Raw genomic sequence first — 57,671 nt, 5'->3', positions numbered from 1 at the left:
TATTTTTCAAATTTCTTTTTTTTGATGATTTTTATTTTCAATATCAGTTTCTGGCATTCCGTACAATCCATTCATGGCTTGTTCTTCTGGTTTAAGTTTAGAGTTAATTGTATTCGTTGTGGAATTTTTAGAATAGCTAGTCTTTTCTTCTTTAGAATTCGGAAACGTCATTTATATAACCTCCAAAGATATAAAATTTCAAAAAGTAAAAAAGAATGAATGGAGTTTGGCAGATAAAAACATATATTATCTGCCAATTGAATGAACAATAAATTGAGCTACTTATTTCATAGCACATACGTAGTATGTCATTTATTCTAGAAAATATGTGAGAGGATAGAGTAAATATAATAATTAGATTTGATTTTATTGAGTTTCTACAATATACAAAATTTCTTCAAAACTTCTGTATTATTTAAAGTTGTAAGTATGTCATTATATATTAATAAGATTGCATAAACAAAAAAAATAACTAACTAGTTAGTTATTTTTTTGTTTTTCATACGTGTAACCCTTAAATAATGCGTTTATTGTTATTCTTTTGCATCAAAGCCCTCAACTTTGTACAAAGATTAACATAAAGGGGATATTTATATGAACAATCAAATTTTAAATTGTTTTAAAACAATTAGTAAAAGGAAAAAAGGATTAAGTGTTGCTATACTAGCTACTGGCATTCTAAGCACAACGTTAATTCCTCAAAATGCATATACACATGGGTTTGTTGAAAAACCTGGAAGTCGAGCAGCTTTATGTAGCCCAGACTATAGTGCACTTAATGTAAACTGTGGAGATATTATGTATGAACCACAAAGCCTAGAAACACCAAAAGGATTTCCTCAAGGTGGCCCTATAGATGGGAAAATTGCTTCTGCTGGTGGTAAGTTTGGCGGGCTCTCAAGATCAAAACATATACAAGGAGCAAAATAAAAGAAGTGAAGATTTGGATCACTACTGGTTTGTGGAAGAGGTATATCGAATTTTAGGTGGGGGGTACAAAATTATTAGTTAAAATGAGCTCACAACAAAATCATTAGATATATGGCATACGCAATGTAATTCAAGTTTTCGTATGAAAAATATCAAGTCACGTACTAAAAAATCTATCTATGTAATGAGCATGGAAGATTTGAAAAATAAATAGTCACACCTTTTTCATATAGAAGTGTGACTAAAAAAATCATAATTGTTTATTTATGTTGTACAAACTTTACCATTAAATTAGCAATTGTATGTTGTTCCTGCTCGTTAGCAACTTTCCAAAGCTCAGCTAATAGTTTTTCTTGATCATTTCGCGCCTCTACTTCATTTGCTAAATAATCACCTACACGGAATGCCATATCTGAAACTGCCTCACCAGCAATTCCTTTTCCTTGGGCTTGTTCTAAGCGCTCTCCTAAAAAGCTTTTCCATTGATCAAAATTGTCTATTACTGACATAATTAATCACCTCACTATTAAGTAATAGAATCATACTTAATTTGTGCAATTTCTTATTTTCTATGTAAAAATTTTTATTTTAACAATGTCAACCACCATCACTCTCAATTAATTTGGTTCTGTTGTAGCAAATTCAAACTATTTGAAAATGTTCTTTCACACTTGGCCATATTGGTACTGATACTTTAAAAAGGTGTGTGCTCAGGCTCAGTATGGAAAAAGAAAATTAAGATTTTACCATTACTTTAAGAGTATTTTAGTCCTAATGAATGAAAGTTTATTTTGTTTATATTATTAAGTCGATGAGCATTTGATGTTACCCCCGCCATAGGATGAATCATAAATGTAATCCAAAATAAATATTTTTTCTATTCGGTCCATCTCAAATTATAGTGTAATTATTAGAACCTAGATTTTCCTTCAAAAAAGAAGACATATTTTTATGCAATATAGGAGAAAATTTATAATGTATAATTTTGCACATTGAATTTTATAAAAAGAAAAGGTGATTGAATGGAATTTTCTAATGAAATTAAAACTTATCATCCTGGAGATATTGTCTATATTTTTTACCGAAACCCCCACACTCAGGATGTAGCAAATATACAAGCTGCAGCAGTTGTAAATCACCCTGAGAGTCCAAATAAATTAGCTTTGTTTCTTTATGAAACCTATTATCCACTATCAAATGAGATGGCTGTTTATTCTACAGAAGCAGAGGCCAATCAGGCCTACAACTACTATTATGGGGATGCTTCAGAGGGGATGTTAGAATGAATTATCCATTTATGCCTAAGCTTGTATACTTTGAACCCAAAGCATTAGATTATCCATTAGGGAGAGAACTTCATGAAAAATTTGCAAAGATGGATGTTGAAATTCGACATACTACTTCCCATAATCAAGTTAGAGATCTCCCAGGTGAAAATGATTTTCAAAAGTATCGGGTAGCAAAATCTACTCTTGTCGTTGGTGTTAGAAAAACACTGAAATTTGATACGTCAAAGCCTTCAGCAGAGTATGCTATTCCCTTTGCAACAGGATGTATGGGACATTGCCATTATTGCTATTTACAGACAACAATGGGAAGTAAGCCATATATCCGTACTTATGTAAATGTTGATGAAATCTTAGAAGCCGCTGACAAATACATGGAGGCTCGTGAGCCAGAATTAACAAGATTTGAAGCTTCCTGTACATCAGATATTGTAGGAATTGATCACTTAACACATACGCTTAAACGTGCAATTGAGCATTTTGGAGAATCAAAATATGGAAAATTGAGATTTGTTACGAAATTTCATCATGTGGATCATTTGCTGGACGCAAAACATAATGGAAAAACAAGATTTCGGTTTAGTGTAAATGCTGATTATGTTATTAAAAATTTTGAGCCTGGTACTTCTCCGTTAGTTAAACGAATTGAGGCAGCAGGAAAAGTAGCCAGAGCAGGTTATCCACTCGGATTCATTGTGGCTCCTATTTATCTTCATGAAGGATGGCAGGATGGGTACTATCATATGTTTGAACGCCTTGATGCTGAATTACCCCTGGATGTACGGGATGATATTACATTTGAATTTATTCAGCATCGTTTTACAAAGCCTGCTAAGAGGGTGATTGAAAAAAACTACCCTATGACAAAATTGGAATTAAATGAAGAGAAGAGAAGATATAAATGGGGCAAATATGGAATTGGAAAATATATTTATCAAAAAGAAGAAGAAGAGGATATAAAAAATTATCTTTATTCTTATATGAAGAAGTTTTTCCCAAATGCAAAATTAGAATATTTCACATAATAGGCCTCGCCATACATGCCCATCAACTTAAGAAAAATACATGCCCCCAAAACGAAAAAATGAGCTGACTTCTCAGAGTAACTATCTGTACAGAAAGAAATTTTTCATTTAGGGGGTATATGAAAACCTTAGCTTGATTTTCATTACAATACCTATAACTATAAATATATAGTTTCTATATCATTAAGTACATTAATTCCTAAATCTCTAATTTTTTATTAACGTATACAGTCTATTTATTTAAATTAGGTCTGGACTGCAAGTATAAATTAAAATTAGGACTAGAACCTTTTATAATTACATCTCGGATAATTTTAGAAAGTACCATACTATACACTAATCCATTATCTCCATACGCATAGATAAAATAACAATTAGGAAAATCTTCATACATTCCAATTATAGGTAAACCATCATGAGTACCACCATAAAAGGCACTTAAATAAAATTCAGGTTTAACTGTAATATTAGGAAAGAGCTTATTGAATTCATATAATAGCTTTTCTTTATTATGGATTAATTTTGAATCTCTTTCTTCAGCAATGTTTGTATCTTCATCTAGACCACCTATAATAATTCGATTATCTACTGTGGTTCTCATGTATATATAAGGTCTAGCAGTTTCCCAAATAAGAGTACGTTTATGCCAAGAAGAAAAATCTTCAACTGGGGTAGTGACAACTGCATACGAGCTAATTAAAGTAGCGTTCTTTTCCTTTTTTAATTCTAACCCTTCATAACCCGCAGCTACAATTACTTTCTTGGTAGTAATATTACTACCACTTTTTGTATAAAAAGTAGCAAAGTCTTTTTCTAATTTTTTACCAACAATCTCAGTATCTTCATAAATCTGTACTCCTTGATTGGAAGCTTGTTGTAATAAATTATGTGTAAACTTATAGGGATTTATTTCGCCATCGTTATACGTATATAGGGCGGCATATTTTTTAAAAGGATATTTCTGTCCAATTTGTTTTTCTGATAACCAATCTGCTTTAAAACCATGCTTTTGTAAGTAATAAAGCTCTTTTTCTAATTTCTTAATATCCTCTTCATAGCTTGCATAATATAAACTATCACGACGTATAAAATCAGACTGAGAAGGTAATTTTTGATTTGCAAATTCAATATCATTAATTGCTTCTTCACATAATTTCATATGTTTTACTGCATACTCTTCCCCAAATGTATTAACAAGTTCAAAAAACATTTTATCACCCAAATATTGTATGAGCGCTGTATTAGTTAGGTTGCTGCCATGTCCAACCTTTCGTTTATCAACTACAACCACATTTAAATTCGAATCACATAAATAGTAGGCTGATTGAGCACCTGAGCTTCCAGCACCTATTATTAGAACATCACAAATTATGTCTTTTTCCAAACAAGGATAAGAAGGTGGATTGGGAAAAGTTGTGTTCCAGTATAATTTTCCAGCTTGTAGATCCATTTCAAGTACACCATCCTAAATAAAATAGTTACATCCCCACTTGTATTTCCAAGTTCATATAAATATATACACGCTTTATGATCAGTATATTCATTTGAAATATTATTACTTAAACTTATTTTGTCTAGAACACAAAACAATTTACAAATAACTAATTTTTTTGTTTCTTATATTGTTATATTTATTAGAGGTAGTACCAGCGTTCCTACAACTGGGGGAAAAGTAGAATTTCTAATAGGCAAGATGCTAATTTGCTTCATCATATTCTTTCATTATTTTATAAAAAGTATTTTTCTTTAGTTCTACCATTTCCATAAACATAACAGCTGTTATTTCTCCACTCTTCCATTTTGAATGAGTTTCTTCTATTATATGTATTTGTTGTTTGCTTAAGGTTGAAAGGTTCACTTGAGGACGGCCTAAATGTTTTCCTTGAGATTTAGCTACAGCAATCCCCTCAGCTTGTCGCTGACGAATTTTTTTACGCTCTTGATCTGCAACATAAGAAAGTAAAGATAAAAATTGATCCTCCATTAATCTGCCCATATCCCCCATCTCACGAAACTTCCGGCTATCAAACAATGTTTCATTTTCTAAAACAACAATATCAGCCTGTAATTCTCTTGTTATGTATTTCCACTCTGAAATGACTTCATCATAATTTCGCCCCATACGATCCAAAGCATCTATATAGACAATATCACCTTGACTCAATATTTTTCTTAGCAATTGGTATTGCGGGCGATCAAAATTTCGTCCACTTGCTTTATCAACAAAAATTCTCCGAGCTTCCACACCGCGTTCCATCATTTTATGTAACTGGCGCTGTTCATTTTGATCTTTTGTACTTACACGTAAGTATCCATAAATATTTGCCATATGAAATTATCTCCTTACATTTGCTACCATAATTGTACCATTTATGTTTGTAAAGGTGATATGAAAATATAAACGTTTATAATATTGTTTGCATTACCTTTACAAACGGTTAGGACTCATTAAAATTTCAAAGGTATAAAAATTAATGTCTAATAAATTCAATTCGTAGTCGTACATTCGTTGCTTCGAACAACAATATTCCCTACATAATAAAAAATAGATGCCTCAATTAGTTTCATTTCTGAAACATTTTCAGTCATCTATTTATCAATTTCATTTTTGATTTCTTGTTGCTCTATATGAGTGAATTGCCTTATACTTTTACATTTATTCATAACTTTTTGTGAAAAATAAGTCTGGAATCATTGCAGTTTAAGAATTACTGCTACCAATTATTAAAATCAGTGTAATTTTTATATACATTTTCTATAACATTATCTTGCCAGACATTTTTATATTCATCTCTATCCACTTTAACATTATATTCACTAATATCACCATTGGCATTTAACCATCCAGGATTTTCGAGAGCATGTTTGTAGGTAAACGTTCTTACATGTTTCAATGTTTTAAATGTAATCGGAAAAGATTTTTTTTCCCCATCTTTGTAACCAAACACTCTATATGCCTTTTTTCGTCCACCAACAGTTTTAAAATTAAGAAACAAAGCTCTCGTTTTTCTTACTTGATACTTACAAATTCCTTAAGTGTTTAAAATCTTAGCTTGATGGATATGGGGTAGCACCACATCGCTATCAACCTAAGAAAATACAACTACCCCCAGAACGAGATTTTGTGCTAATTGGTAATAAAAAAGCTCATTTTTTCGTTTTGGGGTGGATTTGTTCTCTTAAGTTGATGGGCATGGGGTATCGCCACATCGCTATCAAGCTAACAAAACAAGAGTCACTTTTGTTATAAGATATTTTTGACTTATGTTTCAATTATTATATCTTTAAAATATAGTCTCATATCCTTAGCTTCGAATTCATTTATTTCAAGGGGGGAGCGCAATCATCACATTTAGTATTTATACTTTGCATTGAATGCTTTTATTTTGCATCAACAACATCCATAAATTTAAGAGTAATCCTGTTATAAAAAGCATCTGTACATAGTATAGAACAATTCAATGGATCAATATCAGTTACGGTCATATAGTTAGTAAGCAAATAGCCATCTTCGTAATATGTAATCAACACCTCTTCTTCAGATAGTAATGAGCATAATAACATGTTCTCGATAAGTTCTTTTTCTTCAGAAGTTAAGATTGGACGTGCTACTTTATTCTTTTCCTTAATAATCTCACGTATACCGTCAAATTGTTCTGTCATTGCAGCAAATGGCGTCCATTTCACCATTCCTCGTCCCTTTGGCATATTAGTGTTGTTCATGATTTGTGTCCTCCTAACAATGTGTTTCTGTATCTTGCTGTAGCACTATTTGTATAAGAAATTCCTCTTAATATGCTGTTCTTACCAAACTTAGTGCGTATTTCATCCATTACCTTCGTTAATTTCATTTCTTTTTCTCGTTGTATTACATTGTCAAAAAGAGATATTTGTTCTTCACCTTCATTGATTAAGTTGGTTAAAGAAACATTGATAGATCTAATTGGTTCCCCGGTATAAAACTTATGTAAAAAATATGTACAAATATGATAGATATCCATTGTTAAATTAGTTGGTCGGTTCATAGTGTGAGTTTTTCTGAAACCACCAGCGTAATTTTTACTGTAACCAATGGAAAAATGGATTGTTTGAGCTAGTTTGTTTTGTCTTCTCATCCGATAACAAACTTCTTCGATATGTTCCAGAAGGATAATTGGAAATTCTTCTATTGTGTAATCACGCATGAGTATTTGGCTCTTACCCATTGAAGTTGTTGTTGGTATGTATTTTTCTGCAATACGGCTAAAATCAATGCCGTTGCTATGTAAGTGTAATTCTTCGCCAATAACCCCAAAGCTTTGTTTTAAGTATTTGAGCGGGTATTGCGCTAAGTCTCCAATTGAATGTATTCCTTTTCGATTTAACTTTACTTCTGTTTTACTCGAAATCCCCCAAAACTTACTAAGTGGTCGTATCGGCCATAATTTTATGGGTACATCTTCGTACTTCCAATATGCGATGCAGTCTTTTGTCTTCTTCGCTTCCACATCTAAAGCAATCTTACTCATTAAAGGATTAGGCCCAATCCCAATTGTGCATTCAATTCTTGTTTTCTCATATATTTCACGTTTGAATTTCAACGCAAATTCATATGGCTCATTCGCAAACAGATGGATACTATTTGTAATATCCATAAAGAATTCATCGATGCTGTATTGGTGGAAATCCTCAATCGGAACGTATTGTAAAGCTAATTTTGTTATGTAATTTGAGCATTTTATATAAGTTCCCATGATTGGGTTTACTACAAGAATGTCTTTACGCCGTGGTATTTCGTACAACCTTGCCATTTTCTTAACACCTAATGCCTTTAATGGTGGTGTTGCAGCCAAAACAATGGAGCCACTCCTGTTCACATCTCCTACTACAGCTAATTTAGTATGCAGTGGGTCTAAGCCCATCTTGATACAGGACACGCTTGCATAAAAGCTGCGAAGATCTACACATAAAACAATTCGATTTGGCAAAATTGAGTAGTCATACACCGTTATGCCTCCTTAAATAAGAACGTCTGTTCTTATTATATACGAATATGCGTTCTGTTATAAAGGTTTTTTTAAAAAAAATAAAACTGACTCTAGTTAGCCAGTTTTTACATATCCCAAAAATCGGTGGATTTAACGTTGGGTTTTATTTGCCTAATAACTTTTAAAATTTTTTTCATTACAGTTGGACTAGGTATGTATTCTTTATCATTGCACGCCTTTGAAACTGTAGGGCGACTTAATTTCGCGTTCTTTTCTAAATCATTTTGGGTGAAGCCATTCCGATCTAAAAAATTACCTAATTTCGTTCGGTTTTTACCTGCGAATTTCCAAAACACTTAAATCCCTCCTGAACCTATTTTCAACATTGTGGACATAAATGTAAAAAACTATTCGCATAGACGGAAAAAGTTTTTTACATAATGTACAAGCTGTCCACAATATGATGTATCAAAGCAGCTACCACGGTATTTATTAAGGTAGAAGAATAAGAGGTTACCAAAGTAAGTTGCGAATGATTACCACATTATTTATCAAGATTTCTACCAAGGTAAAACTACCACGGTATTAAGTAGATGAAGCTATGTAATATCTATATTCTAAATTCTGTTTATAAAGGGGGCATTTAAATGCGTGCTAGGAAAGAAACAATTCCTTTTCGCGAGTTTATGGATCGGTCATACAAAGATAAAGAAAAGAAAATACGTAAATACAATTCATTAAGTCCTTTCGCATTCCTTCATATGTCGGATCAGGTATTACATACTTACATTGCATTAGGAGTTATGGGAACGATTTTAATCGGAGCAGTCATGTTAGAAAAATACTTGGTGCGACATGACTATATATCGGCAGCTAAATTTGTAAGTGAAGGTATTTATCACGGAACGCGAATTGGTGGAGTTTGCTTGATTGGATATGTATTTGTTCGTATCGTAATCATGTTTTAAGGAGGGAAGGGAGTAATGGGGATTATAAAGGAGTGGCTTCGTACGCAAAGGTTAAGGAATCAGCTTATGGAGGTGTTCGGAAAAGCAGGTTTATATACGGAACATCAAACACGCGGGGGAAAAGTGCCTATTTATCCAAAGGTACATAATGTTTCTTCTTCAGCAGAAAGCGTGAGGTATGTTTTTACCATACCAAACGGATTAGATCCACAGAAGATTGAAAAGAAGTGGTTTTGTTTTCAGCAAATATTAGGACGGAATATTACGATTGAAGGTGATGTGAAAAGATTTGTCCTACATGTATTCCGTTCAAATGCTGGGCTAAAATCGTACAATTATTATTATAAAGAGTGGCAGCCACTATTAAAAGGTTACCGTTTACCTGTTGTGGTTGGCAGGGACCAATTCGGAAAAATGATTGCGTACGATATGATTGACTCCGATTCACCGCACTTATTAATTGCAGGGGAAACGGGAAGCGGGAAAAGTAGTATGGTACGTGTTGTACTATCCACACTCATTCAATATATGTCTCCTGATACGTTGCATTTGTATCTTGGAGATTTAAAAAACTCTGAATTTCATTTCTTGCGAAGAGTGAAGCATGTAAAAGAAGTTTGTATGGAAGAAATTGAAATGAAAATAATGCTTCAAAAGGTGTGGAAGGAAATTAGAGAACGAAGAAAACTTATGGAAGAATATGAGGTTGATCATATTGATGCCTACAACAAATTAAATCCAGATCATCAAAAACCATATATTCTACTTGCTATCGATGAAGTGGCTATGCTTAAAGATGAAAAAGAGTGTATGACTACAATTGAAAAGATTTCAGCAGTCGGTCGATCACTTGGAGTTTTTCTTATGCTTAGTATGCAGCGGCCAGATGCGAAAGTGTTAGATGGTAAGTTAAAACTAAATATGACCGTTAGAATCGGCTTTAAATGTGATAGTGCAATTAATAGTAATATCATGGGTACTCCTGGTTCAGAGCACTTAGAGCAATCTGGCCAAATGATTTTAAAACGAAATGGATTAAAGAAAGTGCAAGCTCCTTATTTGGAATTAAGTAAGGCGAAACAAATTGTTAAACCATATTGCACGTCTAAAGAGGAGAAAATACTTCAGAATTCATCGCAAGAAGAAATTCCGTTATTTGGGGTGTTAGATGATGAAGAGTAGAGATAAAGGAATTTTGAATGATTTGAAGCGATTTAGATGCATGTCCCGTGACGATATTATTGACTTGCATTTTCAAGGCTTAAAGAATGCGGTAACTTGCTGTAATACGGTTATGAAACGATTAAGAAGAGATGGCTATGTTGATGCGAATGTTTGGCAGCACCCATACATTTATTTTCCGCAACCGAGTTCTATCAGAAAGACAAGTCAAAAAACCCCTCATTTCCTTGGTATTGTGGACGTATACAAACAACTCGTTCATTATGAAAATCCTAAAATATTCAAAGTTGAACCAAAGTATGGGAAAGAATATATGGAGCCGGATGCTTTTACTATATGGCGTAGATCGCCATTCTTTATTGAAGTTCAAAAGTCAGTGTATAGTAAAAAGATAATGCAAGAAAAGATAAAGAGATATGAGTTATACTTTCATAGCCAAGAATGGCATAATGAATCTTGGCAACCGAAAACTTCTAAATTCTTTCCTTCAATCCTTATCATTACTGACAAACATTACGACGTTCAATCTTCTTATTTCCGTGTATTCCAGGCGAATTCTATAGAGAGTTTTATAAAAAATTTAGCGGTAAAATCATAAAGAAAGCCTGCATAGTGTAGAACTGTTTCTTTTCAATAATGTATTAAGTCATGTGTGATGATGATTGTTAGACGGCAATAAATGCGATGAGTAAATTTGAAGCAAGTTATGAAATAGTAAAAAAATGAAGAAAGTAATCCTTTAAATAATTTTTAATGGTTAAACGAATATCTCATTGTATAGCGCTAAGGGTGATAATATCTCAAGTATGAAATAATTAGTTATTTGTGATGGCTGATTCTCTTACGTGGAGGGTTAGCCGTTTTTTATTATATTTTATCTCTTAATTTTCTATATAAAGTATAGTGAACTACCCGCCACTTAACGTCCTAACGGACTGTTTGAAGTGGGGGCTTCTCGGTTAGTCGTTACTTTTGATAGCTAACGAATTCGTCCTAAGACAGCCGAGCTAACTCCCTTGTTCCAAAGGTTATTTTATTGTTATTTATGCTAACGCTAATAGGCGTATTGCTTCATTTTTGATATTGATAGCTGCGTTATAATCTCTATCGAGATTTACACCGCATATGCAAGAATAGACTCGTTCAGACAATGACATATTTTTTACATTTCCACAACTGCTACATGTTTTTGTGGAAGGAAACCATTTGTCTATTTTCACAAGTTGTTTTCCTTGTTCGTTTAGTTTATAAGCTAAGAAAGAAATGAATATACCCCACCCATTATCAGCGACACTTTTTCCAAAATGAAGTGCTTGCGACATTCCTTTCATGTTTAGGTCTTCAATAGCTACAACATCAAAATTAGCAGCTAAATTTTTAGACTTATGATGAAGGAAATTCTTACGTTGGTTAGCTACTTTCTCATGTAACTTAGCTACACGAATACGTTGTTTATTCCAACGCCCAGACCCTTTATTGCGTCTTGCTAATACTCGTTGTGCCTTTGCTAATTGGTCTAACATTTCACGATAGAACTTAGGATAATTGGCTTTCTCATCCTCAGAACTAACGTATAATCCATCCATCGCAAAGTCTAATCCAACAACTGTTTCTACTTCTTTTTGTACAATCTCTTTTTCGTATTCAGTCAAGATGGACACATAGTATTTACCAGTAGGTGTCATAGAAATCGTACATGACTTGATCATATGGTCTTGTGGTATTTCTCTATGCTGTTTGAAACGTACCATTTTCAGTTTTGGCAATTTGATATGACCATTAAGCAACATAATATTTCCGTTTACTACATTCGTTGTATAAGACTTTCTGTCTTTTTTACTTTTGAATGTCGGAAAGTCATTTTGACCACTAAAGAAATTCTTATAGGCAGTTTGCAAGTTTAGTTGAGCATTTGCCAAAGCTAATGAATCAACTTCTTTTAACCACTCAAATTCTGCTTTGTATTTCGCAGGAGTTGGAAGCTTTTGTTTCTTTAGTTGTTCCTTATCATCTTTGTATTTTTCGTACGCTTCTTTTCGTTCAGCTAACATTCTGTTATACACGAAACGTACACAACCGAAGGTTTTACGCATAAGATATGCTTGTTCTTCTGTTGGATACAAACGGAATTTATAGGCTTTATTATGCTTTGTCATATCATTTCACCTCACTTTTCACCTTGATTTTCAATATATTCATTTACTACGTCTATTGGCGAACCACCAGTAGTTAGTAAGCAAAAACTTTTTGACCAAAACATCTCTTTCCAAAGTTTCTTTTTCACTTGTGGAAAGTCTCTCTTGATTACTCGAGAACTTGCACTTTTATAAGCATTAATAAATTTTGTCATTTCTGTATTCGGATGTGCCTTGAACAAAATATGAACATGGTCTACATCATGATTCCACTCTACCAGTGTTATGTTGTAATTCTCGGATAACCTGACAAACATGTCTTTTGCATAGTTTGACATATCATCATCAAACACATTTCTTCTGAATTTTACGACCAACACAAGATGGTAATACAACAAGAATACTGAATGGTTATTGCTGTCTAATTTCATTGATATACCAACCTTTGCGCTTTATAAGACTGATTATATCAGAGGCAAAATAAAAAGCAAAGCCTTTTGGCTACGCCAAACCGAAATTCATCTCCCACCTACCGCTGGGCTACGCCCTTCATGCGCTTGAGGAAGGAGAATTCTTTCGAGGAATTCGTTAAAAAGATAGGGTAAATCTTCTTCTAAAATGATATCTCCAAAACTAATAACTTGTACGATAACCTCTCGCTTATCACTATATCCATTCATATCAACAAGTTGTCCCACATATTTGTTTGTACCAATACCTTTTTAAAGTACGCTAAAAAATGCCCTTTATCTTAACTTTATCTTATCTTTACCTTATCTTTAAATTTTTATATTAAACTTTAAACCTTAAAGAATTGATGTTTCAGTCTAAAAAGGAGCGGGGGATAGATGGTCACTACATATTTTATAAATAACCAATTGCCATTGAAAAATAGAATTTCTTATACGAGGAGGAATATATGAAGAATACGAGTAAAATACGAATTATTATATTATTATATTATTATTTATTAGTATTTTAGGTTTAGGAACAATGCTTGGAATACTATATTTTAATCATAAAACCAATGTTCATAAAAATAAAGTGCTTGCTACCGAAAAACGTTTATTGCAATATGAGCCTACCTTGAAAAAAGAATTAGAAAAATATGATTTAGGAGGGAAAACTGCAGTTTTGTTAGGAATTATGTACCAAGAGAGTAGAGGTGAGGGCAACGACCCTATGCAGTCTTCTGAGTCACTTGGATTAAGGCCAAATGAACTTCAAGAGATAAGCCTGAGTATTAAACAAGGGGTAAAACACTTTGCTCAAATGTACAAATATGGAACGGAAAAAGATGTTAGCATGGATACAATTATTCAAAGCTATAATATGGGACCAGGGTATATTGATTTTATTGCCAGCCAAGAAGATAAACAACACTCGGAAGATTCGGCTAAAAAGTTTTCTAAGATGAAAGTTGATCAAAATCCAGAGATGTACACTTGTGGTGGAAATCAAAATAATTTTAGGTATCCATATTGTTATGGTGATTTCACATATGCATCAAAGGTGAATGAAAAAATAAAACTTATTCAAGAACGTCTTCGAAATGTACATGACTCTTCTAAATAAGCTGTAGAATTAAATATTATGATACCGTCAGTTATCAACATTGAACTACCCCCATTTTTACTTCGTTTAGAAGAGGGGGATTCCTAAGTAAAGAGTTCTATCGAACTCTAATTTATTAGGCTAGCTCCACAGTCCTTGCGGTTAGAAGCCTTATCGCTTCATTCTTTAGATGGATACTTGCGTTAATATCCCTATCATGATGTGTATGACAAGAAGGGCAACCCCATTTGCGTAGGTTTAGATTTTTAACGTCTTTGTTTTGATATCCACAACAAGAACATAATTGGCTTGAAGCAAATGTTTTCGATACGACAATGATTTGTTTGCCGTACCATTTCGCTTTATATTCCAACATGGTTCGAAACTGTGACCATGATACCTCACTAATCGCTTTTGCTAACTTATGATTCTTTAACATATTCGATACTTGCAAATCTTCTATACCGATAACATCGTGGTTTTTGATGATTTCAGTTGAGATTTTGTCCAAGTAATCTTTTCTGGCATTTGCCATGTATTCATGAATTCTAGCTACCTTTACTCGTTGTTTATTCCAGCGAGAAGATCCATTCATTCTTCTAGAAAGAACACGCTGTGCTTTTACCAACTTCTCTTCTAACGATCGAAAAAACTTTGGATTTTTATAGATTGTTCCATCTGACAAAATGGCGAAATCTTTTAGTCCCACATCCATTCCAATGTAAGAATTTGTTTTCGGAAGTTCTTGCACTTCTGTTTCAACTAACAATGACACAAAGTATTTGCCAGAAGGGTTTCGTCTAACTGTAGCATTTAAAATACGTCCCTTTACTTCACGACTTTTGGCAAATCGAACAAGACCGAGTTTTGGCAATTTCATTTTGTTTCCTACAACGGCAATGTTTTCATTTGTTTGTTTTGTGGTGTAAGATTGTACGTTGTTTTTCTTAGATTTGAAATGCGGGGCACTGTTTTGTTTTTTGAAAAAGCGTGTATAAGCATCCGCAAGGTTGCGAACAGACGACTGAATCGCAATACTATCCACTTCTTTTAGCCAAACAAACTATTTCTTCATGGCAGGAAGTTTGGCAGACCATGTACCATATGTCAAACCTTTTCCTGTTTCTTTGTATGCATTATCCCATAGAGATAGGAAATGATTGAATACAAAACGAGAACAGCCAATTGTTTTATTGATTAGGTTCGCTTGTGCTTTATTTGGATAGATACGAAATTTATATGCTTTATTGATTATCATTCGTTTCACCCCCCATTTCGATATGTGTCTATTATACAACAAACGTATATTCGATAGGTAGTGAAGTAACAGTTTATGTATGTCGAACAATTAAGATGGCTTCCTGCCATCCCTTGTCCGAAGCAAATTCATCTCCCACCTACTCACTTCGCATTCCTGGAGGAAGGAGTCTTCTTGGCTAAAATGATAAATACACATAAACTCCTTATATCTCCAGATAAACTATGGAATAGCTCCATACAAACTCCAGATAGCGTATATACAATAACAACTATCAAGGAGGTTAGGAAAAATGAATTTTATAAAACGCGCAATTCTCAGTATGAGAAAAAGAATAGGAACATCATTAATTTTGATGGCAGTCTTCCTGATTGTTACAAATTTAGTGCTGGCAGGATTCACAATCCAAAATGCATCAAAAAAAGCTGCTGATGCAGCAAGAAAAAAACTGGGTGCTGATGTTACTTTAGGTCTTGATTTTGATAAATTAGGAAAACAAGCAAGGGAAACTGGAGAAGCGCCTAATCCGCCGCAGCTCAATACAAAAGAAACAGATCAATTAGCGAAGTCCAAGCATGTAAAAGACTATAATTATATAACCCATAATTTCGGAATTGCAGATGGATTTAAATTAGTAGGAGTTTCAGAAGGCGAAGGAGAAGGAAAAGGAAATGCTAGAGTGGCAACGGCGGGAGGATCAGGTTCAGGTACAGAAATAGATATGAATTCTTCTCTTATGATAGAAGGAGTTCGCAAGACTTTATTACAAGAAAGCTTTGAAAATGGAAAAAATAAAATCGTTGATGGAAAACCAATTACAGAACAGATGCAAGATCAGAATGTAGCTTTAATGGAAAAACGATTAGCGGAACAAAACAATTTGAAAGTAGGAGATAAAGTTAAAGTTCAATCAGGGGATAAAAAGGAAACTCTTGAAATTGAAATTATTGGTATTTACGAAACGAATGAGCAACCAATGGGTCAAAATCCCCCTCCTATGATGAATCCAGCTAATAAACTATATATGCCTTACTCTACTTTAAAAAAATTAGAAGTAGATGAAGGTATGAGTAGTATTCAAGTTGTGTACTTATTGAACGACCCACAATACATTGATGCATTTAAAAAAGAAGCAAAAAAATCTGATATTGATTTTAATTATTTTAAGTTAGATGCACATGATTCATTGTACAAACAAATGATTGGTCCTATCGAAAATATCGCTTCTACGTCTCAAATGATTATCTATATGGTATCTATTGCAGGTGCGATTATCTTAGGATTAATCATTATGTTATCGATTAAAGCACGTCGTAAGGAAATGGGGATTTTATTGTCCATTGGAGAGAAAAAATGGAAACTGATGGCGCAGTTCGTAGTAGAAGTAGTATGTATTGCTATTTTAGCATTTGGATTATCCATAACAACAGGAGCTAAAGTTTCTCAATTCGTAGGGAATAACTTACTTTCGAGTGAAATTGCTACAGCAAGTGAAGAAACAGACACCTCACAAAATAGTACTGTAATGGTGGCTGGACCTGGTGGTAGTCTACAAGACCAAAAAAAGGAGCCAATTGATAAAATTGATGTAAGTGTAACGGGAGAGGATGTAGGGAAAATGGGGGGAATTGGACTAGCTATTGCTATATTAGCAACGCTTCTTCCAGCATTATCTATTCTACGCTTAAATCCAAAACAAATTCTTTTAAAAGATGAATAAGGAGGCTCGATATGGAGACGATTTTACAATTTAAAAACTTAGATTATTATTATGAAAGTAATGGGAAAAAAGTAACGATACTAGATAATGTTAATTTTTCTTTTCAAAAAGGGCATTTTTACACGATTTTAGGGCCCTCTGGATCTGGAAAAACCACAACTCTTAGCTTAGGTTGTGGGCTGGACATACCTAAAAACGGTTATGTACTATATAATGGCAAGGATATTCGAAAAATTGGTTTGGATCGATACCGTAATCAAAATGTATCTGTAATTTTCCAATCGTATAATTTGATTACCTATATGACCGCTCTTCAGAATGTACTAACGGCAATGGAAATTACAGGTGTGAAGGTACAAAATAAAAAAGCAAGAGCATTAGAATTATTAGAGAAGGTAGGACTCACAGAAGTAGAAGCGAAACGAAATGTCTTGCAACTAAGTGGCGGGCAACAACAGCGTGTAGCAATTGCTAGGGCACTATCTTGCAATGTCGATTTATTGATTGCTGATGAACCAACAGGAAACCTTGATGGAGAAACAGCAAAAGAGATTATTGAGTTGTTTCAAGAGCTTGCTCATCAAGAGAATAAATGTGTAATTGTTGTTACGCATTCACAAGAAGTTGCAAAAAAATCGGATCGAGCAGTGTATTTAAGTAAAAAGAAGTTAGTAGTAAACGAAATTAATAATAGCTAAGAAAAAAGCTACTTTCGTTCTTAATTCACATAATTTTCAAAATTAAAATCTATGGATGTTAATATTTGTTATATAATATATTTGTCAAAGCATTACCCCTGTAGTTTCTATGATGAATCTGTAAGATAGTTTGTTTGTCCCGTATATTCACCTGAAACTAAAAAGAACTTGTAGAGATTCCTACAAGTTCTTTTTGTTTTAAGGGTTAAATGTGGATTTGAAATAAAGTTACGATTTTTTGAAGAGGGAAAGTAAATGGGTTCTGTTGCAAAAGTTTAGCTTAGTTTTAAACACTGTGCAACAGAACATAGATAAGTATACTTTATGATTTTAATTAAACTACGATCAGTTGTCCCGTATGCTGTTCCAATTCGGAATACTTCTGCTTTTTCAACACCAGCATACGTATTATCTTCGGTTACCTCAATAATTTCACTCAATGGAATACAAACCTTTGCTAATTGCAATATAATTAGTAATTTTTCTTCTATGTTTTTACATCAATACCTAGCACTTTACCAAAACCTTACCATATTTAAATTACAAATTGATTATCTAGTTATATAAATTGATTAATTAAAAAACAAACTTTTTGCGCTCTTAAATTCAATTTTCAGGTTCTTTAAGCAACAAAGCATCCTTCGAAAAAGGGAAGAAAGATAGTACTGGGGCAATGGTAAACTGTAAGGGAAGAATCGTATAAGTGGGGGGAGTTCAAATGAATAGGAATTGGAGCGATTTTATCGATTTCTAACAAAAGACTCCTTTCTTAAAAATGTGAAGGTGTAAAACGTCAATTTTAAGTGGGGGATGCATGTCGGTTGGTGTAAGCCAAAATGTTTTTTACCATATACTTGTACAGATTGATCTTTGAAAACTGAAGATATGAGGTTGGTTGCAGAAAATTCGTTGCAATCGTAAAATTTTCAACGTCCTATCGTCCCGCGCTTGCCGAAATTGCGAAAATCAAGCTAAAGTAGGAAGCGTGGTGAGGCAACGTAAAAGACACTTCAGTTCCCACCATAGGAACTACGGACGGATCCTGCTAACATAACTGGTGGATACACCGATGTTCACAGAAATCTCCCACTTCAAAAAGGCCGCAAAGTCGTTAAGTGGGAGTAGTTCAAAATCTTACAGTTATATTTGAGTATTCAGCCCATTTTTCAATTTTGCTGGTGATATATTGCTTAACTTAATGGCGATGGAGTTAGTTCTAAGAACCTAAGAAAGCTTTAGAATACTATTATAGTTGATCAAGCACATGAACTAGGCACCTAATTATTTCAGAAGATTTCTCGATTTGTTCTGCATCAAAATCTGAAAGGTTCGCATTAAGAATATGTTTTAGTTTTTCCTCCCTTTCTAAATGACAATTTAAACCACTAGGCGTAAGCCGGACTTTGACAACTCTCCGGTCGTTATTTGAACGAACACGCTCAACGTAGCCTGCTTGTTGTAATCCATTGATTAATTGAGTAATACCAGCGGCGGTAGTTTCTGCTCGATCAGCTAATTCTTTGACTGATAATTCGCCTTCTTCAGCTAATACTTTAAGAGTTCGAGCATGGACCATTGAAACTGCTCCTAATGTACGAGTAGCTCGCCCTCTTAAACGTCCATCGGCTGCAGTCAGACTATATATAGCATGACTAAGTTCGTCTATTGCATTTATCTTATTTATAGAATTTGTCATAATATCACCATTTTCTTATTAACTAAGTACTTAATTATATGGAGTTAACAATAACATATGGAAAAGAGTAGAGTCAAATTAAGTATAGATTTGCTGTTCTTTTCCAAGCAATAGTATATCTACTTATTTTGAATCCTAAATAAAACGACTTAGTTTATAGACTTGACAAAAGTAGATAGTATACTTCATCATATTAATTAAGTACTTAATCATTAAGTACTTAATTATATTGTAAAGGATGATTATTATGACTCAACGTTCACAATCTCAAGGATGGGCTTTAGATATAGCTCTTGCACTTGGTGGGTTTGATGCTTTGCACCCTGAAGCAAAGGCAACTATGGAACAGTTAGGACACGACCACACTGATTTTGATAAAGTATTTTCTCAAGTAAAGAGTGGAGCAATGATACCAAAAGCATGGGCCACGGTTGCTGCTCAAGCTCAAGAACGAGCAAAACATTATGAACAAAAAGGATTTACAGTTACTGCCCGTGATTTGTATCAGCGAGCTGCTGTTATGTGGGGACGTGCACAATATTCATATTTTAATGATGATCCACGAAAGTTAGCGTTTCGAGAGCGTTGTAACGAATGTGTGGCAGCTATTTCGTCACTTGGAGGGGGAACGGTACAACGTATAGTATTAGAATTTGAAGGCAAACAGATATATGCACTACTTCATTTACCTTCAGGTGAAATTCGTAATGCACCAGCAGTAATATTAGGCCCAGGTATGGATATGATTAAGGAAGACTATATACAGATTGCGCAACGCTATTATACGTCTCGTGGTATCGTAGCTCTATCAATTGAAGGACCAGGTCAAGGTGAATCTGTATCAGGAGGTCTAAAAGTTGATTTGACTAATTACGAACGCGCCGTTAGTTGTTATATCGATTTTCTATCCAAACGACCTGAGGTTGATTCAAATCGGATTGGATTTTTTGGTATCAGTATGAGTGGGTATTGGGGGATGCGCGCTGCTGCGAGTGATAATCGTATAAACGCTATAGCAACCTTTGAAGGTGTATATGGCGAATTTGATACCATCTTCAACCGAGCACAGCCGAGTTTCAAAGCAAACTTTATGTACATGTCTGGCTACACTGATGAGGTTGCCTTTGAAAACGAGCTGAGTAGCCAGATGAACCTATGGAAATTGGCTCCAAAGATTACTTGTCCAGTCTTCATGGGTATAGGAGAATTTGATGAACTAACCCGTTTGGAAGAAGCATTAAGTCTTTATGAGCTTGTAGAAGCACCAAAGGAGCTGCGCGTCTACGAGAATGAATTCCATCCGCTTGGTGGAGTAGCTGCAGAAATTTTCCGTTTTGGTGCAGAATGGGTAGAACTTGCACTTGAAGGGAACTTTAAAAATGATTATGATGAACGTTATTACATGCATCGTGATGGCGGTGTCACCGAGGGGACTGCATTTCCAACTTATTGGCTTGGTGCTCAGCCGGCTGAAATTAAAGCACGTAAAAAATGTAACACATTAAACGCTTGTAAGAGTTAACAAATGTACACCGATTCAAAAAAGGATCTGCAGTAAGTAGCAGATCCTTTTTTGTTGTGTATCTATTATTTAATTGCTGTTTTAATTATTTTCCGGCTTTAAAAGCTGTTTTGAAAAATTAATCAAACAAATATAGATAATTATTAAGAGAAATCATTATTTATCACAATAACGATTCAATTAATTTCATAAGTCGTTGTTTTGTCTGGCTCAAATAATTGCTGTTTTTAGAAGAAATTAATAATCCTATAGGCATCTGGGGATCAAATCCTTTAACCTTAAATGATATATTACCTTTGTTTAAAATAGTTCCCTTAGGAATAATACCTATTGCATTTCCAAAAACCATTTGTGGAATAAGGTGTAATGCACTACAATTGTAAACTCTTTTAAAAGATAAATTATTTTCTGATAAAAAGGCATTCACAGATTGATAATAATAACAACTATTCTCTCCAATTAAAATAGGATAATTAATGATATCGAATACTTCAATTGACTCTTTGTGTAATATTGGATGGTGAGGGTTATTGACAATAAATTCAATTTGTTCATTGTAAAGTGGAGTGAAGTTCATATTGGAACTATTTTTGTTGTTTCCGCAAACAGCAAAATCAATTTTATTTTGTTCTAATAGTTGTGATAAAAGTGCTGTATTCCCTACAACAAAATCACAATGTATATATGGTTTCTCATTGTCTAAATAGTTTAATATAGATGGCATTAACTTTTTTGCAACAGATTCTGTTAGCCCTATTCTTATTCTCCCTTTTTCCTCATTACTTATGCGCTGTGCTTGAGATATTGAATAATCCCAATGCATTAATAAGTTATCTACCTCCTTTGCAAATAAAGTACCTTCCTCTGTTAATCGCGCATCCCACCCCCGATCAAATAGAAGGAAGCCAAGTTCATTCTCCAGCTTTTTTATATGTGTTGTTACAGTTGATTGAGCATAGTTTAATTTTTTTGCTGCCAGTGAAAAAGTACCTTCTTCGACAATCATCTTAAATGTATTTAACTCTTTTATTTCCATCTTCACACCCCATCTTCATCGGTTTTATTGATAATTATACGATGTATTTTCAATTATACAAATCGAGGTAATGGAAGTAAAATAAGGTCATAAGAAAGGGAGTGAAAATATGCCGTTTGTTAATGTTTATTATCCAGATGGTCAATTGAATAAAGAAGAGCTAAAAACGGTAAGTAATAGTATTCATCATTCATTGATTGAACATTTTAAAATCCCAGAAAATGATTACTTTCAAATGTTTTTACCTTACCCCCCTAATCAATTTTTTTACGATCCACATTATCTCTTAGAAGGAGAGGAAAAGAGAACAGAAAAAATAATGCATGTTTCTATTACATGTGGGCCAGGAAGAACAATAAATCAGAAAAAGAGTTTGTATCAATCCATATCAAAAACTATTTCTAATCATTTAAACATCTCTACAACAGATATTTTTATTACATTAAACGAGACATCTGTTGAAAACTGGTCATTTGGTCAAGGTATAGCACAAATGGTTAATATAAGGGAGTGAAAAAATAGTGAATGATCGTATCGAGTCCAATATACGAAAGAAAATGAGAGATATGGCTCCCGATTTTGTTGATTATAGTGAAAACATATTATTCGAAAAAGTATGGAGAGATCCTATTTTAACATCCAGAGAAAGAAGTTTATGTACACTATCTGCTCTAATTAGTATCGGTAATACTGAGCAACTACCATTTCATCTACAATTAGCTGAAAAGAATGGAATTAACGAAACGGAAATTATTGCTTTGATAACACATATGGCCTTTTACGTTGGATGGCCTAAAGCGGCTGCAACGCTAAACATGATATTGAACAAAAATGAGAATACGGTATCTAAATAATCAATCTTCTATAAAAAACAAAAATGAAATCTGCTAGATAAGAAACTAGTTTGTCTAATCCAAATGCAAATAGCAGCTAATTCTGATCCAGAAAACTTACGTTTTCGCTTTATAAATCCTATTTCTCTTGCAAGTTCTTCTAAGAATACAGGTGTAACATATCGTTGTAATTCTTCTGCAAATGGTAATAATTCATCTTGAATCGAGAGATTCATAAGAAAACATCATCCTTTCTAATTTAGCTTGTTTAGAAAGGATAACGTTTTTTGATATTGGAGGGTATTAAAATCTCCTGAGTTGATGGTTATGTATGGTGACCCCATAGCCAAAGAAGTAAGAAGATATTTAGAAGTGCATTAAATTTTGAGGAAGTGCTTGTGAACCGTATCATAAATAAATGAGGTTTTGTATGTTCGATTTTTAAATAATACCCAAGAAGGAGTGGGTTGCAGTTATAGTAATACTCTATTTTTTGTATTTCTATAATAGATAATTTTTTTAAAAAACAGAATTATCTTGACAGTTATTGAATGGATTGATAAGGTTATAAAAAAATATTTCTTATCCAGAGAGGTGGAGGGACTGGCCTTATGAAACCTCAGCAACAGGTCTGCTTAAGTAGACACTGTGCTAATTCCAGCGGGTGATAATCCTGATAGATGAGAGCTTCCGTTTTTATTTGTCAGTAGCGCCCTCTTTTTTAGAGTGCGCTTTTATTTTTTTCTGGATAGTAACTAAAGGAGAGTAGAAATGGAGAACAAAAATGGGCGAGAATTTCAAAGGAAAATGCAAGCACGTCATTTAGTCATGCTATCACTTGGTGGGGTGATTGGAACTGGCTTATTCTTAAGCTCGGGTTACACTATTCAACAAGCTGGCCCGTTTGGAACAATTCTATCCTATCTGATTGGTGCGCTAGTGGTTTATCTAGTTATGCTATGTTTAGGAGAGCTTTCCGTACATATGCCTGAAACGGGCGCATTTCATAGTTATGCAGTTAAATACATTGGACCGGGTACAGGGTATACAGTAGCCTGGTTGTATTGGTTAACTTGGACTGTTGCTTTAGGTTCTGAATTTACAGCCGCAGGATTACTTATGAAGCGATGGTTTCCATCGGTTAATGTTTGGGTATGGAGTGCTCTTTTTGCCATTTTGATCTTTGTATTAAATGTCCTGACTGTTAAATTTTTCGCCGAATCCGAATTTTGGTTTTCATCGATAAAGGTTATAGCTATTGTGTTTTTTATTGTTTTAGGAGTAGCGGCAATGCTAGGGTTTCTTCCGATGACTCATTCAAAAGCAGCACCATTCTTTTCTAATTTTACAAGTGGAGGTTTATTTCCTCATGGTGCTACGGCCATTATGATGACCATGCTTGCGGTTAATTTTGCTTTTTCGGGAACAGAATTAATAGGCATTGCAGCTGGAGAAACAGCGAACCCGGAAAAAATGATACCGAAGGCCATTCGAATTACTCTGTGGAGATTAATCATCTTTTTTGTAGGAACGATTGTTGTTTTATCTGCGTTATTGCCTATTTCCGATGCAGGGGTATTAGAGAGCCCTTTTGTTGCAGTTCTAGAACGAATTGGGGTGCCATATTCAGCTGACATAATGAATTTCGTTATCTTAACAGCCATTTTATCTGCGGCAAACTCAGGCCTTTATGCCTCTTCTAGAATGCTTTGGTCGCTTGCTAATAAGAAAACGATATCCCCGATTTTTGGGAAAATGACGAAGCAAGGTGTTCCAATCAACGCCGTCATTTTCAGCATGGTGGGTGGAGCGTTGGCTTTGCTCTCAAGTATTGTGGCACCAGATACTGTCTATATCGTACTTGTTTCCATTTCCGGTCTAGCAGTAGTTATAGTTTGGATGAGTATTAGTGCTTCCCAGTTCCTATTTCGCAGACAATTTTTGAAAGAAGGAAATTCTGAAAAGGACTTGATTTATCGCACACCACTATATCCATTAGTACCAATTGCTTCTTTTATCCTTTGTCTGGCATCGTGTATTGGAATTGCATTCGATCCAACACAGAGAATTGCCTTATATTGCGGCATACCGTTTATTTTATTTTGCTATGGAAGTTATTATCTAACAAAAAATCTAAAAAAGAGGGGCGTAGATTATGTCGAACAAAATCAACCCAATTGATGCTATTTTATCCCAACATTCCATTATGCTTCTTGACGGAGCATTAGCTACTGAATTGGAGGCGCATGGATGTAATTTGGACGATCCCCTTTGGTCGGCACGTGTGTTACTAGAAAATCCGGAACTAATCTATCAGGTTCATTCGGACTATTTTCGTGCTGGAGCGGACTGTGCCATAACAGCAAGCTATCAAGCTACTATTAGTGGTTTTTCCGCGCGTGGAATACAAGAACAGGAAGCTTTGGAATTAATTAAGAAAACGGTGTTACTCGCAAGAAGGGCAAGAGATGATTTTTGGAAGGAAAATACGCGAACGAATAGGCCTAAACCATTGGTTGTTGCATCAGTTGGACCGTACGGGGCTTACCTTGCAGATGGTTCAGAGTATGTAGGCAACTATGGTGTGACAGATAAAACATTAGCAGACTTTCACCGTTCGAGAATGTCTGCGTTAATCGAAGCAGGTGCAGATCTATTGGCATTTGAAACGATCCCTTCCCTGCAAGAAGCAAGAGTATTAGATACATTATTGCGTGAATTTCCAGCAACATATGCGTGGCTTTCCTTTTCGCTAAAAAATGAGAAAGAGGTTAGTGAAGGTATGAAACTCGTGGAGTGTGCACGAGTTTTTGAGAAAAGTGAACAAATTGTAGCGATAGGCATCAATTGTGCGCCAGTAACCGTTGTGACTGGTGCAATCCAAGAGTTGAGGGCAAACACCAAAAAACCGATTATTGTTTATCCAAACTCTGGTGAAACTTATAATCCAGAAACAAAAACATGGCATGGTCATGAACAATGTAACGCGTTGGATATTCAATCTGAAGAATGGTACCAAGCAGGTGCACGTTTAATAGGTGGATGCTGCAGAACGACACCTTATCACATTGAGGAGATATCGAACAAGTGGCGTTCTTCCGAGTTTTTCTATTCGAACGAAGCAAAACAGTAATGTAATGGATGATAATCTAACTTTGTGTGTATTTTCGTGATTTTGCTTGTTCAGAAATCTACAGTTACGTCTAGTGGCACAAAATGTCTTTTCAGAGACACAAATGTGGATGGTAGCCTCGGGAATCCAGTGGACTTTTGGGTACCTTAGGTATGGAAAGGAATCAGGGAAAATAAAAACCGCTAGTTTAATAGATATGGTAGACAACACGCTGAATCTTTTAATGAAGATGTAGTTGATCCAATTGAAGGTGAAGGGGACCATTTATTCGTAATTAAAGTTAACGAAGAGGTTAATTTGGTTATTCAAAAAATAGTTCAGTAACTATATGAAAATTTGTTGTAGTAGTAAATGTGGTCATATTGTTGTAAAAAAGGATAGATGTAAACAGGTATACTCTCCTGTTCATCTATCCTTTCCTTTTTACCTTATAAAATGTGTGACATTATATTCAATCGCATAAATATAGGATTTCATTACTATTTCCTTGACTTTTAATAAAACGATAGGGTTTATTTGGTATGCGTATTATTAAGAGTATGCTTCTATTTTAGGAATGCTTTACCCCACAAAATGAAAGTACACTTTGTTTCCATTCTTAAGTTGATGGGTATCACCACATTAACTAAAAAACTTTATAACGCCCCTAAAATAAAAAATTGTACATTTTCATCTGGACATGTCAATTTTCTCGTTTGGGGGTATTTGCTTTTCTTATCTTGATAGCGATGTGGTGCTATCCCTATATATAAAAATTGAAGAGATTACTTCTTTGGTGGAAGAACGTATAACTTAATAAATATGTAGTTCTTTTCCTTTATTTAATCTAAAGAGCGGATAGTGAATTTATTTTCTCAACAGGACAAAAGGTATTTATATATGAGTACTATTTATAAGGATAATAGAAATAAATAATAAAGGAGAATATAAAATGATAGCATTAAAAAGTGATCGAGATGTAATAGGAATTCCAGAAGAGGATGTAGATTTATTAAAGGTAATGGCACATCCAGTACGATTACAAATTGTAAATGAGTTAATGCATCATAAAATGCGTAATGTTACACTGTTAGCAGAAATATTAAGACTTCCGCAATCCACTGTTTCACAGTATTTATCAAAATTGAGAGGAACCGTACTCCGTGCGGAAAGAAGAGGATTAGAGATGCATTATTATATTGATAATTCTAAAGCTCGTCAGATTGTAGGGATTTTAGATTTGTAGGTTAATAATATGCAAAAAAGTTCCCTGTTATAAAGCAGGGAACTTTTTGTATGTTTATTAGAGGGTTCTGGTGCAAAGATTGTATTTATTTGAAGAGGTATATAGATTCCTAATGGAATCTATTCTTATGCAGCCATTCCGAATAGTTGATGAATAAACTTCACTTCATTTTGGACAGACTTGCCCCGTAAAATAAGTTGGCCTTTTTTAATGATATGCATCGCTTCTATTCCTGAAAGAATAGATTTAGCTTTTCCATACCAATCAGATCCTTTTTTAGAATAATAGTATCAGTATGTCCAAGTCTGAAAGACTTTTTTTAGATATTTTGAAGCTTTTGCACCAGAACCAGATTTACAACTCTTGATAAACTACTGATTATCTCCATGTACACTCCAGATTTAGGGCTTATAGTGAAAATATTAAGTTGGGAATATCCAGGTGACATAAAAGGAGAAAGGAGTGTTCATAATGGGACACTATGATACAAAACAAACAGGAAAGAACATAAGTAGAGACGGTAAAAAAACTGGTTATTTTTTTATCGGAATAATTGGTGCAATGATCGGGTCAATTACTATTGGCTTGACCACTCCATATATAGATGAGATCAAAGGAGGTACAGGTCAATCCGCTAAAAATAACGAGGTGAATCAGGTTACTCCTGTCTCGCACAAACCAGAAGGTGTGAATAGTCTTCAAAATATGATTGAAGATGCAAAAGAAGTTGTAGTAGGTGTCATTAACTATCAAAAAAATGCAGATCCATTTGCAGTACAAGAACAATCAGAAGAAGCCGGTTCAGGATCAGGTGTCATATATAAAAAAACAGGAAATAAGGTTTTCATTGTCACAAATAATCATGTGATAGACGGTGCAAATAAAATAGAAGTAAAATTGAATAATGGTAAAAAGCTTACTGCTAAAGTAGTAGGGACAGACCCATTATTAGATCTAGCTATATTAGAAATTGACGGAACAGATGTGAAAAAAGTAGCAACTCTAGGAGATTCGGAAAAAATTCGTACAGGAGAATCTGTAATTGCTATTGGGAATCCATTAGGGTTAGAAGGAAGTGTAACAAAGGGGATTATTAGTAGTAAGGATCGAGTAATACCTGTTAGCACACTTGGAAATCAACAAGTGGATTGGCAGGCACAGGTGATTCAAACAGATGCAGCTATTAATCCTGGGAATAGCGGAGGGGCTTTATTTAATGAGCAAGGTGAGGTCATTGGAATTAATTCAAGTAAAATTGCACAACAAGCAGTTGAAGGAATCGGATTCGCAATTCCAATTAATATAGCTAAAACAGTTCTAGAATCATTGGAAAAAGATGGCGTGGTTAAACGTCCAATGATAGGTGTACAGTTATTTAATGTGGAGGAAATTACGAATTCTGCACGTGATCAATTAAAACTGCCAAAAGAGATAATAAATGGTGTCGTGTTGGGGAGCATATCGAATCAATCACCAGCAGAAAAAGGAGGATTACAGCAGCATGATGTTGTGATTGCATTGGATGAACAAAAAATAGAAAACGTTGTTCAATTCCGCAAGTATTTATATGAAAAGAAAAAATCGGGGGATACAATTAAAGTGACAGTTTATCGCAATGGTGAAAAAATAACAAAAATGGTGAAATTAACAGAGCAAAAGTAGTCTGATTTTGAACAGATCACTCCTGTAAATTGATTTAACTTTTTTTGATCATATACATACGAATTCAATTCTAGTTCAAACTATTTTAGGCTCATCTGGAACTGGTAAAGTCAAAACTCTTAGCTTGGTTTGTAGGTTGAATACATCTAATACTGGGTAAGTATTGTATAAGGGTATTTTAAAAAGCAATAATAAACAACCTCCCCAATTGGTAGGGGAGGTTGTTTATTGTTCAGATATTGGAATACTAACAACAAATTGTACACCTTGTTCTACATTATTAATACAGTACTCTATACCTAGTGCTTCAAAAATTTGTTTTACAATATATAATCCTAAGCCACTCCCACCAGTATTTCGATTTCTTGACTTTTCAATTCGATAAAATGGTTCGAAGACATGTTGTATATCATTTTCTTTAATTTGTACACCTGTATTGATAATTTGAATTAAGATACATTTTTGTTTTGAGTCCTGAGTTAGCTGTATATATACATTCTCGCTATTCGGAGAATACATAATTGCATTATGAATAATATTTTTACAGGCTTTTTCTAAAAGAGCCCGATCTGTATAGACAGAAAGGTTAGAATCAATCTGTTTTATGATTTGAATGTCTTTTTGAGAAGCAAAAAAACTGAGATCTTTTGTGATTATATCCATTAACTCGGAGAGATTTATTTCTTTTAATTGTAGTTTAAATGTATGTTGTTCTAATTTAGACATACTTAAAATCTCACGAACTAGATCTTCCATCTTTTCGATAATTTGGTGGTTTTTCTTTAAGTATTGGTCACGATCTTGATAAGGACCAATATTATATATCATCCCCTCTAAGTATCCTTTCATAATAGTGAGAGGGGTTTTTAATTCATGTGATACAGTTGCAAAAAATTCTCTGCGTTTGGTTTCTATTTCTCTTTCTTTTTCAATATCACTTTTTAATTGCTGATTTGCTTTTTGTAAATCAAACATAGTTTGTTGTAAATTAATGGACATATCATTCAAGCTATTAGATAGTTCTCCTAATTCATCCATAGAACGAATCTCGATTTTTTCAGAAAAGTCTAAATCCGCCATTTTTTGTGCCCCTCGATTAATATAAATGAGAGGCTTTGTAATGAACCTTGAAAATAAATAAGCACTTCCTATCCCAATAACAACTACAATAATACTGATATAGGGAAGGAAACGTACCAAAACTTTGGAAGCTTCATCAATAGGTTGAAATGTTGCGTATACTATGACGGTTTGGTTACCATCCTGAAATGGAATATCATATGATTTGTTCAGGCTATTTGAACTCCCTATTCGTGCTGCTTGAGTAACACTTCCTTGAATAAATGTATAAGGAGTAGAATAAACGTTTACTCTTTCGTAATCTGGAAATCTGAGTATTGCATTATTTTTTTGCATATACTCCTCAAAAAGCGGTTGTGCATTTTGAAAAGTAAGATTCTTAGATTTATCAATTATTTCTTCCATTCCGTTTTCAAGTTGCTCTGTTTTATATTGTTCATAAAATGTAGGAAGAAAAAAGTATAAAGTTAAATAAATCATGACTGCAAAGGCTAACAAAATGAGGGATGTAGTCATAAAAAGTTTATAAGTAATTCGCTTCATTTTCATGATTTTTACGATTCTATTCATCGATTTTATAACCAATGCCTTTTATTGTTTTAATGTATGGGATATCTAATTTTTTTCGTATGTTTTTCATATGTGTATCAATTATTCGTGATTCTCCAATATAATCGTATCCCCAAACTTTTTCTACGATGCTTTCTCTTGGGAGTACTCTTTTCTCATTTTGAAGTAGTAGTTGCAGAATTTCGAATTCTTTCGTTGTTAAGGAGATTTCAACTTCATTTACATATACTTTATAGGCGTCGACATCGACACGCAATTCTTTAAATACGAAATGATTATCTAAGCTTTTATCATTGCTTCTTCTTAGTACTGCTTCGACTCGTCTAATCAAAACATGAAAAGAGAATGGTTTTGTAATATAATCATCGATTCCAAGATCAAATCCTTTCATTTGATCTTGTTCTTCTTCTAACGCAGTCAGCATAATAACTGGCACATTTGATTGACTTCGAATCATTTTCGCAACTTCAAATCCGTTAAGGTTTGGCATCATCACATCCAAAAGAATCAAATCAAAGGATTGCTTATTAAATTGTATCATTCCTTCTAATCCATCTGATGCAACTTCAACTGTATACTGTTGTGTCAATAAAAATTGTTTAATTAATTCCTGAATTTCTTGGTCGTCTTCTATTACAAGAATATGATGGTTGATCATTATATCACCTCTAGTAGCCATTATAACTTTACTATCTGGAGTTTGTATGGAGAATTACTAGAAAACAATATAAAGACTTCACAGGAAAACTATATATATTTCAAATCAGCTCTAGATTTAAGAGATATTATGTATACATAACACTTAAGAAAGAAGGAGGTAAGCAAAATGTCACTTGAAACAGACATAATTCTTTCTATATTAGATATAAAAATGTGGATGATCCATCATTCGGAACATAGTCTTATAAAAATAAAAAAACAAAAAGTAAAATTATCACCGTATCTATATAAGTACGCAAGTGTAAATAAAAGAAACCTATATAAACCGAGTTAACAAAAATCCAGAAATTAGTTCCTTATCTCTATCAGATGTTAGTTAAACGTTAAAATATTTTTCAAGAGGAATGAAGCCAGAGTAAGAACAGATATCGTTTTTGTAAGATGGATAACTAAATTCAAATGGGTAAAGAAACTTTTGAAAGGTTAAAGAGGCATGTTAAGAATAAATAGGATCGCATGAAACAACTTGTTATATAAAAGGATGCATATGCTTAATTGCAGCTGAGGGAATAAAGATTCAACACCAATGATTATCAATAATTGAAATGCTAATGATTATAATAAAAAAGAACCTTCAATAGGTTCTTTTTTATAGTTGGTAAATATGTTATCAACAATAGATGGTAATAAAGATAGTAATTTAGACACTTTTTATTAATTGGCTAAGTTTTCTTAGGAAGAAATCTTTTTCTCATGACTGATCGCTAGATATAATAGGATATATCATGTATTGATTTGGGTGGGTGATTTAGCTTTTTGGGTTTACCACGCTAAAATGTAAATTTTGCTTAGGGACAAAATGTTAAAGTTCTACATTCTTAATTAACAGAAAATTTAGGTGTTAAAAATCCCGTTGAATATTTTATCAGGTAATTCATATTTCTTTGACCATAATTTCATGTTGTTACCGAACGTTTATATGTGTCTAATGGAAAGAAATATTTTAAGTTTGTTACCATCTATTGTTTGATTAAGATGGTAACACGAAAATAAAACGTTTACAACAAAAAGATAAAGAAAAAATATGAAGATTCGACTTTTTTCGACAAAATGATTGAGAGAGAAAAAATCTAAATTAAGTAAATCTTATATGTAGAGAGATTCTTTATCTCATAAATAACAGTTATAACATATGTAAATGTTCTATAAGTAATTAAAACGTCGAAGATAAAATTATATTGTGACAATTATAAACAAAACATACTTAATAATTCATACTTAGACTAACAGATTAATTCATAATAAGTTAAATACGCTATATTTAATAGAGTATAATATGGAATATTTAACTATAATATTCCATATTATATATAATTATAAATCATTTAACATATTAGTTGCGGGAAATTTTGACATAAGATATTTTAAATATTAAGCACAGAAACATTTTAAAGAAAAGAGCTATTTTAAAATGTACCCTAAAAACGTTTTTCCTAAAAAGTAGTAAGAATTTTTAAATTGTTTCTGTGCCTAATTAGATGAAAATAATACAATAAATTGTTTAAAAAAGATAAAAGCAAGTTACTTTTACGGAGAAATATACATTCCATACCATTAGAATTATGTCAGATCGTAGCATACAAATTACATTCTTCTATCTCACAAACTGCACAACTACCATTATAGGTAGCTTGTCTTAGTTTTAACATCACATTCATCATTTTTTTGTCCAATAAGATTAATATGGTTAGAAAAACGTGCCGCCATCTACTATGGAAATATTAGCAATTAGAAAGAATTATTTATAAAGTAATATAAAAATAAAATTATCCGGTTGTTTATAAGTGAATTTTTAATATTTTTGGCGTTTTTCAAAGGGCTTTCACTTATATTTCATATCATGAGGACAATTGTTGTGTTGTTTGAAGGGAAGGGTATAGGTGTTAACAGTTCATTTGTATATAAAAAATAAACAACCTGTTGAGTGTATAATAAAAGATTTTTTAAAATAATTTATGAATACACACAAGTGATGTTGAGTTATTTATTCAAAGTAGAACCTTTAACAATCTATAAATTGTTATATAAAGAAATAAGAATAGAGGTATTCATTATGAAATTTATAAAAGGGATATTCGTTTCTACGATTGCACTTACGGCCTTTACAGGATTAGAGCTAATTAAATTTCATGAAAATCCCAATGTAGTGTATGCAGATTCGAAAGGTCCTGTAAAAAATATAAGTCAATCTGAGGCAGATATTAAAGAAGAAGATCAAATTATTGTAAAGTTTAAAAGTGAAGTGAATTTCCCGTATAAGGATGGGCTCGAAAATCAAATAAAAGATGAAGGTAGCGATTCAGAATTAGTAAAAATCTTCTCTGAATTTCCGCAACTAACATTAAAGCGTTTATTTACATCTGTAAATCCGAAAGAGATTGAAAACATCGATAAACATACGAGGGAAACTGAAAATAATTCATCTTCTAATTTGCTAGATTATTATATTGTAGAAGTGCCTAATAAAGTAACAGCTGAAACATTGATGGACAAGTTTAAGAAATCTTATCTTGTTGAAGAAGTATATATGCAAGAAAAACCAACTCTTTTACCAGAAGTACAATTACCTACTGTATCGCTTAACCCTTACGACGATCCAAGATTTTTAAACCAGGGATATCTTAAGGAAGCACCATATGGGATTAATGCATCTTATGCATGGAGCATTAAAGGTGGAGATGGAAAAGGAACTACTTTTGTAGATATGGAGTATGGGTGGCTATTAGACCATGAAGATTTAGTAAATCAAAAAGTTGAGCTTATATCTGGTAGAAATATAGATCAACACGTTGGTCATGGAACATCTGTTCTCGGGATTGTTTCTGCTGAAGATAATAAGGTTGGTAATATAGGAATTGCACCAAAGGCTAAGGTCAAAGTAGTATCCCAAATAAGAGGTGATGGGTCGTATAATACGGCTGATGCGATAATAAATGCTGTACATAATTTACAAGCTGGGGATATTTTATTATTAGAGGCACAAGCTTCATATGATGGATATGGAGATAAATATTTACCTGTTGAAGTACAGCCAGATATCTTTGATGCAATACGAGCTGGAACGGATAAAGGAATTATTGTGATAGAAGCCGGGGCAAATGGTTCTAATGACCTTGATCAATTTAGAGATCGGAATGGAAAACAGGTATTAAATCGCAATAGTCCGGACTTTAAAGATTCAGGAGCTATAATGATTGGAGCCGCATCGTCAACTGTTCCTCATAAACGTTTATGGTTTTCAAATTATGGTAGTAGAATTGATGTTTATGGTTGGGGAGAAAACGTAGATACAACTCGTGCTGAGCCTAATAGGATTACTAAAAATCTCTATACAACAGGCTTTAGTGGTACATCTAGTGCTTCTCCAATTATTGCTGGAGCAGCGACTTCAATACAAGGTGTGGCTAAAGAACATTTAGGTCGTCCATATAAACCAGCTGAATTAAGAAATATACTAAGTAATCAAAATACAGGTACCAAATCCCAAAATCCGTTAACAGATAAAATCGGTGTTTTGCCAGATTTAAAGTCAATCCTGTCAAATTTGGGATATAGTCCAGATATATCAAATAATGTTTTAGAGGGAAACCAATTTGTATGGTCAATGAAAGGAATAGGAGATTTTGAGTTTGCAAAATTGGATTTTAATAAGACAAAAGAAGAAATGCAAATTCAATTAAAAGCAGGTGTACCACATCATTACTTTGATAGTACATATGCGAGTGTGAAAGTCCAAAATTCATCTGGAAAAGTGGTATATAATAAAGATATTTATGGAAACAGGCAACAAAATGCTGAAACACAAAAAATTTCGATGAAAGTCGGAGACTATATTGAGTTTACACATTTAGAGGGTGGAAACCGGGCGACTCTTATAAATGTGGATAAAAATATACAGGAGAGCTTTGGTAAGAAGATAGTGTATCAAGTTACAGTTAATGGTCTTAAGAAAGTTGATCAAATTATTAACCCTAGCCCAGATACGGAAGCTCCTACACGGCCTGAAGGATTACAAGCAGCCAACATTACTACAAATAGCGTAGAGTTAAAATGGAATTCATCAACAGATAACGTAGGTGTGAAAGAATATCAAGTATTACGTGACGGAAGATTCATTCAAACAGTACAGGGAACCACATTTACTGATAGTAAACTGACTGCTAACATGGAATACAAATATACTGTGAAGGCTATAGATGCAGCTGGAAATCAGTCTATTCAAAGTAGTGTTCTTAGTATAAAAACAAAAGAGAAAAATACCTCTTATGAAAAATGGGATCCGAGGAAAGCATATACAAAAGGGGATAGAGTAGAGTATCAAGGGAAAATCTATGAAGCTGTTCAAAGTTACCAGGGAAATGGAGATTCGAATTGGATATTCTCGTTATCCTTATGGAAACCAATTTCAATAAGTTGATGATATCGTCTATTTGAGAGAATAATTATTTCATAACTAGCTAAATAATTTTTATCTCATAAGAAGAAGGCGCCTTTTAGGTGCCTTTTTCTTATGAACTATATTATCCTTTAATAGTGAAATTTCTTGTTTTAAGTAGCTCTTTAAGATATTGAGTGGAAGGTATTTTAAAATGCTAAATAGTATCAATATCAACATTTATAATGTAAGTTTTTTGCCAAAATATCATATTTTGGCAAAAAACTTACATTATAGTATTAATATTTAGGATTTTACAATAACAAACTGGATATTCCATAAAATGTGATAAAATGGAATAAATTAAATGTTATTACATGAGAGCAAAGGAATTATTCTAAAAATAAAGATACATTTTTATTTTTAAACTGTGTAGAAAATTAATTTTCAGCCAGTATGTTAGTTAGGATTTTTAATATTGCTAGAAACAGAAATTTTATAGATTTGGAAGAAGATTCATTTGATACAGGGCTTGATAATAAAAGGGCAAGTGAATAGATCCCACTTATTAATTTTTAAGAAGTCTAAAGTTGTATCATTACTGAAGGTGTAAGGGACCTTTTTCTTAGTTTTGAAAAAAGTATTGTTTGTCAAGCGCATGTTGATAATCCCATCCCTAAAGGGGCAAGCACACTAATGTCTATTTGACTTCTTACTACTACCTTAAGAATAAGTAGAATTCAACCCTGTATGACAATCTTTATATACATAAAAAAAGATCTATGACCTGAACATGTCAGTAAACTGCTCGATAAATTACTTAAATCTGAAAGTAACACAAGTAAAGATTTTTTATCTTTCTCCGACAGAACGTTAAGTCGAGAGTAATTCAAGTTTTATTATCACGATACAAAACACTACAAACCAAAGTAGTATGTGGAAGTGAATATTTACCACTAATTACACAAAAAAAAATTATGAAAATGTTTTAAAAATTAACGGCGAATATTTAATGATTAATAGGAGGAATTTTAAATGAAAACATTTGGAAAAATATTGTTAACAGGGACTTTAGCTTTTGGTGGATTAACAGTAATGAACGTGGAAACACCTAAAGCTCAAGCAGAGGGAGCGAGCGAATTTTGCCGATATATTTGTGGTCCTAAAGAAACATTGAACAATTTTACAATTCAACTTTCAGATACGGAATACAGAATGGGACAAAATATTATCCTACGCGCAACAAATGATAACGTATATGATGTAACATACAAAGCAACTGTAGAAAAACAATATGCTACTGGCTGGGGTTATGTTGAAACTGACTTTAATTATCAATCAATGTTGCCAGCTGGAACAAATGAAGATTTCAATGTTTGGACTTTTGACGGTAACAGCGCAGGTAATTTGAATGAGGCAGGAACATATCGCATGAAAATTGAAGTAACACATGCTGATGGGAAAACTGACACAGTTTACACTGCGCCAAATACATTATTAGCACAATAATAATGTATTTGGCAGGAATTTAAAGTGTAGTATTGATAGTGAAGCTATCGATTTTATAAAATGCTGGATTAATCCTAGTAGTAAATGTTCCTTTTATAAAAAGATGTTACCAAAGTTGATTAATCTTATTTACCTTATAAGAATTATAAGGTATGATAAATATAGGTGCAAAGATGCACTATTTGAAAAAGAGTGTAAGACAAAAAAGGAATCTATAAAAGATTTCTTTTTTTTATTGCGTGTAGGTTCGCTTCAAAAAAAGAAAAAAGCATACCTGATGGTATGCAACTTAGACAACAAAAGTACTTGAATAATATAGTAGAACAAGATCATCGCTTTATAAAGAAGCGTATCCGTTCTATGCTAGGGCTCAAATCTTTTGACACAGCTATATCCATTCTTTCTGGAGTAGAAGCCATGCATATGATTAAAAAAGAACAGATTAATTTATGGAACCAGTCTATCCAAAATCAGAAAGAATTCGTCCATCAATTGTTTGGACTTGTAGCATAAGATACGATTCCGTTAGGCATATATATGCTTTATTCTCTTTTACTTTATTTTTGCACCAGAACCGCTTACACGTGATGTAGGAGACTCATTTTTCAATCCTGCAACTAAAGAAACAAGATATTATGAAATTATTAAGTCTTATAATGCAGATAGTATACAGTTAGGCTGTAAAAAAGCAATCTAGTTAAGAAGAACTAGAAATTGCATCTCCCATTTCTAGGTATTGAACTAAAAGTGGGAGATGCTTATTTTATTTAAAGAAATATTTTAGAATGAATTAATAACATTAGATTTTCATTTGGATAAACTAGTGAATTTGTGAACTTAGAGTAGAAAAACTATAGAACCATTATAAATTGTTATTGATACATACATAATGAACAAGGGGGGATATCTTTAAATGAATCAGTATTTCTCAATAGCAACGGCTGTATATTTTATTTACATTTATTGTATGTGAGGCGTATGCTAGATTTAGTTGTAATAAATGGAAGGGAGCTGTATTTTTGAAAAGAAAAGTTTTTTCATCAGTTTTGCTATCGTCACTTTTGTTTTTAGGAGTAAATGATTCAGGAGGGGTAGATGCTTCTACTATTACACAAGTAAAATATAACCAAGGCGGGGCAAAGTACATATATACAAATGCACCTGAAGTTGTATACGATAATCCAAATATGAGATCGAACTTTGACGCTGGTAAGTATGCTTACTACACAAACGAAAGAAAATTAGAAGCAAATCAAGAATATAGTGCTGAATTTTTTAATCGAAATTATACAGGGGCTAAGTTGAAATTTGGATATGCTGTACACAATGAAGATCGTCTACCACAAACTATAAGAATTAAAAATAGTGCTGTAAATGCCGCATATCCGGTTAATCCTGACGGTTCTTGGGATATAATGGGGATTACATCTAGTACTATAGTTAAATATGGAAATAGTAGCAATGATCAAGCTATTACTATTCCAGCAGGTGGACATGTATTTATATTAGAGAAAGATGTAGAAGACACTTTTGCAGTTAATGGAAAAATTAAATTCATTCCGAATACAAAATTAACCCTACGTCAATTTGTTTCAAAGAAAAAAACAGATGGACAGTTCCCTAGCCCTTCAGAGATCTTTGATTCTATAAAAACACCACAGGTTAAAAATTATAGTAAAAATACTTCAACTGCTAATTATAATTACGATGAAAGGTATGCTGTTATTGATAATGCAACAACAAGTAGCTTTTATGTAGGTTCAAAAACAAGTAAAGCCTATCCTCAATCCCGTGTTGGTATTAATGAATACGAAGCACCTATATGGTATCTAGAAAATTCTAACCCAACTCTTGAAGGGAATTATGGAATTGTTTACGACTTTCAATTTAAAAATGCGGCAGGAAAGAAAATTAGAATTAAACCTGAAATTATTTCAGAAAATGATAAGCCATCTGATCCAGAGAAATTCCCGCCACTAGCATTTTTTTCACAAGTAACTTATTGGACTTCAGGAACTTGGAAAAGTACTACTAAATTAACAAAACCCGATCAATATCATTATATAACTATTCCAGCAGATCAACATGTAAAATTCATTTTACCAAGTGGTAATAATGGTAATAACCTTTTTGAAATCATTGAATAATGATTTGGATTTGGGGTTAAGATTAAATAAGAAGGTGGAGCATATTGCAGATATCTTTTTTGTCACAAAGGTGTAGGAGAATAAAAAATCGTCAGTTGCTGTTTAAAAGCACTGACGATTTTTTTGTATAGTCTCATAGTTATACTTAAGTGTTTAAAGTTGTATAAATTTCTTTTGAGTGTAAAATCAAAGGAGCGTCAAATATTTAATAGAAATTCGGAACATAATTTATTTTAAAGAGATTCAGGTGGGTTTAACTTAATTGAATCTATCATAACTGTAATATTTTTCGAATTACCTTTAACTGATAGTTTTATCTTTTCAAGTTGTACTGTTTTTGAAAAATCTTCATTTCCAATTGACTCAATTAATTGATCTAATTCATTAGTCCATGTAACGTTAGTAGCTTGTATCATCGCTTTAATCGTAGGTTTATCTACATGGCCATTATACATAATTCCATCAATCATTTTTCCACTTTCCCCTAACATGACACTTACCCATTTCGCATTTCTATCTGAATAATCTCCTGTTTTTGGATAATAAAATCTATATGTATTAGATTTTTTTTCTAGCTCAAGATTAAATGGGAGAATTTTGATACCCTGAGTAGATAATGTACTCTTTATATTATTATAGTTCTTCAAATATTCTTCTGTTGTCATATTATTAAATGAAATTTTTTCTTTTGCACCTTCAGGCTTTTTTTGAGATGTTTCCATTTTATTTAGAGTATCCTTGTGTTCTGTATCTTTGCAACCTAATAGGCTAGCTGCTAACAGAAAGGTTCCTAGTAGAAGTATTTTTTTTGTCATATGAATCTCTCCTTAAGTAGTATAGAAAAAATGCAGAAAGAGTGGGTATCCCTAACACTTTCTGCATTTTTCATGTTTAGATACTTACTGTGTTTTTGGTATATCGAAAGAATATTATTTATATGATCTAATTGATTTAAGAAAGAACAGCACAATTAGCCCTGAAATAAATAATAAGACTCCATTTATTAATAAGATTAATGGCGGACCATATATGTCAGCAAAAAATGAGGAAATAGCTAGAGCGACTGGTGATGCTATACTCGTAAGGGAACCAAGTGTTCCAAAGGTTCTACCTTGCAATTCTGGTGATACTTCAACCTTAATAATGACATTGACTAACAGTGTGCAGAACGAAAAAAGTATTCCCAAGAGTAGAATTAAAGGCACTGCATACAGTACTGATGGTGCAAAGGATATTCCTACAAAGATTGGAGCTAATAAAACCATACTAAGAATTATCCACCAACCACGACGATGTAATTTTTTATCAAAAAAGATGATAATCCCTGCACCTAACATGTAACCTATTGGAATACTGGATTCTATTATTCCAAATTCAATAGGATTTGCTTTCCATACTTTTACAGACATTACCTGGATAAGCATTAAAGAAGCGGTGAAAAATGTAATTAAAGTTGGTGAGAGAATAATAACAGACTTAGCAAATGGATTCTTCCATATATACTTAAAGCCTGCAATAAGGTCTTCATGAAATGAGTTTTTCACATCGGATTTTTTAATAGAATTAGGAAATTTTCCACTTAACAACACTAGAATGGCAGATAGCATAAAAGTAAATGCATCGACTGAAATAGCGATGCTGCCACCAAAGGCTGCAACGACAATTCCTCCTATAGCTAGCCCTGATATTCGGGAAACGTTATCTGCGACATTTAATACACCAGTTGCTTGTTGAACTTTTTCTTTTCCTACAATATCGATTAAGGAAGCATGGAAGGCGGGAGATTGAAATAGCCCTGCGCAAGAAGTGAGGGCAGTTAAGATAATAATGAGAATAAATGGTGTGCCAGGAAGTGCAATACAAAGCGCAATACCTAGTATCAAGAGACTTCGTATCATATCTGTTATCCACATTAATTTCCTGCGATCGACCCTATCAGCAACAGTACCTGCGATGGAAGAAAACAGCATGCTCATAACCATATGAGTTATGGCAATGGTAGACATTAATTTAGCACTCCCGGTTGCTTGCAGTACCCAGAGATTTAAAGCAATACTGTGAAATGAATTCCCAAACATTGACAAAGTATAACCTGTAAATACAAATGTAAATGTACGATTTTTCCATATTGTCTTTTTAGAAGAAACAGCAAGAGAAGGATCTAATTCGACTTGTTGTTGCATAGTATGGCCACCTCACAAATTTAAGTATTTAATTTTGAAAATTTGCTTACAAACTAAAAGTGGTGAATTTCAGTAATCAAGTTAATTAGAAGGCTAATGAAATAGAATCTTGCTGCATTAGAGTTATATTAATATAAAATATTGTTATTCTGAGGTAATAAAGGTAGGGATGAGATAGATTTGAGTACATAAATAACAAAAATAATCCCTATACATTATTTTTAAATCGTAAAAATTTTAGGATATATTATTTTTAAAATTATTATGAAATCAAATTACATGAAAATAGCAACTAAGAGCATTATTACATTGGTAGAAGCAAGTCTATAATTTATAGAGAAATTGTTAATGAATATTTAAGGGAGAACATTTTAACTGTACAATAATGTTTAAACTTTTATATAAGATTTTTAAAAATAAAATATTTCTCCAGATTATTCTGAAATTTCCTTACAACTTTTTCCTAGTTTTTTAATATTTGTAAGGACAGAAACTATATTTGTATTTTATGGTTAATTTAGTCATATAAGATTGAAATTAGTAGTATAAATGGTGATTTTATTAAAAATCTAGCATTTATTATAAATACTCCTCTCTTCAGAAAATTTTACCAAATATTTTCAGGTGAATATTACCAAATTAAAAATGCTTTGTCTATATATTTTATTAGTTCTCTATTTTGTAAGCTGATTAAATGAAAATATTTTCTATATTTATCCTCCCTATATAATGACAATTTTTCCCTTACTTCGACATAAATCAAATGGTACAGTTTACAGGACAAATATAGAACCTACTTGTAGACGTTATTTTGTATAAAAATTAAAAAAACATTAGTTACTAGTTAGGAGGGAAAATATATTCTAACTATTTTTCAAATGGTACTTAAGGGTAGAGTGCTGAATGTTTGAAAATAGCTGATTAATACTTCTGTAGGATGGAGGTTGTCATTTGAAAGAAAAAGATAGGCTTAAATTTAGTAGGAGTAGTGTGAATTTTTCTAAAGATATAATATATCAAATTGTAACTGACAGATTTCTTAATGGATGTCCATCATATAACCCAAAAGGAGAGTTATACGATGAATCTAGGAGAAATAAAAAGAAATACTTTGGTGGGGATTGGATAGGGATTATTGAAAAATTAAATGCAAATTATTTTACTGAACTAGGTGTGACGTCTCTATGGATATCTCAACCGGTAGAAAATATCTTTACACCAATAAATGATTTGGTAGGAAGTACTTCATATCATGGGTATTGGGCTCGTGATTTTAAAAGAACAAATCCTTTTTTTGGGACATTTGAAGACTTTCAAACATTAATCAAAACTGCTCATGCAAAAGACATAAAAGTTATCATGGATTTTGCACCAAATCATACCTCACCTGCATTACATGATGATGCGACCTATGCTGAAAATGGTAGATTATATGATGATGGATTATTACTTGGTGGATACGATAATGATTACAATCATTATTTTCATCATAATGGCGGGACGGATTTTGAAGAATATGAAGATGGAGTTTATCGTAATTTATTTGATCTTGCAGATCTAAATCATCAAAATATCGTTATTGATTTGTATTTTAAAGAAGCTATTAAACTATGGTTAGATCAAGGAATAGATGGCATACGGGTTGATGCAGTGAAACACATGTCATACGGTTGGCAAAAAAGTTGGCTAAATTCAATCTATAATCATAGGCCAGTATTTATATTTGGTGAATGGTATATCAATCCGAATGAGTATGATCAAAGAAATTTTCATTTTGCAAATAATAGTGGTATGAGTTTGTTAGATTTTAGTTTTGCTCATAAAGTACGTGAAGTTTTTCGAGATGGAATTGATTCCATTTATGGTTTACACAAAATGATTGAAGAAACATATCAAACTTATAATGACGCGAACAATCTTATTACTTTTATTGACAATCATGATATGGATCGTTTTCACATGAAGGGAAAAAGTAAACGTGGAGTAGAACAATCATTAGTATTTTTATTAACTTCAAGGGGAATCCCTTCTATATACTACGGTACAGAACAGTATATGGTCGGGAATGGAGATCCGAATAATCGTGGTCAAATGGAATCTTTTAATGTAAATACAGACAATTTTAAGATAATACAAGCTTTATCCTCGCTACGTAGATTAAATAATGCACTTCCATATGGAACTACCAAAGAAAGGTATATAACAGATGATATCTATGTATATGAAAGATGCTTTGGCAGTGATGTGGTATTAATAGCTTTGAATCGAAATTTAACAGAAGGTTATGAAATAAAAGATGTTAAAACAGCACTTCCTTCTAGAAAGTATAAAGATATATTAGAGGGCCTTTTAGATGGTGAGGTAATTACGGTTGAGAATAATAGTATAGATTCATTATGGATCGGACCAGGTTCCGTACATGTTTGGCACCATAAAGGAGTAAATAGTTTACCTTTAATAGGAACTGTGGGACATAAAATGACTACAGTTGGTCAAATTATTTGTATTGATGGGTGTGGTTTTACTTCTAAAAAAGGATCTGTATTTTTTGAGGAAGAAGAGGCGGAAGTGATTTCATGGTCACATACTAGTATTAAAGTAAAAGTTCCAGTGGTGAAGGACGGTAAATATGGAATTACTGTTGTAACAGATAAAGGAACGAAAAGTAATATCTATAAACATGTGGAGGTCTTAAATAAAAAACAAGTATGTATTCGATTTGTGATTGAAAACGGATATGAAATACCCGAGAGTGAAGTTTTTATAATGGGGAATACTTATTCATTAGGGGATATGAACCCTTGCAAAGCAGTGGGGCCATTTTTTAACCAAATCATGTATCAATTTCCCACTGGTTATTTTGATATAAGTGTTCCAGCTGATACCTTGCTGGAATTTAAATTTATTAGAAGGGTAAATAAAACACTACTTATTGAAGGGGGAGAGAATCATAGATACCAGACACCGAGGTTTGGAACGGGTGAGGTTGTTGTAAAATGGCAAACCGCAGAAAAATCAATTTTGGTTGAGATTTAATGATATGAATCTACTTGCTATTAAAAATATTAATTTAAATCCTGAGCTATTTCGTTTTGAGGGTTAAATAAAAAATTTTATATTAAAGATTTCTAGAGTATAGCTTTGGAGTTAAAAAAATTCGTGTTGAAACTGTATAAAGAGAAGTGAAAAATACAATATTGGAGGTTGCTATGGTACAAGCTTCTAAAGTGGTTACTATTGAAAATTTTTACTCTGAAACACTAGAGAATAGTAGGAAATTATTTGTATATTTACCACCTGGTTACGAAAAGCATTCACAGCAAAGGTATCCTGTATTATATATGCATGCCGGGCAACGTCTATTTGAGCCTTTAATAAAAAATGATGAATCATGGAATGTCCATAAGACAGCTGATGAGCTAATTTTTGAAGGGAAAATTCAAAAAATAATAATTGTAGGTATAGCACATAAAAGAATTATAGAGAACAATGAGTTTTGTCATTTTATTTCACCAGATAAACATATAAAATGCTCAGGTTTATTATATGAAAAATTTATAATCAATGAGGTGAAACCTTATATCGATGATAATTTTAGAACAATGTCTGACGCTGAAAATACCGCTTTAATAGGATCTTCAGCAGGAGGTTTATCAACTTATAATATCGGTTTCCGTAACCCTAAAGTGTTTGGGAAAATAGGGATGATATCTCCATTCTTTGTGAAAGTCGAAGATGACCATTCGGAATTAAAATTATATGAGATGTATAAAGGGAAAAAAGACTTGAAAGTTTGGATGGATATAGGTAGTGCAGAAGGCTTTTTCTTGGTGAAACATGTAAGAGATATTGCAGAAACTTTATTAAAAAATGGTTACAAATATAGAGATAATTTAATTTTTTATCAGGATCCATATGGTGCTCATTTTGAAAAAGACTGGGGAGATCGTATGCATCTGCCATTAATATATTTCTTTGGAGATATAGGGAATATAGTTAATGTTACCTTGGATGGGCGAGATGAAGTTGGATTAACTGGAATGAAGGTAAAAATTAATCCAATTGTGACGTACGATAGTGGCTTTAAAATGAGTGATTTAGATGGTGTGTTTTTAGTCAATAACCCAGATGTATTAGAGGTTATGAATGATGGAACGATTATACCAAAAAAAATAGGAGAAGCCGAAGTCACCTTTGTAACACAAGGTGTAAAGGGAATACCAAAAAAATATAAGGTAATAGAAACATTATCAGAATTTGTAGATGTTTCCGTAACAGTCGAAGTACCTGAAAATACACCAGCTGGTGAACGAATTTATATGAGTGTAGGTATGATACTAGATAGAATAGAAAAAAATCGTTTTGCTGGGAATTTTACAGTGCCAAGGGATCTTGCATGCAAGTTTAAGTTTTCAAGAGGCTTTAGGCTCTTTGAAGTGGATAAATTTGGACAACCTATTCAAAATAGGAAATTTAAAGCTACTAAGGACTTACAGTTAAATTATACTGTCGAGAACTGGATAGGACTATAAAAATTAAAAGTGTGGGGTGAGTGCTGTAGTGAAAATAAAGGAATTAAAACCAACCTTTGATGTTCCTTATTATTATTCATGTTATATACCAATTCTTCACGATAAATTAAAAAGTATGGGTAGTATTAGTTATATGAGCTTAATAGCAAATGAAGAATTATATAGTATACCATCTTACCGTGTGGATACTACCACATCTTTACCTTCTGTAGCTAGATATACACAGTTGTTGGAATATAATCAAACATTTCGCATGGAGAAAAATGTGTATTCTAATTTTGGAAATGGTCTTCAATTTATAAAGGAATGTCTGAATCGTCAAGAAGTTTTTATTGCCTTAGGAAGTACATTTTTTCTACCTTATAGTAATGATTATTTGAATCCAAAATTTATAAAGAGTCATATAGATATCCATACGGATAAGTATGTTACCGACCACTACTTAGCAATTAACAAAATTACAGAAGATAGTGTATTTGTTCAAGATCCTGTCCCTAATAAATATATGGGAGAGATATCACTTGAGGAGTTTCATTCTTTTTGGAAAGGCGGAAGAGGTATACCTGAATTGGTTCAGGCAAAAGGAATAGAAAGAATCTCATCTTACTCCTCAATGAATGTGATTATAGAGGAAAAAATAAACCTAGAAAATATTAGAGATATTTTTTTGAAAACATTACAAAAGATATCAAGTGAGTATATTAAAGGTTTAGTTATGAGAAAAAACAATAAGATATATTATTTTGGCAAGATTGCAGCACTTGAACTTAAAGAAAATATAAATACCGATTTTCATAAGCAAATAAACATGTTTCCTTTGTATTTAAAATGTTTATTTGATATGAGATGGAGTAGATATTTTTTATATGACTTACTTATAGATATGAATGATTTATTTAAAGATAAATTTATGCATCTTGCTAGTGATTTAATGGATATAAAGCAATCATGGGAAAGACTGTATAAGATTGCACATATTAAATTATTAAAAAAGATAGTAACTTAAGTGATCTTGAATCTTTTAATTTGATAATGATGGATGTTATTACTAGAGAGAGTGTATTACATGAGAATATTTTATTTCTTCTGCAACATAATTATAGTCTCCAATCTTGATAGAGAAGCGATAATTGAGAAGTAAAGTAAGGGAACTACTATTTAGTATTCATGTTAAACACTTCTACAGGTGTTGGAAGGAAATATTCATAGTAAAAAATGATTCATAAAAAGGAGTGCATTTACTTGGAAAATACTAATAAAGAAAAAATTATTCAAATCGTATGGTGCTGTGTTGAAGAAGTGAATGAAAGTCTTGAAAATAAAATTGATCTTAAAAAAGGCTTGAAAGCACATCTTTATGATTGGGAAGGGTATTTAGATTCGTTGGGACTGGTATCTTTACTGGTAAGTATTGAACAAGGCTTAGAAGATGAATTGGGTATATCCGTTGATTTGGTTAATTTAGATACAATGTCACAACATAATAGTCCATTTAAAACAATAGAAACATTAGTTGCGTATATTATAGAGTGCCAGGAAACGTTAAAATCACTAACATAGCAAAATATTAAAGGATAAAAATTAAAAGGAGGTTGGGTATGCATATTGATTTTCTATTAGAAAGGTTTGAACTGAACAAAGAATACGAAGCTATTATTTGGGAGGATAAAATTTACACGTATGAGTGGTTACTAAATCAAACAAAGATTTATACAGGGGAGTTAAATGAACATAGAAAGATGGAGTATAAAATAGTCTCTTTAGAAGCGGACTATTCTCCATATTCCATAGCAATGTTTTTAGCACTTATTGAGTTAGGGTGTACAGTAGTACCAATCTTAAATTCTTTGGTTGACAGCAAGAAGAAAGAATACTATGAAATTGTTGAATTAGAAAATGTAATTAAAGTTGAAAGTGGAAATTTTGAAATAATCAATATGCAAAGAGATTACATTCAAAATGAATTGTTATTACAACTGAAAAAGTTAAAACATCCCGGATTAGTATTGTTTTCATCTGGCACAACAGGACACAGTAAAGCAATTGTACATGATTTTACATTACTTCAAAAGAAGTACAGCGTTGCAAGAAGTGCAAAGCGGGTTATACCATTTATGTTATTTGATCATATAGGGGGAGTTAATACGCTTTTCCAAATTCTTTCTAGCCTAGGGTGTTTGGTAATTATTGATGATCGTACCCCTAATCGAGTATGTAATATGATTGAGAAACATCAAGTGCAAGCTTTACCCGCATCACCAACTTTTATAAATTTACTTATACTGAGTGAGGTTTATAAAAAGTATAAATTAAATAGTTTGCAGACTATTTCTTATGGATCAGAAGTTATGCCTGAGACTACATTAAATAAAATAAACGAAATATTCCCTCACATTAAAATTATACAAATGTATGGCTTGTCAGAATTGGGAGTTTTATATTCACAATCTAAATCGAATGATTCTTTGTGGATTAAGCTAAGCGATGGGAATATTGAGTCAAGAGTTGTGGATGGAATGTTGCAGGTTAAATCAATGTCTACAATGATTGGTTATATTAATGCTCCAAGCCCATTTACCATAGATGGCTGGCTTATGACAGGAGATATGGTGGAAGTAGATGGAGATTATATTAAAATCTTAGGAAGAAAATCAGAGCTTATAAATATTGGCGGAGAAAAAGTATTTCCAGCTGAAGTTGAAAATGTAATACAGCTAATGAGTGGAGTAGAAGAGGTCGCCGTAGTTGGTGAAAAAAATGTAATCACGGGGCAAATGGTTAAGGCTGTTGTTAAATTGAATACGAATGAAACTGTAAGTGGATTTAGAAAGCGATTGAGAGAGTTCTGTAAAGATAAACTACCAGTATATAAGATTCCACAGAAAGTGGTCCTAACAACTGAGAAAATGCATACAGATAGGTTTAAAAAAAATAAGAAAGTATTTATGTAATTATAGCTTTTGTAGTAGGGAGAGGTCGCCTTAGGTTAAAATACAAATAAAAAAGTACTTCAAGTTCTTTTAATTTAGGAAATAGAGTGTCCTGACTTACGTCTCGCATATGTTATCATACCCTTTTTCGAATTGGCTTGTTTTTAATTTAATTACAAGTTTCGCATAAATAAGCTTCTCCTTAACACAAATAATGAAGTGTTGGGGAGAAGCTTTATTTTTGTTTTTGCTGTTGCTTAGTTTTACGATTCAGTAGTAATTTATCTAAGGAAATAGATTGGGTGTTAGTTACCACAAAAAATAAAGATACAGCTAATAACAACTCAAATTCATACCCTCCTATAAATCCTTTATTGAATTTTACGGTAATAATCGCTCCAGCCAAAAGTATAGAAAATAAGGTTGAAATGCATGCTTTTTTATTTTCCAACTTTTGGTTTAATGAAATAAGGTTCGACTTCTCCAGTTTTTATTTGAATATCCTGAATTGCTGTATTATTAATGGAACCTTTAATGGATCCAAATGTTTTATTTAGGATGTGACCAGCGCTTTTGAATCCAACATAATGCCCACGGACCATCCGTGGAAAACATGCACCAAACATACCGTGTACCGATATAATTGATTGAAAATGTAGAATTTCTGTAATTAAGAAACTCATCTCAAAATGAAAAGAATACTTATCTTATTGAGATGGTAGGGAAATTTTGCAGCTATATTTTAAAATCTGCACTTGAATCAAACTAAACTGTATGTTTACCTAAAGCAAGTACAATAAAAAAAACCTTGGATGTAAAAGAACTTAAGGAAATACTCTCTATCGACATCACGCACTATTAAGTTTTGAGCACAACACAAGCTATTTAGTCTTAAGGGGTTAAAGTTAACTGTTTTTATTAAAGTGTTCTTAATGTATATTTACATGCTAGCTATAGTCTATAAGCAACCATGTAATCAATATAATATGTATAGGTGAATGTATCTGAAACTAAAAGATATTAATACTGATGAAAGGGAATGATGCATTTTATTGGATTAACATAAGAGTATTATAAAAAAGGAAAAAAACAAAGACTTTATAACTTCGCACGAAATACCAATTTTACGAACAATAAGAGAGTCTTTTAAAAATATAATATAGCATCTAGGGATTTCGAGCCTATATCCATGAATTTTAGTGTATTGCTTTGAAGTTATATAATAATAATCAAATGCCGATCTACACATAAAGAATCTATATAAACAATTACATATTAATTTACACAAGTTTATCTTACGTTGACCTGATTAACTATAATTAATTTAAGCAATTCACATTTTATAACGCTCTGTAAACAATTTTTAATGTGCTCTGTATATATATAATCAATTTCATTGTATATACAGTTATATGTAGATTTTTCACCTGTTTTTATAGCGTAATACAAATTTATAGTGTGGTTCTCTATAATTAATACTAGAACAATTACAATATCACCTATTTATTTTTGCACGCATTTTAGTAATCCATAATTTAATTATGTAAATAAGTATGTGTAAAAATTGAATTTAACGCGAACTTGTGTTCGTGTATTTTTTCTGTTATAGTATATATGAGGTGATTTTTATGGATTACAGCAAGCAACGTCAAAAATCAGTACATCGTAAGAAATTATACGAGAATTTAAATGAAATGCCCTTTTACATAGAAGAATTTGTGGAGTACAAAGAATTGCATGATGCCTCTCCCTCCACCCTACTGAATTATGTATATGATTTTAGAGTTTTCTTTAATTGGCTATTATCTGAACAAATTATTGAATTTAAGCCCATTAAAGACATATCCTTCTCTGATTTGGAGAATTTAAAGAAAAAAGATGTTGAGAACTTTATGAGGTTTTTAAAACTACAACAAAAAATGCAGAATTCCTCTGTTAACAGAAAAATTTCAGCCTTAAAGTCTTTATTTAAGTACCTTACCTCCCTATCAGAGAATGATGATGGAGAATGTTATTTTTATAGAAATGTAATGGCTAAAATTGAAATACATAAAGATAAGGAAACATTAAATGCCCGTGCAAAACGTATGAGATCTAAAATATTTCATAATGATGACGATCAAGAGTTTTTGAATTACATTAAGTACGAACATGAAAAATCTTTAACAAAACATCAGTTGTTCTATTTCCTAAGAGATAAAGATCGTGATGTAGCTATTCTTTCTCTCTTTCTTGGTAGTGGTATTCGTGTAAGTGAATTGGCCGATCTTCGTATGGAAGATATAAACTTAAAAGAAAGGCTAATTGATGTAATACGAAAAGGAAACAAAGAAGATTCTGTATGGATTACCCCAATTGCATTGAATGATCTTGAAAATTATATGGAAATTAGAGATAAAAAATATGCTCCAGGGAAAGAATTAAAAAATGTATTCTTATCGAAGTATAAACATACTGCACAGCCTCTTTCAGTTAGGGCTATCCAAGATATAGTAGAAAAATATACTAAGGCCTTTGGTAAAAGAATGTCTCCTCATAAATTAAGACATACATTGGCAAATAAGTTATATATGGAAGAAAAAGACTCGTTACAAGTGATGCAGCAACTTGGGCATACTAGCCAAGATACGGCCTTATTATACACACAGCTTGGAGAAACAACTATTAAAGATAGCTTAGGCAGAATAGGAAAGAATAAATAATAAAAGTTCAGCAATTTTACATTGCTGAACTTTTATTATTTTCCCTATACTAGGGTTAAAATGATATGTATTATTCGTTTCGCATTTGATTTTATTATGTAAAAAATATATAGTTTGAAATCTAAATTAATTGGAATATAAAAACTCTCTCTTAGTAGATATAAATAAAAATTTTAGATTTCTACAATTGTTGTTTACGTTAAATGGGAATTTAACGAACAGTTGGGTTGTTATGGGAGTAACCCCCTTCCCCCACTAAATGTAGAAAGACATGAAAATGGATATTTTTTAGACAAGAAAGTGGATACTTTTTTATAAAGAAATTGCTTCAGTTATATATCTACGTAATACACGCTGTAGAAATAAAACAGCACATCGATTAAAATGTTGATTAAGTCCTTCTGAACTCATAAGTGTAGCTGTATTTGCATAAAGCTGACTACATAATCAAGTAATAGAATCGCTGTAGTTCTTTAGCGAACAAATGAAACTCATCCCGAATCGATAGATTCATACAAAACGCCATCCTTTCTGTATATTTCTACAAAAAGAATAGCGTTTTTAAGGTCAAATTAATATGAGATTATATTGGTTTAATAAAATCCTATAAATCAATTCTCTTGTAGAGTATAATCTTTGGGAGCCGTATTATAATTTATAAGGATTATTTTTTGTTAAATTTTCCAATTCTTTTTCATGGGAAATCTTAAGACTTTTCTTTTTCTTTTCAATGGATGTGATTTTATGAAAAGTTAGCAAAGATAACATAGAGAATAATTTATAATATATCTCTGTAGATCCGTTCTTATTGTTTGAAATAATTTGTTCCATAGTATAGAATCTCCTTTTTTAATACAGTCCTGTTTCTAATTTCAATACTTGGTTATTATTTTACCAATTTTTATTGAAATCTTCTACTTTACTAATTATTAATTCTTGATAATTTACATTCTAATTCTATATTTACCTTTAACAGTACAATTTTTTCATTTTGGGGATACTTCAAAATGTTAAGTTGATGGGCATGTGGCGGTACCCCTACAAAAAGAATAGCGTTTTTTGTTTTATGAATACACTATTTTAGCTTGATAGCGACGTGCTATACTTCTCAATCATTAGAAGATCCCCCAGCCATTTGTGTAAACGATTAATATCCCCAAATGTCTACTTCAGCTACTGAAGCAAATCTATTCTGTCCATTCGTTACTTCCATTTTCACATACTTTGCAGTAACTGGGGTAAATGTTGCCGTTTTCTTATCACTATTATTTCCCCATGTTCCTGATGATACTTTGTCATATTTAACGCCATCTACACTCGTATAAATATTGTAGCCTAAAATGCGGCCGTTCTCTGACCCGTCTTGTCTTGGGAGATAGTCCACTTTTGAAATTGTTTGATTTTTATCAAGTTCCAATGTTAAATTGTATGGATATTGATTTGGTGTCCAACTGCTATGCCAAAGTGTATCAGGTTTTCCATCGATTGCCTTACTCGCTGAACCACTGGATTCCTCACTATTTGCACTTGCTTTCATCGTATTTTTAGGCAATACGTATGGTTTAACAGATGGAGAATCAGTTAGAATATCTACTTCAGCTGCAGAGGCAAATCCATTCTGTCCATTCGTTACTTCTACTTTTACATATCTTGCAGTAATAGGGTCAAATGTTGCGTTTTTCTTATCACTATTATTTTCCCATGTTCCTGATGATATTTTGTCATACTTAACGCCATCTACACTCGTATAAATATTGTAAGCTAAAATACGTCCATTTTCTGACCCATCTTGCCTTGGAAGATATGCCAATTGTGAAATGGTGCGTGTATCACCAAATTCTAGTGTCAAATTGTAAGGATATTGATTTGGTGTCCAACTACTATGCCAAAATGTATCTGTTTTTCCATCTATCGCCTTACCAGCTGAACCCGTTGATTCCTCACTATTTGCACTTGCCTTCATTATTTTTTTAGACAATACAGCAAGTGGTTTAACAGGTTTAGCATCCGTCGCTTCCCATATAGGTGCAATTAATGTTGGATTATTTAAAGCTTCTACTTTTTGTCTCGTTTCTTGAGTTGCCTTCAATCCCCACTGATCAAAAAACGGAAGTAAATTTTGTTTTGCTATTTTTGATGTATTGTAAATAAATTCCTGTATTTTATCTTCATCTGTTTTTGGAAGTTGATCCTCTGGTAGCTCTCGATATAATTTGTGAAGATTTGGATAAAAATCATCGCCATATGCCAAATGAAGCTGCCAAAGCATAACAAGTTTTACAAACAGGTCGTCAATATTTTTATATTCTTTATTCGTTTGTTTTAAATACGCAAAAGCTCTATTATAATCTCCCTCTGATTCTAAACGTGTTGGTTTATTTGGATATAATTTCTTGACTGCAGCTATAGAATATAGATTAACAGTTACTTCACCCATACTTCTTAAATCATTCCACGTCCATGGATATTGTTGTCGTGCATGTCCCGCTTCATGCATTTGTCCCCATCCAAACTCATTGACATTTAAAGTACTTTTGATTGCTTCACCAGCAGTCGTAAAGACGGCTTCATCCCAACTTGCATACATGCCCCAACTTTGTGCGTTAGGGTTTTCTACAAAGGCCCAAATACGACGAGTTGAACGATGTAAAGGATTAGGATCTGTTTCAGATAACCCCGATATCCTATCTTGTGCCCGAATCATTTCATCATATTTATTTAATAGAGGAACAGGATCTTGATTTACAATATATTTATTGGCACTATCACGAGTTACAGTTAGTACTGCTCGTTCTGATTTCAATTGTACCGCATGTGCCTCTGGATATTTGTTCATCATGGCAATCCAGTCTTCTTTCGTGTGTTTCCCTAATTCAAAGAATGGAATAGGACTACCGCCTTGTGTTACCTGCACCTTAACTGTTCCTGTGCCTTGATAATTATCAAACCCTAATACGCCGCCGTTTGGAGAAGAGATGGTATTAGAGCCAGGAGAAAGATCAATTTCTTTTCCCCATTCTTTATCATATTGATGTGTCCCAATAATGGCTCTAATCTTTTGCGTTCCTGATACTGTAATAGTAACCTGTTCATTAGGTTTTACATAAATTCCTGTTGGCATATAATTTTTTTGCTCACCTCTTTTTTCCCTTTTTGCTTCATCCCAAAAACTGCCTGTACCTGGAAGGTCGAACTCTCTTTGTTCAAATTGAGTTACAGTTTGTGCAGTTTCAGCATGTACATCTAAATTGTTTGTCATAATAGGTGCAAATAACGTGGTTGCTAAAATAGCGGATGTCGCAAACACCTTTATTGTTTTTTGAATCTACCATTCTTTCTTCTGTTCATATAAATCAGTCCTTTCGTTCAAATTCGTTATTACTTACATACGAAATATCAGTTTTCTCACTAATGCCAAAAGTGGATTTATTAAATGCACACTTATTTTAAACAATGTTGATTATATTTTTGGATGAGTACAAAAAAAGCATAGTAACACTTCAAATTCTTTTCCTAATTAATCTAGAAACACATTACCTTCATTGATTTCTTAAATCACTCCTCTAAGTAAGAATTTAAGATAAATGTCCTATCTCAAAGATCCTTTCCTAATTTTGGGATTACGCATTAAGTATAATTCAAAAATAAAGTTATACAATTGAGAAAAATAAAAAATGTTAAAAATTTACATGCACGTAATATTTTTAACATTTACTGAAAAATAATGTGTTATATGGGGATAAATTTAATATATATATGATGTTAAAAAATAGTTTAAATAGAGTATTTTGAATTCATAAAAGTAAAAAAGATTACGAAATTCTATTTTTTATAGATATGGCGGGTCAATATACGAATCGTCGCCGTACTTCTTAGACGAATGAAGGAGTTTTATCAAAAAACAAAAAGCCGATTTTAAATTATATTAGAAATAACAGTAAGTCTGTAACCTATTTTTACACGTATCTCGGCTGTACCCCAATTTCATTCTTTAAACAGAAGAGGATTATCTTTCTTGCGATATAAAGAAAGATAACCTTTTTTCTTTTTTATAATACAAAATATAGCCACAACATCATGCTTAATGTTTTTTGAACTATTGCTTAGCATAAGGATAGTTCATTTCCATTCAGGAAATCTCCACCTTGGTGTCTTCATATTAAGAAGTACCCACTTTCTTGTCACGATATGCGGACAAGAAAGTGGGTACTAAATGAATTGCATTTGTTGGTAATTCAACATTTTACGCTAGAAAATTAGTTCCTACTTTCATGTCTTTCTACATCAGGTGTACAAGGACATGAAACTCCAAACTATTTAGAAAAGAATATCTAAACTTTCACTTTTAGATATTGGTTGGGACAAGAAACTCTAAACTAAATTTTTATAGATTTACAGAACTATACCCATTTAATCGTGTGTGAAAATCTCCCATTCTTACCTAATAACCTATACCATCAGTCTTATTAATTAATTTATTCATATAATGATAATGAGTTTAAGTCGATTATGGGAGCTACATTAGTTTGAAGGAAAGATTTTTCCCAACAATTCATATATGATTCAAAAGGTCTATGTATTTTTGAAGTCCTTCAAAATGTTATCTCAAACCTTTCGACACATTGATTTTTATAGAAATACCACGTTCCTATAGAATTTCAGACACATCACAATAGCTTAAAGAAAAACAACGGCTACCACGATAATATTTTTCTTGAACTGTTTTCCTTTAAAATATCTCATCCGTTATACTTCTCGTTTGCTTGTTACAGAGTTTAACTTACTTTAAAAACTTTGCAACAGAACCCTCTTTCTTATTTTTCAAAATAAGCCGCACCAAAGTTTTCATTAAACCTTTTACACCATATAGAAACCGAACCGTATGTACCTACATCTATTCCTTCAGGAATTCCATAGTTTTGGTCTCCTTTGTTTCCCTTTAATTTTCCTAATTCAATATACTGATGATTTTTCACGTCTTCATTATTTTTCAAATGGTTTGTAGGAACTAATACAACTCGAACATCTGGCCCGTTAGATGTTGAAAAATTGGAAAGTCGTAAAACGCGTTTTCCATCCGCTAATTGATGGATTGTTGCTCTTCCAGTTGTTTCATGGACACCATTTTGAAACTGCCCTTCACTTATTACTCGTTCTTGTTGTTGTTTTGTTTCGTTTGATTGTATTTCTGTTTGTGGCAATGCTTCATTCACTTGCTTATCAATAAATAATTTCTCGGGGCGGAACAAAGACCATAAAATTCCTCCGACAATTATAAAACCTCCTATAATCAATACATGTTTTCTTTTCATAAAATAAAAAACCTCCTGTAACATACTGTATAGTAGTATGTTAACAAGGAAGTCTTTCATTTCTATAATATAAGTATTACAAAAGTCTTTCAGCGGTCTTATTTTTTTCTGATGTGATGGGAAGAGTAAACCAAAATTCACTTCCCTGTTTGCCATCTAAGCGATTTCTCACACCAATTTCTCCTTTATGCATTTCAATCAATGATTTTGCAATGGCTAATCCGAGTCCGGATCCACCAGATTGTGAACTTCTTGATTTATCCGTTCTAAAAAAACGCTCAAATATGCGTAATTGGTCATTTGGAGTAATTCCTTCTCCTTCATCGCGCAAAATGAATTGGACTTGTTGCTTTTTTTTATTTTCCTCTACAATCAATTCGATTGTTCCAGAAACAGGGGAATACCGAATCGCATTATCTAACAAATTACTGATGACCCGTGCTATTTTACACGGCATAATTAAAAGTCGAGGTAATGTATCAGGAACCTGCAATTGTAAATCGATCTGTTTGTTTGCTAATAAGAAAGAATGTGACTCTAGTACATCTAAAAGAATTTTGTCCATATGTGTAAAACTTGGATGAAAATCTACTTGTCCAATTTCTAACTTTGAAAGGTCAAATAAGTCATTAATTAATCCACTTAATCGATTTATTTCTTTTAAGGTCGTCTCTAAGTACTGCTTTCTCGTTTCAGGATCTTCAATTAAGTTATCTTGTAATGCTTCTATCATCAATTGTATGCTAGCCATAGGCGTTCGTAAGTCGTGTGAAATATTCGT

Annotated in this window: 46 protein-coding genes, 11 pseudogenes and 1 riboswitch (1 of these 58 only partly in view); of the genes and pseudogenes, 28 read left to right on the top strand and 29 right to left on the bottom strand. The window is 32.7% G+C overall.

The features are described from left to right. Positions 1-6: 6 nt before the first annotated feature. Positions 7-171, bottom strand: a complete 165-nt coding sequence (locus tag JFU20_RS00540; protein ID WP_201038175.1) for a DUF4021 domain-containing protein — start codon at positions 169-171, stop codon at positions 7-9. Positions 172-594: 423 nt separating this feature from the next. Between JFU20_RS00540 and JFU20_RS00535 the strand changes: the two are divergent. Further along, positions 595-897: pseudogene (locus JFU20_RS00535) on the top strand (lytic polysaccharide monooxygenase); the annotation flags it as partial. Between the two features lie 293 nt (positions 898-1,190). Here the strand turns inward: JFU20_RS00535 and JFU20_RS00530 are convergent. Beyond that, a complete protein-coding gene (locus tag JFU20_RS00530; RefSeq protein ID WP_201038174.1) occupies positions 1,191-1,439 on the bottom strand; it encodes a DUF3243 domain-containing protein in 249 nt (82 codons plus the stop codon). Positions 1,440-1,952: 513 nt separating this feature from the next. Between JFU20_RS00530 and JFU20_RS00525 the strand changes: the two genes are divergently transcribed. Both JFU20_RS00525 and splB read left to right on the top strand, forming a co-directional pair. Continuing rightward, positions 1,953-2,216: a transcriptional regulator SplA domain-containing protein gene (locus JFU20_RS00525; protein ID WP_151304114.1), complete on the top strand. Its 264-nt coding sequence runs from the start codon at positions 1,953-1,955 to the stop codon at positions 2,214-2,216. Then, the gene (splB, locus tag JFU20_RS00520; RefSeq protein ID WP_001108843.1) at positions 2,213-3,241 is read left to right on the top strand and encodes a spore photoproduct lyase; all 1,029 of its coding nucleotides are present in this window, start codon (positions 2,213-2,215) and stop codon (positions 3,239-3,241) included. The genes JFU20_RS00525 and splB overlap by 4 nt, the downstream gene beginning before the upstream one ends. A gap of 232 nt (positions 3,242-3,473) precedes the next feature. On the opposite strand, the gene JFU20_RS00515 is transcribed toward splB, so the two are convergent. The 6 genes from JFU20_RS00515 to JFU20_RS00490 all read right to left on the bottom strand — a co-directional run bounded on the left by JFU20_RS00515 (position 3,474) and on the right by JFU20_RS00490 (position 8,564). Then, positions 3,474-4,691, bottom strand: a complete 1,218-nt coding sequence (locus JFU20_RS00515) for an NAD(P)/FAD-dependent oxidoreductase (protein ID WP_151304113.1) — start codon at positions 4,689-4,691, stop codon at positions 3,474-3,476. A gap of 246 nt (positions 4,692-4,937) precedes the next feature. Beyond that, positions 4,938-5,570 (bottom strand): recombinase family protein, encoded by a 633-nt coding sequence (locus JFU20_RS00510; RefSeq protein WP_151304112.1) that lies wholly within the window; start codon positions 5,568-5,570, stop codon positions 4,938-4,940. A gap of 385 nt (positions 5,571-5,955) precedes the next feature. Beyond that, entirely contained in the window at positions 5,956-6,237 is a 282-nt protein-coding gene (locus JFU20_RS00505; RefSeq protein ID WP_207192567.1) for a hypothetical protein, read from the bottom strand. 385 nt (positions 6,238-6,622) lie between these two features. Beyond that, complete coding sequence (locus JFU20_RS00500; RefSeq protein WP_151304111.1) at positions 6,623-6,964, bottom strand: YolD-like family protein; 342 nt, start codon at positions 6,962-6,964, stop codon at positions 6,623-6,625. Next, on the bottom strand, positions 6,961-8,226 hold the full coding sequence (locus JFU20_RS00495) for a Y-family DNA polymerase (RefSeq protein WP_002069795.1): 1,266 nt from the start codon (positions 8,224-8,226) through the stop codon (positions 6,961-6,963). Before JFU20_RS00495 ends, JFU20_RS00500 begins: the two co-directional genes overlap by 4 nt. A 107-nt stretch (positions 8,227-8,333) precedes the next feature. Beyond that, positions 8,334-8,564, bottom strand: coding sequence for a helix-turn-helix domain-containing protein (locus tag JFU20_RS00490; protein ID WP_201038173.1), 231 nt, complete (start codon positions 8,562-8,564; stop codon positions 8,334-8,336). A 291-nt stretch (positions 8,565-8,855) separates the two neighbouring features. Between JFU20_RS00490 and JFU20_RS00485 the strand changes: the two genes are divergently transcribed. The 3 genes from JFU20_RS00485 to JFU20_RS00475 are packed head-to-tail and all read left to right on the top strand — an operon-like array spanning position 8,856 to position 10,956. Continuing rightward, a complete protein-coding gene (locus JFU20_RS00485; protein WP_002069793.1) occupies positions 8,856-9,176 on the top strand; it encodes a hypothetical protein in 321 nt (106 codons plus the stop codon). 15 nt (positions 9,177-9,191) lie between these two features. Continuing rightward, positions 9,192-10,358 (top strand): FtsK/SpoIIIE domain-containing protein, encoded by a 1,167-nt coding sequence (locus JFU20_RS00480; protein WP_151304109.1) that lies wholly within the window; start codon positions 9,192-9,194, stop codon positions 10,356-10,358. A gap of 22 nt (positions 10,359-10,380) precedes the next feature. Beyond that, positions 10,381-10,956: a replication-relaxation family protein gene (locus tag JFU20_RS00475; protein ID WP_078205614.1), complete on the top strand. Its 576-nt coding sequence runs from the start codon at positions 10,381-10,383 to the stop codon at positions 10,954-10,956. A 445-nt stretch (positions 10,957-11,401) separates the two neighbouring features. Here JFU20_RS00475 and JFU20_RS00470 read toward each other — a convergent pair whose 3' ends face one another. The 3 genes and pseudogenes from JFU20_RS00470 to JFU20_RS00460 form a co-directional block, all read right to left on the bottom strand. Next, positions 11,402-12,514, bottom strand: coding sequence for an RNA-guided endonuclease TnpB family protein (locus tag JFU20_RS00470; RefSeq protein ID WP_151304108.1), 1,113 nt, complete (start codon positions 12,512-12,514; stop codon positions 11,402-11,404). A gap of 11 nt (positions 12,515-12,525) precedes the next feature. Further along, positions 12,526-12,924, bottom strand: a complete 399-nt coding sequence (tnpA, locus tag JFU20_RS00465) for an IS200/IS605 family transposase (RefSeq protein WP_201038172.1) — start codon at positions 12,922-12,924, stop codon at positions 12,526-12,528. A 150-nt stretch (positions 12,925-13,074) separates the two neighbouring features. After that, positions 13,075-13,194: pseudogene (locus JFU20_RS00460) on the bottom strand (vancomycin resistance histidine kinase VanS); the annotation flags it as partial. 218 nt (positions 13,195-13,412) lie between these two features. Between JFU20_RS00460 and JFU20_RS00455 the strand changes: the two are divergent. After that, positions 13,413-14,068, top strand: a pseudogene (locus JFU20_RS00455) (lysozyme family protein). A gap of 115 nt (positions 14,069-14,183) precedes the next feature. On the opposite strand, the pseudogene tnpB reads toward JFU20_RS00455, so the two are convergent. After that, positions 14,184-15,305, bottom strand: a pseudogene (tnpB, locus tag JFU20_RS00450) (IS200/IS605 family element RNA-guided endonuclease TnpB). A gap of 292 nt (positions 15,306-15,597) precedes the next feature. Between tnpB and JFU20_RS00445 the strand changes: the two are divergent. Together JFU20_RS00445 and JFU20_RS00440 are read left to right on the top strand one after the other, a co-directional pair. Further along, positions 15,598-17,025 (top strand): ABC transporter permease, encoded by a 1,428-nt coding sequence (locus JFU20_RS00445; protein WP_201038171.1) that lies wholly within the window; start codon positions 15,598-15,600, stop codon positions 17,023-17,025. A gap of 11 nt (positions 17,026-17,036) precedes the next feature. Next, positions 17,037-17,723 carry an ABC transporter ATP-binding protein gene (locus JFU20_RS00440; RefSeq protein ID WP_060751035.1) on the top strand — a complete coding sequence of 229 codons (687 nt, stop codon included), beginning with the start codon at positions 17,037-17,039 and terminating at the stop codon, positions 17,721-17,723. 275 nt (positions 17,724-17,998) lie between these two features. Here the strand turns inward: JFU20_RS00440 and JFU20_RS00435 are convergent. Further along, a pseudogene (locus tag JFU20_RS00435) lies at positions 17,999-18,237 on the bottom strand (SunI/YnzG family protein). 732 nt (positions 18,238-18,969) lie between these two features. After that, positions 18,970-19,419, bottom strand: coding sequence for a MarR family winged helix-turn-helix transcriptional regulator (locus JFU20_RS00430; RefSeq protein ID WP_078205354.1), 450 nt, complete (start codon positions 19,417-19,419; stop codon positions 18,970-18,972). Between the two features lie 247 nt (positions 19,420-19,666). On the opposite strand from JFU20_RS00430, the gene JFU20_RS00425 reads away from it, so the two are divergent. Next, the gene (locus tag JFU20_RS00425) at positions 19,667-20,941 is read left to right on the top strand and encodes an alpha/beta hydrolase (RefSeq protein ID WP_151304105.1); all 1,275 of its coding nucleotides are present in this window, start codon (positions 19,667-19,669) and stop codon (positions 20,939-20,941) included. Positions 20,942-21,104: 163 nt separating this feature from the next. Here the strand turns inward: JFU20_RS00425 and JFU20_RS00420 are convergent, their stop codons facing one another. Further along, a complete protein-coding gene (locus JFU20_RS00420; protein ID WP_078205352.1) occupies positions 21,105-21,977 on the bottom strand; it encodes a LysR family transcriptional regulator in 873 nt (290 codons plus the stop codon). A gap of 109 nt (positions 21,978-22,086) precedes the next feature. Here JFU20_RS00420 and JFU20_RS00415 point away from each other — a divergent pair, with 109 nt between their 5' ends. Continuing rightward, complete coding sequence (locus JFU20_RS00415) at positions 22,087-22,491, top strand: tautomerase family protein (protein ID WP_002136375.1); 405 nt, start codon at positions 22,087-22,089, stop codon at positions 22,489-22,491. Positions 22,492-22,498: 7 nt separating this feature from the next. Then, a complete protein-coding gene (locus JFU20_RS00410; protein ID WP_012259796.1) occupies positions 22,499-22,831 on the top strand; it encodes a carboxymuconolactone decarboxylase family protein in 333 nt (110 codons plus the stop codon). A gap of 50 nt (positions 22,832-22,881) precedes the next feature. Here JFU20_RS00410 and JFU20_RS00405 read toward each other — a convergent pair. Continuing rightward, positions 22,882-23,046, bottom strand: a pseudogene (locus tag JFU20_RS00405) (IS4 family transposase); the annotation flags it as partial. Positions 23,047-23,389: 343 nt separating this feature from the next. Then, a riboswitch (SAM riboswitch) is annotated at positions 23,390-23,497 on the top strand. 84 nt (positions 23,498-23,581) lie between these two features. On the opposite strand from JFU20_RS00405, the gene mmuP reads away from it, so the two are divergent. The 3 genes from mmuP to JFU20_RS00390 all read left to right on the top strand — a co-directional run bounded on the left by mmuP (position 23,582) and on the right by JFU20_RS00390 (position 27,168). Beyond that, on the top strand, positions 23,582-24,991 hold the full coding sequence (gene mmuP / locus JFU20_RS00400; RefSeq protein WP_078205350.1) for an S-methylmethionine permease: 1,410 nt from the start codon (positions 23,582-23,584) through the stop codon (positions 24,989-24,991). Continuing rightward, complete coding sequence (gene mmuM, locus JFU20_RS00395) at positions 24,966-25,943, top strand: homocysteine S-methyltransferase (RefSeq protein WP_078205349.1); 978 nt, start codon at positions 24,966-24,968, stop codon at positions 25,941-25,943. The genes mmuP and mmuM overlap by 26 nt, the downstream gene beginning before the upstream one ends. 931 nt (positions 25,944-26,874) lie before the next feature. Then, positions 26,875-27,168 (top strand): ArsR/SmtB family transcription factor, encoded by a 294-nt coding sequence (locus JFU20_RS00390; RefSeq protein ID WP_078205348.1) that lies wholly within the window; start codon positions 26,875-26,877, stop codon positions 27,166-27,168. A 125-nt stretch (positions 27,169-27,293) separates the two neighbouring features. Here JFU20_RS00390 and JFU20_RS00385 read toward each other — a convergent pair. Next, positions 27,294-27,419, bottom strand: a pseudogene (locus JFU20_RS00385) (IS6 family transposase); the annotation flags it as partial. 211 nt (positions 27,420-27,630) lie between these two features. Between JFU20_RS00385 and JFU20_RS00380 the strand changes: the two are divergent. Then, complete coding sequence (locus JFU20_RS00380; protein ID WP_176127000.1) at positions 27,631-28,830, top strand: S1C family serine protease; 1,200 nt, start codon at positions 27,631-27,633, stop codon at positions 28,828-28,830. 225 nt (positions 28,831-29,055) lie between these two features. On the opposite strand, the gene JFU20_RS00375 is transcribed toward JFU20_RS00380, so the two are convergent. Beyond that, on the bottom strand, positions 29,056-30,480 hold the full coding sequence (locus JFU20_RS00375; protein ID WP_151304101.1) for a sensor histidine kinase: 1,425 nt from the start codon (positions 30,478-30,480) through the stop codon (positions 29,056-29,058). After that, positions 30,473-31,138, bottom strand: coding sequence for a response regulator transcription factor (locus JFU20_RS00370; RefSeq protein WP_002090432.1), 666 nt, complete (start codon positions 31,136-31,138; stop codon positions 30,473-30,475). The genes JFU20_RS00375 and JFU20_RS00370 overlap by 8 nt, the downstream gene beginning before the upstream one ends. A gap of 168 nt (positions 31,139-31,306) precedes the next feature. Between JFU20_RS00370 and JFU20_RS00365 the strand changes: the two genes are divergently transcribed. The 6 genes and pseudogenes from JFU20_RS00365 to JFU20_RS00345 all read left to right on the top strand — a co-directional run bounded on the left by JFU20_RS00365 (position 31,307) and on the right by JFU20_RS00345 (position 39,231). Further along, positions 31,307-31,474, top strand: a complete 168-nt coding sequence (locus tag JFU20_RS00365) for a hypothetical protein (RefSeq protein WP_176126999.1) — start codon at positions 31,307-31,309, stop codon at positions 31,472-31,474. Between the two features lie 1,779 nt (positions 31,475-33,253). Continuing rightward, a complete protein-coding gene (locus JFU20_RS00360; protein ID WP_201038170.1) occupies positions 33,254-35,617 on the top strand; it encodes a putative mucin/carbohydrate-binding domain-containing protein in 2,364 nt (787 codons plus the stop codon). 993 nt (positions 35,618-36,610) lie between these two features. Then, positions 36,611-37,084 carry a hypothetical protein gene (locus tag JFU20_RS00355; protein WP_151304099.1) on the top strand — a complete coding sequence of 158 codons (474 nt, stop codon included), beginning with the start codon at positions 36,611-36,613 and terminating at the stop codon, positions 37,082-37,084. Between the two features lie 255 nt (positions 37,085-37,339). After that, positions 37,340-37,597, top strand: a pseudogene (locus JFU20_RS00350) (DDE-type integrase/transposase/recombinase); the annotation flags it as partial. Positions 37,598-37,661: 64 nt separating this feature from the next. Continuing rightward, positions 37,662-37,781: pseudogene (locus tag JFU20_RS30830) on the top strand (SdrD B-like domain-containing protein); the annotation flags it as partial. 322 nt (positions 37,782-38,103) lie between these two features. After that, the gene (locus JFU20_RS00345) at positions 38,104-39,231 is read left to right on the top strand and encodes a copper amine oxidase (RefSeq protein WP_201038169.1); all 1,128 of its coding nucleotides are present in this window, start codon (positions 38,104-38,106) and stop codon (positions 39,229-39,231) included. Between the two features lie 233 nt (positions 39,232-39,464). Here JFU20_RS00345 and JFU20_RS00340 read toward each other — a convergent pair whose 3' ends face one another. Together JFU20_RS00340 and JFU20_RS00335 are read right to left on the bottom strand one after the other, a co-directional pair. Then, a complete protein-coding gene (locus JFU20_RS00340) occupies positions 39,465-40,046 on the bottom strand; it encodes a hypothetical protein (RefSeq protein ID WP_201038168.1) in 582 nt (193 codons plus the stop codon). A gap of 114 nt (positions 40,047-40,160) precedes the next feature. Beyond that, on the bottom strand, positions 40,161-41,414 hold the full coding sequence (locus JFU20_RS00335; protein ID WP_016096703.1) for an MFS transporter: 1,254 nt from the start codon (positions 41,412-41,414) through the stop codon (positions 40,161-40,163). A 951-nt stretch (positions 41,415-42,365) separates the two neighbouring features. Between JFU20_RS00335 and JFU20_RS00330 the strand changes: the two genes are divergently transcribed. The 5 genes from JFU20_RS00330 (at position 42,366) to JFU20_RS00310 (ending at position 48,897) form a co-directional block, all read left to right on the top strand. Next, complete coding sequence (locus JFU20_RS00330) at positions 42,366-44,450, top strand: alpha-amylase family glycosyl hydrolase (protein ID WP_078205340.1); 2,085 nt, start codon at positions 42,366-42,368, stop codon at positions 44,448-44,450. 173 nt (positions 44,451-44,623) lie between these two features. Then, positions 44,624-45,946: an alpha/beta hydrolase gene (locus JFU20_RS00325; RefSeq protein ID WP_078205339.1), complete on the top strand. Its 1,323-nt coding sequence runs from the start codon at positions 44,624-44,626 to the stop codon at positions 45,944-45,946. A gap of 28 nt (positions 45,947-45,974) precedes the next feature. Continuing rightward, a complete protein-coding gene (locus JFU20_RS00320) occupies positions 45,975-46,952 on the top strand; it encodes a hypothetical protein (protein ID WP_242488117.1) in 978 nt (325 codons plus the stop codon). A gap of 236 nt (positions 46,953-47,188) precedes the next feature. After that, positions 47,189-47,506, top strand: coding sequence for an acyl carrier protein (locus JFU20_RS00315; RefSeq protein ID WP_078205337.1), 318 nt, complete (start codon positions 47,189-47,191; stop codon positions 47,504-47,506). A 38-nt stretch (positions 47,507-47,544) separates the two neighbouring features. Next, positions 47,545-48,897 carry an ANL family adenylate-forming protein gene (locus JFU20_RS00310; RefSeq protein ID WP_078205336.1) on the top strand — a complete coding sequence of 451 codons (1,353 nt, stop codon included), beginning with the start codon at positions 47,545-47,547 and terminating at the stop codon, positions 48,895-48,897. A gap of 214 nt (positions 48,898-49,111) precedes the next feature. Here the strand turns inward: JFU20_RS00310 and JFU20_RS00305 are convergent, their stop codons facing one another. Both JFU20_RS00305 and JFU20_RS00300 read right to left on the bottom strand, forming a co-directional pair. Continuing rightward, the gene (locus JFU20_RS00305) at positions 49,112-49,327 is read right to left on the bottom strand and encodes a hypothetical protein (protein ID WP_242488116.1); all 216 of its coding nucleotides are present in this window, start codon (positions 49,325-49,327) and stop codon (positions 49,112-49,114) included. Continuing rightward, complete coding sequence (locus tag JFU20_RS00300; protein ID WP_242488115.1) at positions 49,317-49,559, bottom strand: hypothetical protein; 243 nt, start codon at positions 49,557-49,559, stop codon at positions 49,317-49,319. The genes JFU20_RS00305 and JFU20_RS00300 overlap by 11 nt, the downstream gene beginning before the upstream one ends. 945 nt (positions 49,560-50,504) lie before the next feature. Between JFU20_RS00300 and xerS the strand changes: the two genes are divergently transcribed. Then, on the top strand, positions 50,505-51,578 hold the full coding sequence (xerS, locus tag JFU20_RS00295) for a tyrosine recombinase XerS (RefSeq protein ID WP_078205333.1): 1,074 nt from the start codon (positions 50,505-50,507) through the stop codon (positions 51,576-51,578). 321 nt (positions 51,579-51,899) lie between these two features. Here xerS and JFU20_RS00290 read toward each other — a convergent pair. From JFU20_RS00290 to JFU20_RS00270, 6 genes and pseudogenes are all read right to left on the bottom strand, one after another. Continuing rightward, positions 51,900-52,092, bottom strand: a pseudogene (locus JFU20_RS00290) (IS4 family transposase); the annotation flags it as partial. A gap of 134 nt (positions 52,093-52,226) precedes the next feature. Beyond that, positions 52,227-52,409: a hypothetical protein gene (locus JFU20_RS00285; RefSeq protein ID WP_201038167.1), complete on the bottom strand. Its 183-nt coding sequence runs from the start codon at positions 52,407-52,409 to the stop codon at positions 52,227-52,229. Between the two features lie 316 nt (positions 52,410-52,725). After that, a complete protein-coding gene (locus tag JFU20_RS00280; protein ID WP_201038166.1) occupies positions 52,726-54,885 on the bottom strand; it encodes a M60 family metallopeptidase in 2,160 nt (719 codons plus the stop codon). 1,344 nt (positions 54,886-56,229) lie between these two features. Further along, a pseudogene (locus JFU20_RS29900) lies at positions 56,230-56,321 on the bottom strand (IS6 family transposase); the annotation flags it as partial. A gap of 71 nt (positions 56,322-56,392) precedes the next feature. After that, positions 56,393-56,890, bottom strand: coding sequence for a DM13 domain-containing protein (locus JFU20_RS00275; protein WP_078205327.1), 498 nt, complete (start codon positions 56,888-56,890; stop codon positions 56,393-56,395). Between the two features lie 76 nt (positions 56,891-56,966). Further along, positions 56,967-57,671, bottom strand: the 3' portion of a protein-coding gene (locus tag JFU20_RS00270) for a sensor histidine kinase (RefSeq protein WP_078204010.1). It continues 375 nt past the right edge of the window; the window shows 705 of its 1,080 coding nt (coding positions 376-1,080); its start codon lies beyond the right edge, outside the window; the stop codon is at positions 56,967-56,969.

Source organism: Bacillus sp. TH30, from assembly GCF_016650875.1.
In the GTDB taxonomy this organism is placed as follows: Bacteria; Bacillota; Bacilli; order Bacillales; family Bacillaceae_G; genus Bacillus_A; species Bacillus_A mycoides.
Note: the sequence above shows the minus strand (reverse complement) of the source record. Positions and strands in the feature narration are given on the sequence as shown.

Coding starts and splice junctions, on each gene's coding strand:
- JFU20_RS00540 (WP_201038175.1), bottom strand. CDS start 171: ATGACGTTTCCGAATTCTAAAGAAGAAAAGACTAGCTATTCTAAAAAT.
- JFU20_RS00530 (WP_201038174.1), bottom strand. CDS start 1,439: ATGTCAGTAATAGACAATTTTGATCAATGGAAAAGCTTTTTAGGAGAG.
- JFU20_RS00525 (WP_151304114.1), top strand. CDS start 1,953: ATGGAATTTTCTAATGAAATTAAAACTTATCATCCTGGAGATATTGTC.
- splB (WP_001108843.1), top strand. CDS start 2,213: ATGAATTATCCATTTATGCCTAAGCTTGTATACTTTGAACCCAAAGCA.
- JFU20_RS00515 (WP_151304113.1), bottom strand. CDS start 4,691: ATGGATCTACAAGCTGGAAAATTATACTGGAACACAACTTTTCCCAAT.
- JFU20_RS00510 (WP_151304112.1), bottom strand. CDS start 5,570: ATGGCAAATATTTATGGATACTTACGTGTAAGTACAAAAGATCAAAAT.
- JFU20_RS00500 (WP_151304111.1), bottom strand. CDS start 6,964: ATGAACAACACTAATATGCCAAAGGGACGAGGAATGGTGAAATGGACG.
- JFU20_RS00485 (WP_002069793.1), top strand. CDS start 8,856: ATGCGTGCTAGGAAAGAAACAATTCCTTTTCGCGAGTTTATGGATCGG.
- JFU20_RS00480 (WP_151304109.1), top strand. CDS start 9,192: ATGGGGATTATAAAGGAGTGGCTTCGTACGCAAAGGTTAAGGAATCAG.
- JFU20_RS00470 (WP_151304108.1), bottom strand. CDS start 12,514: ATGACAAAGCATAATAAAGCCTATAAATTCCGTTTGTATCCAACAGAA.
- tnpA (WP_201038172.1), bottom strand. CDS start 12,924: ATGAAATTAGACAGCAATAACCATTCAGTATTCTTGTTGTATTACCAT.
- JFU20_RS00445 (WP_201038171.1), top strand. CDS start 15,598: ATGAATTTTATAAAACGCGCAATTCTCAGTATGAGAAAAAGAATAGGA.
- JFU20_RS00440 (WP_060751035.1), top strand. CDS start 17,037: ATGGAGACGATTTTACAATTTAAAAACTTAGATTATTATTATGAAAGT.
- JFU20_RS00430 (WP_078205354.1), bottom strand. CDS start 19,419: ATGACAAATTCTATAAATAAGATAAATGCAATAGACGAACTTAGTCAT.
- JFU20_RS00425 (WP_151304105.1), top strand. CDS start 19,667: ATGACTCAACGTTCACAATCTCAAGGATGGGCTTTAGATATAGCTCTT.
- JFU20_RS00420 (WP_078205352.1), bottom strand. CDS start 21,977: ATGGAAATAAAAGAGTTAAATACATTTAAGATGATTGTCGAAGAAGGT.
- JFU20_RS00415 (WP_002136375.1), top strand. CDS start 22,087: ATGCCGTTTGTTAATGTTTATTATCCAGATGGTCAATTGAATAAAGAA.
- mmuP (WP_078205350.1), top strand. CDS start 23,582: ATGGAGAACAAAAATGGGCGAGAATTTCAAAGGAAAATGCAAGCACGT.
- mmuM (WP_078205349.1), top strand. CDS start 24,966: ATGTCGAACAAAATCAACCCAATTGATGCTATTTTATCCCAACATTCC.
- JFU20_RS00390 (WP_078205348.1), top strand. CDS start 26,875: ATGATAGCATTAAAAAGTGATCGAGATGTAATAGGAATTCCAGAAGAG.
- JFU20_RS00375 (WP_151304101.1), bottom strand. CDS start 30,480: ATGAATAGAATCGTAAAAATCATGAAAATGAAGCGAATTACTTATAAA.
- JFU20_RS00370 (WP_002090432.1), bottom strand. CDS start 31,138: ATGATCAACCATCATATTCTTGTAATAGAAGACGACCAAGAAATTCAG.
- JFU20_RS00365 (WP_176126999.1), top strand. CDS start 31,307: ATGTCACTTGAAACAGACATAATTCTTTCTATATTAGATATAAAAATG.
- JFU20_RS00360 (WP_201038170.1), top strand. CDS start 33,254: ATGAAATTTATAAAAGGGATATTCGTTTCTACGATTGCACTTACGGCC.
- JFU20_RS00355 (WP_151304099.1), top strand. CDS start 36,611: ATGAAAACATTTGGAAAAATATTGTTAACAGGGACTTTAGCTTTTGGT.
- JFU20_RS00340 (WP_201038168.1), bottom strand. CDS start 40,046: ATGACAAAAAAAATACTTCTACTAGGAACCTTTCTGTTAGCAGCTAGC.
- JFU20_RS00335 (WP_016096703.1), bottom strand. CDS start 41,414: ATGCAACAACAAGTCGAATTAGATCCTTCTCTTGCTGTTTCTTCTAAA.
- JFU20_RS00325 (WP_078205339.1), top strand. CDS start 44,624: ATGGTACAAGCTTCTAAAGTGGTTACTATTGAAAATTTTTACTCTGAA.
- JFU20_RS00310 (WP_078205336.1), top strand. CDS start 47,545: ATGCATATTGATTTTCTATTAGAAAGGTTTGAACTGAACAAAGAATAC.
- JFU20_RS00300 (WP_242488115.1), bottom strand. CDS start 49,559: ATGAGTTTCTTAATTACAGAAATTCTACATTTTCAATCAATTATATCG.
- xerS (WP_078205333.1), top strand. CDS start 50,505: ATGGATTACAGCAAGCAACGTCAAAAATCAGTACATCGTAAGAAATTA.
- JFU20_RS00285 (WP_201038167.1), bottom strand. CDS start 52,409: ATGGAACAAATTATTTCAAACAATAAGAACGGATCTACAGAGATATAT.
- JFU20_RS00275 (WP_078205327.1), bottom strand. CDS start 56,890: ATGAAAAGAAAACATGTATTGATTATAGGAGGTTTTATAATTGTCGGA.